Raw genomic sequence first — 57671 nt, 5'->3', positions numbered from 1 at the left:
TGAACGGCACCTATGGAGTGCGAATCGCTGTCGGTCGCAAGATAATCACGAATGTTCTGGTTCTGGATGCCGGGCCGATCCGGATCGTTGTCCTGCGATCCAACCTCGATCTGACTCGCGGGAGCTGTGATTGTGGTGCCGTTGACGATCCCGGAAGGAACAATGCTGGGATCGCCGCCGCTGTTCGCGTCGGGGCGGCTGATGTAGGCCCAGACGCTGTTCTTGCCGACCAGCACCACTTCACTGGACGGATCGGCGATCATGGTGGTGGGGTCGACGGTGACCCTCACCAGACGATCAGGTCGGTTGCCGCCCTGATCGGCGGCTGCGAGACCGCTCTGGCCCGCCGTCTCGGGCGGATCGTAAGTGTAGAGCAGGTAGACATAATGGTTGCTTGCGAAATTCGGGTTCACCGCGATCCCCAGCAGCCCGCGATCACCGAAATCATTTACCTCGGCCGAAAGGTCGATGAGCGGAGTCGATCGCAATGTGCCGTTGTCCACTACGCGCACCACGCCGTCCTTCTGCGCGACCAGCATGTAGCGTCCGTCGGGAGTCCAGTCCATCGCCGCTGGTTCGTTCAGCCCCGTCACGGCTGTCTCGCCCACCAGATTGCCGAGAGCGGGGTTGTCATTATCCAGAATCTTCACTGTCGTTGTCGCCTGAGGGCCGAGAGTGGCGCCGGTCGGGTTGCTCAAGGTGACGGTGAAGGTCTCGTCGTTCTCCGGGGTCGTATCATTGACGATCGGCACCGAGATGGTTTGGCTCACCTGGCCGGCAGCAAAGGTCACCGTGCCGGATGAGGTCGTGTAATCGGAACCTGCGAGTGCGCTGCCGTTGCTCGTCGTGAAGCCGACCGTGGCTGCTTGATTGACGTTCCCGCTGCGCAGCAGCGTGATCGCCGCCGTCGGGGTACTCTCCGCAACACTTACCGCGACGTCCGCCATTGCGATCGAGGCGGGGGAGTCGTCGTCGATGATGGTCACGAGCACAGTGCGTGGAGCTCCGAGGGATCCGGAGCCCGGATTTTGAATACCGACAGCGAACGTTTCGTTGCCCTCGGTCAGTTGATCGTTGACGATGGAGATGGTGAAGCTCTTTGTGCTCTCGCCCGGTGCGAAGACGATCTGGCCGGTGTTCGCCCGACCGTTGAAGGTGGGCTGGATGAAGTCCGATCCTGCCGTGGCGGTTCCACCGGTGCCGATTTCGTTCGTCGTGTACTCGACGGTGTTTTGAGACTGGAGGTCGCCGGAGCGTGTGACGGTGATGGTGGCCGTGCCGGCCGCTTCACTGACATAGATCGTGGACGTGTTGAGGAGCGCGATGACGTTGGACGGGGCGAACACGACGTCGCGGAAATAGTTTGCATTCTGATAGGTGGCGGTCGGGAAGGCGCCTTCGGTATAGTCGAAGACGCCGGCGCCGACCGGAGCGTTCAGGCCGCCATTGCTGATGCCAGACGCGAAGCCTTGGGTGGTGGAGACGTAGTAGCTGTTGATGTTGACCGAGACCACGTAGGTCGTTCCGGCCGCGATGGTGAGCGGCGTGGCGAGCGTCTGCTGCTGCCAGCCCGATGCGCCTTCGTTGGTGAATGTGACGGTCGCCAACTCCTGGCCGGTGGCCGACCAGATGTGGCCGATATGGGTGCCGGTCTCGTTCGAGGCCTTGTAGTACCGGATCGCCTGGATCACGCCGGAAGCGTCGCTGGTGAAGCGCATCCCCAGCTCATAATCCGCCCCTGTCCCGTCGGTGGCATTGGTGTTGACGGGCGTCTGGGTGGTGAACAGGGTGGTGGTGGCACTCGCAGCGCCGACCGTCGCCGTGGCCGCGCTGGTTGCGTTCTCGGCGGTGCCGAGCTGGTCGGTGTAGGTGGCATTGACCCGGATCCGCTTGCCGACCAGGCTGCTGTCGAGGGTGAGGCTCGCGGTCGTGGCGGACAGATTCGTCCAGGTGGTGCCGTCGGGGCTGCTCTGCCAGCGATAGGTGATGCTGGCCGGGACGCCGTCGGGATCGGCGACGCTGGTGGTCAGCGTCTGGTTCTGGGTCGCCGTGCCGTTGATGGTGACGATGCCGATGTCGTTGACGTTGGCCACTTTCGTGGCAGTCGCGGCGCTCACCGGGGTCTCGCTGCTGCCCAGGGAGTCCGTGTAGACGGCGCTGACACGTATGAAGCCGCCGACCTGGGCCTGCCCGAGGGTCAGCGTGCTCGCCGTCGCGCCCGTGATGTTGCTCCACGTGGTGCCGTCCGTGCTTCGCTGCCATTGATAGGTGATGCTGCCCGGCAGGCCATCGGCATCGCTCACCGTCGCGGTCAAGGTCTGGTTCTGCGTCGGCGTGCCGCTGACGCTCACCGTACCGGGGTGATTGGTGGGTTGGGTCCCGCTCGCAGCGAACACGACGTCGCGGAAATAGTTTGCATTCTGATAGGTGGCGGTCGGGAAGGCGCCTTCGGTATAGTCGAAGACGCCGGCGCCGACCGGAGCGTTCAGGCCGCCATTGCTGATGCCGGAGGCGAAGCCTTGGGTGGTGGAGACGTAGTAGCTGTTGATGTTGACCGAGACCACGTAGGTCGTTCCGGCCGCGATGGTGAGCGGCGTGGCGAGCGTCTGCTGCTGCCAGCCCGATGCGCCTTCGTTGGTGAATGTGACGGTCGCCAACTCCTGGCCGGTGGCCGACCAGATGTGGCCGATATGGGTGCCGGTCTCGTTCGAGGCCTTGTAGTACCGGATCGCCTGGATCACGCCGGAAGCGTCGCTGGTGAAGCGCATCCCCAGCTCATAATCCGCCCCTGTCCCGTCGGTGGCATTGGTGTTGACGGGCGTCTGGGTGGTGAACAGGGTGGTGGTGGCACTCGCAGCGCCGACCGTCGCCGTGGCCGCGCTGGTTGCGTTCTCGGCGGTGCCGAGCTGGTCGGTGTAGGTGGCATTGACCCGGATCCGCTTGCCGACCAGGCTGCTGTCGAGGGTGAGGCTCGCGGTCGTGGCGGACAGATTCGTCCAGGTGGTGCCGTCGGGGCTGCTCTGCCAGCGATAGGTGATGCTGGCCGGGACGCCGTCGGGATCGGCGACGCTGGTGGTCAGCGTCTGGTTCTGGGTCGCCGTGCCGTTGATGGTGACGATGCCGATGTCGTTGACGTTGGCCACTTTCGTGGCAGTCGCGGCGCTCACCGGGGTCTCGCTGCTGCCCAGGGAGTCCGTGTAGACGGCGCTGACACGTATGAAGCCGCCGACCTGGGCCTGCCCGAGGGTCAGCGTGCTCGCCGTCGCGCCCGTGATGTTGCTCCACGTGGTGCCGTCCGTGCTTCGCTGCCATTGATAGGTGATGCTGCCCGGCAGGCCATCGGCATCGCTCACCGTCGCGGTCAAAATCTGGTTCTGCGTCGGCGTGCCGCTGATGCTCACCGTGCCGGGGTGATTGGTGGGTTGGGTCCCGCTCGCAGCGAACACGACGTCGCGGAAATAGTTTGCATTCTGATAGGTGGCGGTGGGGAAGGCGCCTTCGGTATAGTCGAAGACGCCGGCGCCGACCGGAGCGTTCAGGCCGCCATTGCTGATGCCAGACGCGAAGCCTTGCGTGGTGGAGACGTAGTAGCTGTTGATGTTGACCGAGACCACGTAGGTCGTTCCGGCCGCGATGGTGAGCGGCGTGGCGAGCGTCTGCTGCTGCCAGCCCGATGCGCCTTCGTTGGTGAATGTGACCGTCGCCAACTCCTGGCCGGTGGCCGACCAGATGTGGCCAATATGGGTGCCGGTCTCGTTCGAGGCCTTGTAGTACCGGATCGCCTGGATCACCCCGGAAGCGTCGGCGGTGAAGCGCATCCCCAGCTCATAATCCGCCCCGATCCCGTCAGTGTCGTTGGTCAGAACGGGAGCCTGAGTGGTGAACAAGCTTGCCATGTTGTTCTCCAGCGCCATCGATTCTTGTACTCAGCAAATTTAACAAACCAAATCGTGCAAAGCGAGATTAAATAAATTAAATAATTATATTTGTTAATGGCATTCTTTAATGCGCTTGTGAAGCAAGCGGCGTTTGCACGGATGTCAATTTCTCTTGAAAAGGTGCGGTTCCCAGTCAACCTCCTGATATGAACAGCTGTTGGCGGCTGCTCCCGTTGATTGCAGGCCGCCCAAGGCGTGCTCGCTTCAGTGGAGGCAACGATATCGGCGCTGAGGGTTCCGCTCGACCTCAGACGAACAATCGCCGGCTGCGGCTATGCGCAGCGGTGCCGCGTCACGCCCATAAGCTGGGCCGGAGACGCCAAAAACGGTGGCGGATCGCGTATTCCCGCGATCGTCCTTTGCGATGTCAGCTCTTTGGTTCTATCCGTTTCGCGATCAGATCGGCGAACTCACCCAGGTTCCGGGCCGTCTCGGCTTCGCCAACGCGGAATCGCACGCGAAACTTCTGCTCGACGGCGATGACCAGCGAGATCTGCATGAGCGAGTCCCACTCCTCGACGTCGGCCGCCGACAGCTCGGGTCTGGCCACGACCTTCTCAAGGAAGATGCCGTCGAATAGCTCCTGCAACTTCACCAGTACTTCAGCCTGCTTCATAAGCCCTCCGGGTTATGCGGATCTTTGTCGAACGCGTCTGATACTTCTCCACATCGAGCTCGAACTTTATTCGGGTGGCGGAGCCTTCCGTACGCACGAAGCCAAACTCCTCGTAGATCCCAGCGACGATCCCGTTTTTGGCCGTCGGAAGATAAATGCCGCGCGCTTTCGCGCAGCCAGCGACCTTTGCAAGCCGAAAAATCTCGTTCATGATCTCGTCCTCGACTTGGCGCTTAAGCACGCGGCAGCTCATAAGCCAGGTATCGAGAACAAAGGCGTCACCCTCGATCTTTGCAATGACCACAGAAATGAGCCCGGAATCACCGAATCGATCTTCAAGCCGCATCGTGAAGCACAGGTAGTCCTGCCTTTTTAAGAGCCCCCGGATCTCAGCTTCGGATCGACGGACAGTCGTCAGGTTGAACTGGTTACTGCGTGCAATCAGCTGGGCGATGCGTGGTAGGTCGAGCGAGTCGAATTCCTTAATCGTTCCTCGCATCTCCAACGACGCGAGGTAGGCTGGCATGTCGGTGACGCTCGCCGCGAGCTCCGTACGTCGCCGTTCCTGCCTATACTGCGCCGTCCGCTCGAGATCCTCCTCGGTGACGTTCCGGGGCTCGAAATGGCGCCCGGCTTGGAGGCGGCCGATGAATTCGGCGGGATCCGGCCCGAGGAGCACGCCTTCGACCTGGGGCTGAAACTGGCGCACGATCTCGATCTCCGCTGGGTTGTCGTCGACGAAGACGAAACTCTCCATGCCAACGCGCAGTTCATCCGCGATCCGCTGCAGGTTGTCAGACTTCGGGTCCCAGTTGGCTTTGAAGGCCGCGAAATGCTCCAGCCGGAGAACCATCTCGGGATGCGTCTCGAATACCTCGATCGCGCGCGCATGGTCGTTCTTGCTGCACACCGCAAGCAGGACGCCGCGCTCGGAAAGTGCAAGGAGGTACTTCTGGAAGGCCTTGAAAGCTTCGCCGCGGGGGGACGAGTCGCCAAGTTCGATTCCTTCGACACCGTCCTCCGCGATCACGCCGCCCCATAGCGTGTGATCGAGATCGATTGCCAGTACCTTTCTTGGGGCTTTGCCTCCGGGAGGCGATCAGATGGCTTAGCTCTTGCGCGACGTCCACGAGAAAGTCAGGCGATCCGAGCTGCTTCGATTCATACCACGCTCGCGCATCCGCCGCGGCTGAGATCCCTCGGCGTGCCGAGAGGAACTCGACGTCGCAGATTTGCACCTCCGCTGGGGCCCGGAGCCCGAGTTCGAGGTTTACCGCTTTGCGGAAACTCCAATCGGCGCTAAGCGTGCGTGAACGAAACGAGCCGAGATCGAGCTCGCCTGGCAGCGGAAGATTCGCGAGAATCACCGCCGCATCCGAGCGGTCGATGAAAGTCTGCGCGAGGTTGAGGAGGTGCTTCGCCGCGTTGACTGCAGCTTCACGCTGATGCTCTACGGCATCGAGGAGCGAGCCGGAAAACCGACAGTGGCTTGCATTCGGCAGAATGAAGGCGATCTCCGGCTTGAAGGCGTACAGCGGGCTGGAGCTGTCGAGGATTTCCGAGACGAAATTATCGTACTCGCCGAGGAACTGTTCGCACTCGACCCCACGAACGGCCAGGAGATGTGCAACCAATTCGTGCAACGGATACAGGTTGTAGCCACCGATCAAGGCGAGGCGGAGTTTTGGCTGGACACTTTCGATCGAAGGTAACTTCGCCTTTTTTCGAAGCGCCGACAGAAAAAAAAGTTCTGAAAAACTCCCCGCTTGCCGCGAGCGGGTGCTGAGATGTCCCCAGAACGCTGCATCGCCGGATAGCGCCAAAGATTTGAGTTCGGCATCATTTACGTGCCGGTCCGACAGGTCGGGTAGAGCAGCGAGAATGGCGAGCCTCCACAAATGAAACAGCAATCATTTGATTGGCGCCGATACTAAATAATGTTAAACTTCTGGTCAATTTAAATATATTATGATTTCATTTATTAAGGCAGATAAATATATGACGGAATATATGGGGCTGGCCCCGCCGGGACAGGGCACGCTTGCCAACAAGATTGAGAATCTTGAACGGCTTCCCGAGGGAAATAACCTGGTCCTCCGAGAGGTCCGGCTGGAGGATTCCGCGCAAATCATCGCTTGGCGGAACGATCCCGTTCTCGGCAAGTTCCTGACCCGGGAAAAGCTGACCTTGACTCAGCAGGCAGAGTTTTTCCGAAGCTACCAGGCGAGGACGGACGATTACTATTTTATTGCCGAGTTCAAGCACTCGAGGAAACCGGCTGGCAGCATCGCCCTTGCGAACCTGGATTTTGCGGCAAAGCGCGGCGAGGTGGCGCGGTTGATCGTTGATCCGGGAGCGCGCCTCTTTCTGGCGGAGATCTTCGATCTGTTTCTCGGGTTCGCCTTCGGGCAGCTAGGGCTTTCGGTCGTCGTAGCCAACGTGCAAAGCAACAACCGATCTGCGAAGAACTTCCATATTCGCCTTGGTTTCCAAATCGAAAAGATTGCGCCGAAGGCTTGGTGGAATGGTGACGACGTGATTACGTTTCGAATGTCGCGCGAAGATTATCCACGGTTGAAGCAGGCCTGGTCGGCGCTGCTCCTCGACGCGCGGGAATAGCAGATGGATTTGCATTTTCATCATTTGGGAATGGCGTGCCGAAACATCGAGGCGGAGTTGCCGGAACTCGCAATAGCCGGCTACAGCCCTGAAGGACCTGTATTCGAGGATCCGATCCAGCAGGTGCGGATTCAGTTCGTGTCAGGCGGCGGTCCGCGCCTGGAGCTCATTGAGCCGGCCGGCGCACAATCGCCAGTGGAGGGTATCCTGAAGCGAGGCGGAAAATTTTATCATCTTGCTTACGAAGTGAGCCAGCTCGACGACGCGATCGCTTGCTTCACGGCGCGGCAGTATTTTCCCGTATCGTCACCCGCGCCCGCGGTCGCGTTCGACATGCGGCGTATAGTTTTTCTCTCGTCCGCGACGCGCACGCTCGTCGAACTCATCGAGGCGAGGGCCGAGCATGAATTGGCGAAATGTCGATCGGGGGCTGAGTGACGATTTGCGCGAATCCGTCGGACGAAACAGGTCTACTGCGCCGAACCCATTCAGCAGCACGGAGGCCGCCAGCTTGCAGTCTCACGATCGGATCGGGGCCGATCTCCGACAGGAGAATGCCCATGTGCCCCGATGCCGGAGGTGCCGTTGGCCAAACGGCCAATCCATTTTCTGACAATACGGTTCGATCCATATCACCCCAGAACTGCACGATAATGGCACCGGCGGGCGCGCAAGCAGCGAGGTGTGTTGCTTCCGGCGAACCGATACGAGGTTCAGCCGCCGGTCGCAACGCGACGACGATTGCGTCCCACTCGTCGCGATACAGATCTTGCACGTTGTCGAAGGTGTCCACGCTCGCTCCAGAACTTGCGAGACCGGCGCGCAGCGAGCCAACAAAGTCGTTGTCGCACAACACAGCGATGCGATTCTTGTAAACGGATAGTCCGCAATCGTGGAGTTGTTTCACGCACAGGGGACCAAGGAACGAGAAGACATCCACTGACGGGTGGCGTTCGTTTACTCCGACAATCGGAATTCCGCGCCGTAAGCATGCTTCCATGTCGAGATCCTTGGAGCGAAATTCCCAAGCCTCGAACATCAGGGCGATGACGGCGTTTCTTGGTAACTCATCAATGAGTGCAGCGGTAAGGGGCCGTAGATGACCGCTGTTGGTTACGATGTCGGTTTGATGGAGGACTTCCGGGGTGATCTGCTCCAAGACGTCGATGCGATCGGCCACACCGACCAAATCTGCGAGCTCCAGAGTCTGTTGCCGGGCTTCAGCTGGTGTGCCGTGTCGTGTGGGCCTCGTGAAGGCATAGACGTGTTTGGCTCCGGCCATCGCTGCAAGGGCGGCCGTCACGGCATACGCGCCGGTCGCAGCTTCGGTGAGCACTGTAAGTTCCGAAAGGTCTAAGAGAGTTTCCGTGAGGGCCCGGCTCATCAGGGCTCCCAGACGCGGCAGTGAGAATCCTGGTCGTAAGGCCGTATTAAAGCCAGACCGCAATTGCCTGAATGCTGCTCCTGCCTCGGTTCCGGTCATGAACTGCTTTTCGCTTTCGCCACTCGGGAAATGGCCGTGCGCTTGGGCGCGGCACGTTCGGGGCCGATCGGCCCTAATTCGGTGTGCGCTGAACAGGCTTATGAGCGAAGAAGAAATTGTCTGCTATTAAATTATATTTAAATTTATAATAGATCTAACATTGAAAATGTCAAATGCGAGAGCCGGATCATGCATTCCTCGGACGGGTAGATGGGCGCGATTGTGCTGATTGGCGATGAGCATATTAGTGGATTCCCCAGCTCACGTGCGCGGTTTCGAGCGATAGTCGCCCCAGCGAAGACCTCAGGCCAGGCTTGTAATTAAATTGTCCGAAATAACATATTTAACTTGCGGCGCGGCCATTCTGGCCTATTTTCGATTGGGCAATCATTGCAGGATGACCCGATGACCCACCTGGACGCCGACAGCGAAGACCGTCGTGAGTTCTTGAAGAATTGCGGAAGATTTGCCGCCGTGACCCCTCCAGCTATGACCTTGTTGCTCTCCACCTCTCTTACCTCGGCCGCCATCGCGGGTTCGGCTGGCCGAATTGTGCACGGCAACAATGGGGGCGGCAACGGCGGCGGGGACGGCAGTCCTAACGGCAAAGAGGATGACGACCGCTGAAGGGTGGCGCCAGCGGCCCGCGACAGCCATGCCGGCGTTCGCGCGGGCGCCGGTACAACGATTGCTCGTGCTCAGCCGGTCTGGCGGCGCTTCTGGCCGGATGAGCGGTTGATCAACAGGTCGGTCAGCTTTTTGCCGGCGCGAAGCTGCTCTTTCAGCCATCGGGGTTGCTTACCGCGACCAGACCAGGTTTGGGATGGTTTCTTAGGATTCCGGTACTTCGGCAGCACTGGAGGGTAGGGGCGCCGTGCACGCTCCTCGGTGGGAGTGCCGGCGGTTCCCTCTATCCTGCGAAGCCGCTGTTCGAGCTTGGCTTTTTCCGCGGTCATTCTGCGACTGAGAACCGTGGTCACCTCGTCGTAAAGTTGCCAAAGGTCCCCCGTAGGGACGGATGTCCAGTCGTCCTTACCCATGGAAGCCGTCCCCAGCTACTTCCGTCAAACAGGAAGGTCGAGGGGATATCAGGTCGAAGCCCGGTCCGGCAAGCACGATCGGTTGGTCCGGCACGTCCGGCACGCGCCGACGCCTGTCGCCGCTACCGCCTCGTTCTGGTTGTCCGACCGAGCAGGCGCCTCCCAAAGGCCCTTCGCCGGTTGGCTCGTCGGGGGCCAAACATCCGCTGTTCGGCCTGCAATACGCGACTACGCAAATTCTGCAATTCGGTGAATTGAACGATCAGATCCTGATGAGTTTGACGCAGAACAGCCGAAGAATGCATGTGACCACCTACACTCGTTACAAAGATCACCTCGTAACCGCTCAGTGAAATTGCCGGGCTGACGAAGACGCCGGTTCAACTCTGCTGACCAGTTGTTCATCGGTGCTACAGTTAGATTGAAGGCCTTTCCCTGGATTTCGCTCGAAACGAGCATTGGCAGGGTGCTTTCGTTGAAATCAGGCAGTTTGAAAAATTTTCATTCCTCATTTGAGCTCCCCGCCGATACACAAAATCAAAGGATCGCAGCCGTTCTTTGCGTCGGATGAACGCTCCTCGACGATAATATTACTCTGCAGCCTCCCCGGGTTGGATCGCCTCGTTTTAGGCGAAACTTCGTTGAATGTTAGATTTGAATCGCGGATATCCCTATATATCCTTCGTAATATAGCAGCGGTGGACCGATTAGATGGATGTCGATTATGATAGTCAGCGACTCACCCCGCGCCCAAAATACACCTGCCGGGCGAAGTTTACTTGCGTTACTATCAAAAATTGCCCAGAAGGTCGGCTTCCGCCGAAGATTTCGCGTTTTTGCGTTTCGAGCAGAGCCCGGGTTCGTACGGTGGTGCACGCAATTTCAGAGTGAGTTACGTTCACACCGCGGTCAAGCGTTGCGAGATGTGCCTCAACAAGTGCGACACTTTGACATTGCAAATTGGCTTTATGGTTAGCGAACGTTACCGGAGACGTTGCTGGAATAAACTGCCGCATTGTGGGTTTACGAATTGGGCAGAGGAAGCATGCGTCGCATCAGAATTGTCATCGCGGATCGGCACCCGATCGTTTTGGAGGGAATCAGCAGCGTCTTGGCGACGCAGCACGATTTTGCGATCGTGGCCTCATGCGGAGATGCTGCAAGCTGCATCGAGGCAATTCGACTTCTTGTGCCGGACATTGCGCTGGTGGATTTGGGCGCGCCTGAAATGAGCCGGTCTGACTTCCTGGCTCTGGCAAACACCGCGGGCCAGGGTACTCGGGTAGTTTTCTTCGTCGATACGGCTGGCGATGACGCGTTGCAGAAGCTGGTTGCCGACGGGGTCTGTCTCGTCCTCACGAAGCATGCGAAGCCGGAGACGTTAGTCGCCACCCTGCGGAAGGTTGTTCAGATCCGAGGATTGGCGTCACGGTCGCACAGCACTGGGCAGGTTGCTGAAGACTCTCGCGCAGGTGAGGAGAAGTCCCTGACCCAGCTGACGGACCGGGAGCGGCAGATCATGCGGCTCGTATCGGAGGGGCTATCGAATAAGGAAATTGGGCGTTGCCTGAACATTGCCGACGGTACGATCAAAGTCCACCTTCATCACATCTTTCAAAAACTGGACATCAGTAATCGGACAGTTCTCGCGGCATTGGCAATTTCACGGAATGAGGTGCATTCAGCGCCTCGTGAGTCGAGTGCTACCGGTCTTACACAGCGAGATCCCGCCAGCGCGAAATGACGAGGACGTCAAGCGCAACAACGCCTTTTCGACTCACGGGAATCGGGTCTGCCTCTCAAGGAGGTTCTCGGATGTCCAGGCCCGCGGCCCCCGCAGTCCGAGCCACGCTTTTCAGCATGCCGCAGCAAATGAGCCGACGTGCTGGCTGGGCAAGTCAATGCGCTATGCATGCGCTGAAACGATGCTAATTTTCGGCTTTGGTCGCGCTCGAAACCCGAGTGATAGCGCGGTCGCAATCGGCCTTGAGCCTCTCTTCCTCTTCATCTGCGCAATCGACGCCGCCATATGCGGTCGGGCTTCCGGAGCTGCCGCCGGTCGCGAAAGGCCCTTTACCATTGCCTCCGGCACCAGCGGATCCGCCGCCAACGGGTGTCCCTGCAGCAGCATGAGGTGAGCTGGGCCGGCCACCGCCGGGTGCTCCACCCCCTCCGGATGATCCGCCGCTACTGGAGGTCCCCGACCTTACCGCGGAGGACCGGTCGTTGTCGAAGACAGACTGGCTCTTGTCGCCTTGCGTCGCTCCGTTCAGACCGCCCGAACGTGCAATGGCTTTCGAGGTCAGGGAGGTGGACAGAAGCAATGTCATGACCGGGGGCGTCACGGCCGCGAATCTTCCGCATGTCTTCAAAAATGCCCGCCGGTCGTCGTCTTCGTTGCCGTCCCGGGTCACGCTGCGCTCTCCTCGATTTAAATGAAATATAAAAGCATGGTATTATATATTATATTTTAAACAAGGAGTTTTCTTTTGAATGGCGGGAATTGCTGGGCGCGAATCTTCTGGGCCGATCAACGGCAGCATCCAGACTTGCCTTTGAACCTCCCCGGGGCTGGACATGCGGATGTTAGCGGGCGGGATTTGGCGGGATCACGGTCCACGGCCATGATCCTGCGTTGAACCTGTTCATCCCGCAGGCTTTTTTAGCGTTGTTGGCACGGTCGGGCCAGCGGGCGACGTGGTTGCCGAACCATACCGAGAGGCGATGGTCCGAAGTGTGGTCGAGGGCGGGCTGCGGGCGCGGCATTCGGACCGCTGCCTTTCGCAGTCAGCATCGATTGGACCGGAAGCTATGCGGCCGTCCTCATCGGTTGTTGTGCTCTTTGCCTTATTTGCGTGCGGGGCTTGCGCTTTCGCGGTCCAGTGACCGTCCTCCGCGCGGCGAAATTAATAGCCAAGCGAAAGAGTTGGCGAGCGGGATCTCCGCTTCAGGGCGACCCGCGCAATAGTTGATCTCCTAGCGTCCGTCAGGGCGATTGTCCGCACTGGGTCAAAATGCGAAGAACTCAACCTGAGCAAATGTGGTTCGCCAATAGCATCAAGAGCGGCCCTTCACTTAGATGATCGCTGCGAACAGATCCCACCGGCCCGGAAGTCCCTTAAGTTCATGCGATCCGCGCTCGGCGAACCTCAAACCCGCGCCTGCGACGAGATCGGTGACGACCCGCGACACCAAGACTTCGTCAGTCTGCGACTGGGTCATAACGCGCGAAGCTGCATGCACGGCGACGCCGCCTATATCGCGGCCCCTGATCTCGATTTCGCCGGTGTGAAGACCGGCTCGGAGCGCCAAGCCAATCTGTTTTGCAGCTGTTCCAAGCGCGAGAGCGCAACGAACGGCGCGGGCTGGTCCGTCGAAGGTGGCGAGAATGCCATCGCCGGTGGACTTGATCAAAGTGCCGCGATGCTTCTCGACGATTTGCGACGCCAGTTCATCGTGACTGTCGAGCAATTTGCGCCATGCCCGATCGCCGGTTTCGGCGGCGCGGCGCGTTGAATCGACAATATCCGTGAACAGGACCGTGGCGAGAACGCGATCGATATCCTCCGGCGAGCCGTCGCGATGCCCCGTCATGAACTCTTCGATATCGCCAAGCAGCTCGTCGCGATCGCTGAAGCCGAAATATGGACTGTGGTCATCTCCCGCATATTCGATGAATCGCGCGCCGGGAATCCCCGCGGCTAAATCGCGGCCATGCTCGACCGGTACCTGCACGTCGCCGTGACGATGCAGCACGAGCGTCGGAGCGCGTACGTTCTCAAGCAGCTGACTCACATCGATCGACGCATTCAGCAGGGCAAACTGCTTTATGGCTCCGGGACTGGCTGCAAGCCTTTCATACTTGGCGAATTGCGCTACGGCGGCAGGATCGGTCGCGAGGCTGGGAGCAACTCTGTTGATCATCGCGCCCGTGCCCCACGACTTCATGAGCTGTATGGCCTGTTGCTCGCCGTCTCCGGGCAAGTCGCGTCGCCGTCGATAGCCGCCAAAGAGGATGAGTTTGGATACGCGCTCGGGATAGGTGGCAGCAAACATGACGCTCATCGCGCATCCCTCGGAAACGCCAAGCAGCGCGGCCTGGGTTGACCCGATGCTATCCATGACGGCGCGAACATCATCCATCCGCTGTTCGAGTGAAGGGGCTCCGGCTACCCTGTCGGAGAGCCCCTGGCCTCTCTTGTCGAAGGAAACCACGCGGGCGAAGGTCGAAAGACGGCGCATGAACGCGGTATAGCCGCGCAGTTCATGCAAGAATTCGACATGCGAAATGATGCCCGGGACCATGATGATATCGATGGGTCCGCTACCCAGCGTTTGATAGGCGATATTGACGTCGCCGCTGAGCGCATAGCGCGTCTCCGGCATGGCAAAATCGATCATCAGTCACTTCCTTGACGGCTAAGGTCCCCACCGCCGAAGCAAACAGGCGACATCGTTCGTCACCTGGTCGGCGCGCAGCGGGCATCTTATCGTACGGGCAGCTCAACAGGGCTAGAGCAATGGCCTCGAAATGTCGCAAAAGCAGCTGTAGAGGCCGAGCGAGACCGTGGTCCGGTTCGCCCGCCCCATGCGAACTTCTGCACCAGATCACTAGCGCGGGACATCACAGGGGGCTCCGTCAAAGCGGACGCGCGCGGCATGGATGTCGGAATAACGACGATCGGCCCAATCGACGAGGCTCGCCATCGGCTCCAGCAGGGATTGGCCTAGCGGGGAAAGGCAATACTCAACGCTCGGTGGTTTGGTCGGAAAGACATTGCGGGTGACAAGTCCGTCGCGCTCCAGGTCGCGCAGCGTCTGGGTGAGCATGCGCTTCGAGATGTCGCGGATGGCTCGATGAAGCTCGCTGAAGCGCTGCGGTCGCGTCGCGAGGGTCATGATCATGAGTATGCTCCACTTATCGCCGATGCAGTCGAGTACGTCGCGCACCGGGCAGTGTACGGATTCTGCTGACCGGGCGTCGTCCGATTGATATCGGCTGAATCGCTCGATCGCGCTCAATGCGTCGCTCATGCCGGTCTCCTTTTTCTCTCCTGGTTACAAAAAACTGCCTCCTTACGGTGCAGACCTCAGGTCTCTATGTGAGACTTACCCTAGAACGTAGACCATTTAACACCGGGAGAATACGTATGTTTCTAGTCACGGGAATCACGGGAAAAGTCGGCGGCGCAACGGCCAGGCATCTGCTGGCCCAAGGTAAGAAAGTACGCGCGCTGGTTCGCGATCGCGCGAAGGCGGCAAGCTGGTCAGACCAGGGCGTGGAACTGGTCGACGGCGACTGGAACAATGCGGCCGCCATCGAACGGGCGCTCAAGGGCGTCGACGGCGCGTTTGTCATGTTGCCGGCGGTCTGGGCCCCCTCGCCGGACTTTAGGGAAGCCAAGGGGGTCATCGCGAACTATGTCGAGGCGTTGACCAAGGCCGCGCCCCCGCGGGTCGTCGGGCTCTCGTCGATGGGTGCGAACAGAACCAGCGGGTTGGGGATGATCACAGCCCTGTCGTTGCTGGAGCAGAGCCTTCGCAAACTGACATCGCCGACTGCCTTCGTGCGCGCCGGCGGGTTTTTCGAAAATTTCCTTTACGGCCTGCACGCCGCCCAGGGCGGCACGCTCCCCGTCTACTACAATCCGACCAACCGCAAATCGACCATGGCCGCGACGAACGACATCGGTGCCGAGGCGGCGACGCTGCTGACCGGGCCGGCGTGGTCGGGGCATCGCGTCATCGAACTTGGTTCGATGGTCAGCGCGGATGAAGTCGCAGTGCAACTGGGCGATGTCATGCAGCGCGAAGTCAGGGCGTTCGCAGTGCCGCGAGCCGAGTGGTCGGCAGCGTTCGAGCAGTTCGGCATCCCGAAGGGCCAAACTGGACCGGCTGAAGCGATGTTCGAGGCCGTTAACGCGGGCTGGATGGACCTCGGCGTAGCGGGCACGGAGCACGTCGCCGGCACAACGCTGCCCCGCGATGTCTTCGCGGCGGCCCAGAAGACCGCCACGGCGTAGGTCCGGATCAGCGATGAGATGCGACTTTCGAACCTGCTCCGGAAAGTCGCATCTCCTTCGGAATGAATGCGTCGCGGCCGCCCCTCCCTTGGCGGCCACACAAGTCCTCCGGCGCCCTCATCAGAAAAGGATAGACAAATGTCAAAGAGTTCCTGGAGCCAAGTCTCGGCCTTGGCGCTTGCTGTTTTCTTCGTCGTGGGATCGCTCAGCAACATCTTCGCTCCGGGGTCCATCTACGAGGAATATCTTCGGTGGGGATACCCACACTGGTTCCATTTCGTGACCGGATCGCTAGAACTCACGACCGCCGTTCTGCTGGTGCGGGCACGAACGCGGCTGTGGGGCTCGGCGCTCGGCTGCACAGTGATGTTGGCGGCGCTCGCGACCGTCACACTGCACGGCGAATATGGGCACGCGGTGGCGCCGCTTGTCGTCGCGACACTATCGATAGTCGTCGGCTGGATCGCCTCGCGGAAAGCGGCTCCCCGGCCCGGCATGACCGACGCTACTGGAGAGCCGAGGGATTGTCTGCGTGCGAACGTTCGCGGCTGAAACTGGATGTCCACCTACCAATGTTTGGCCCTAGCTGACCCCGCGTTTGATCGGCTGCTGCGTGTTCTGCAGCTACGGGTCGATCCCGTGTCCGCCGATCCAGTCCGGCGATGAGGACCGACAGTCCTGCTGCGGCTGAGATCCGGCAGGTTTGGCTGGCGAACATGTGAACCGGGCTGGCTTCCATAGTTTCACTTTCCGTGGGATGGTCGTGCCATGCATTTGCGGCGACTGCTCAAACTCGCTCTCGCGCTCTTTGTGAGCCTCGGCCTGATGCTGGCGCCTCTGATCACGCCGGCCGCCGCTGCGCACGCGCGATCGGCCGTGATGGCCAACATGTCCATGTCGGCCGACATGCCCTGTTGTCCGGAGGAGCAGAAGAGCAAGGACTGTCAAGACTGTCCGCTGGTTGCAATGTGCGTGTTGAAGACGGCCCAGGCGGGACCCTCTGCGGCCGCCGCCCTTCCGCTGCGGCACGCAATCCGGACCACCCACTCAGTGGCGGACGACGTGGTCGGCGACGGTTTGATCCGTCCACCTCCCGACCAACCCCCTCGAATCCTGGCCTGAACGGCGCTTGACGCCGATTGCGTCCGTGCGCTTTGCGCCCGGATGGCGCACGCCGCCTCGGCGGCGAATTCAGGACATCGAGGACACACAACATGAAGACGTCTACCTTCGCGCGGGCCGTCCAGGCCGCGTTGATCGCTGCGACCATCGGCGGCACAAGCACGGCCGCATTGGCCGACATCAAGGACTACACGTTCGAGCTCGTCGACCAGTCGGTCCAGGCCGGGCCCGACAAGATCATCACCGTCAGGCTCGTGAACACCAAAACCGGCAAACCGGTGCCGGAGGCGGTGATCTTCGCCAGCCGTTTGGACATGGCTCCGGACGGGATGCAGGAGATGGCGACCAAGGTCACGGCCATGCCCGGGACCGAGCCCGGCACCTACCGCTTCAAGGCAAGCTTTGGCATGGCGGGACGGTGGCAGCTTTCGCTGGGCGCCAAGGTCCAGGGCGAGACGGGTAGCGTCGAGAACAAGCTCGTCATCACGGCGCACAAATGACCCGCCCCATCGCCACAAGCCTGGTCGCCGCGTTGATCGCGGCGGCCGGGATCGCATTCGTCATCGCCGGCCCGCAGCGGCCGGCGGCTCGAGCCGTGATCGGCCTCGCTGCGGCCGAGGAGAGCGGCGCCCCGATCTACTACCAGGATCCGGACGGCAAGCCGTCTTACTCGCTTGTGCCAAGAAAGACGCCGGATGGCCGGGATTACCGCGCCGTGCCCGCTGGCGCCGACGTCGGCTTCGACGACGACCAGCCGGCGACAACGGCCGGCGATTCCGGAGCGCGACGGATCAAATACTACCGCAATCCCATGGGCCTGCCGGACACCTCCCCGGCGCCGAAGAAGGATTCCATGGGGATGGACTACATCCCGGTCTACGAGGGCGAGGACAGCGACGACGGCTCCGTCAAGCTCTCCCCGGGGAAGATCCAGCGTACCGGCGTCAAGTCGGAGCCCGCAGCGAGGCGGGTGATCCGGACCGTCGTCAGGGCGCCGGGCACGATCGCCCTCGACGAGCGGCGGATTTCCGTGATCGCAATGCGGGCGGAAAGCTTCATCCTTAAGGTCGCCGACGTCACCACCGGATCGCATGTTGCCAAGGGCCAGCCCCTGATGGAGGTCTACAGCCCCGCGGTGTCCTCCGCGGCGGCCGAGTACCTGACCACCATCACGTCGAAGACGACCAGCGGCGACGTTCAGTATGGCCGTGGATCGCGGCAGCGCCTGATGAATCTGGATGTGCCCGATGCTGCGATCTCCGCCATCGAGAAGAGCCGGACCGTGCCGACCTCGATCGAGTGGACTTCGCCGCGCGACGGCATCGTACTGGAGCGCAATGCCATCGAAGGCATGCGCGTGCAGCCCGGCGGCGTCCTGTTCCGGATCGCCGACCACTCCGTAGTTTGGGCGCTGATCGACGTCGCCGAACGCGATCTGGGCATGATCGCCAAGGGCCAGCCCGTCGCGGTGAAGGCGCGGAGCTTTCCGGGCCGGGAGTTCACTGGGCAGGTCCAGGTGATCTATCCCGAGATCAACAAGGAGACCCGGACCGCGCGCGTCCGCGTTGAACTGCAGAATCCGGACCTGATCCTGCTGCACGACATGTACGTCGACGCCGACATCGACACCGGTAGCGGCGAGGCCGTCCTCGCGGTGCCGGAGAGCGCCGTGATGGACACCGGGAGCCGGCAGGCCGTTTTCATCGACAAGGGGCAGGGTCGGCTGGAGCCGCGCGAGGTCAAGCTCGGCCACCGGGGAGGCGGCTTCGTGGAGATCCGGCAGGGCCTCGCGGAGGGCGATGCCGTGGTGGTCTCGGCGAATTTCCTGATCGATGCCGAAAGCAACCTGAAGGCCGCCCTGAAGGGCTTTGCCGAAGGGGCGCAGCAATGATCGCACGCCTCATCGCCTGGTCCGCCCGCAACCTGCTGCTGGTCCTGTTCGGGACCGGCTTCGCCGCCGCGGCGGGACTGTACGCGCTTCTGCATCTGCCGCTCGATGCCATCCCGGATCTCTCGGATACCCAGGTGATCGTCTACACCGAGTACCCCGGCCAGGCGCCGCAGGTGATCGAGGACCAGGTCACCTATCCGCTGACGACGGCGATGCTGACGGTCCCGAAATCGAAGGTGGTCCGCGGCTTCTCGTTCTTCGGCGTCTCTTTCGTGTACGTGATCTTCGAGGACGGCACGGACATCTATTGGGCGCGCTCGCGCGTGCTGGAATTCCTCAATGGCGCCAGCGCGCGCCTGCCGGCCGGTGTCACACCCACGATCGGTCCCGACGCGACCGGCGTCGGCTGGGTCTACCAGTACGCGGTGATGTCGAAGGAACTGAACCTCGCCGACACGCGGACCCTCCAGGACTGGAATCTGAAGTTCGCGCTGGCCAAGGCCGAGGGCGTCGCGGAAGTCGCGAGCGTCGGCGGGTTCGTCAAGCAGTACAACGTGATCCTCGATCCGCAGCGCATGCGCGACCGGGGGATCACCATGCAGAAGATGCGTGACGCCATCCGCGCCAGCAACGCCGACGTCGGCGGGCGAACGGTCGAACTCTCCGAATTCGAGTACGTCATCCGCGGCAAGGGCTACATCAAGTCGATCAATGACTTGGGCGACATCGTGCTGAAGACGTCCGGCGGCACGCCCGTGCTGCTGCGCGACGTCGCAAGGGTCGAACTCGGCCCCGACGAGCGGCGCGGCATCGCGGAGCTGAACGGCGAGGGCGAAGTCGCCAGCGGCATCGTGCTGCAGCGCTTCGGCCTCAATGCTCTGGAGGTGATCCAGAACGTCAAGAAGCGCTTCCGGGAGATCGCCTCGAGTCTGCCGAAGTCCGTCGAGATCGTCCCGGTCTACGATCGCTCCAACCTGATCTACGCGGCAATCGACACCCTCAAGCACACGCTGTTCGAAGAAAGCGTCGTTGTCGCGCTGGTCTGCATCGTGTTCCTGCTGCACGTGCGCAGCGCGCTTGTCGCGATCCTGATGCTGCCGGTCGGCATCTTGATGGCGTTCGGTGCCATGAAGCTGCTCGGCCTCGGCTCCAACATCATGAGCCTCGGCGGCATCGCAATCGCGATCGGCGCCATGGTCGATGCGGCCATCGTCATGATCGAGAACGCGCACAAGCACCTCGAACGCGCCGAGCCGGGAAAGTCCAGGATCGACGTCCTGATCGCCGCCGCGGCCGAGGTCGGACCGGCGCTGTTCTTCAGCCTGCTGATCATCACGGTGTCGTTCATGCCGATCTTCACGCTCGAATCGCAGGAGGGGCGGCTGTTCAGCCCGCTTGCGTTCACCAAGACGTTCTCGATGGCGGCCGCCGCGCTCCTCTCGGTGACGTTGGTGCCGGCGCTGATGGTGATCTTCGTGCGCGGGCGGATCGTTCCGGAGCACCGGAATCCGATCAACCGGTTCCTGATCTGGATCTACCGCCCGGTGATCAAGGGCGTCATGCGGGCGAAGACGCTGGTGGTCGTGCTCGCGCTCGCCGTGCTGGCCGTGAGCATCTGGCCGGCGCGCCAGCTCGGCACCGAGTTCATGCCGAACCTCAACGAAGGCACGCTGCTCTACATGCCGACCACGCTGCCGGGCATCTCCGTCACCAAGGCCGGCGAACTGATGCAGACCCAGGACCGAATCATTCGATCCTTTCCGGAAGTCGCCTCGGTCTACGGCAAGGCAGGGCGCGCTGCGACCGCCACCGATCCGGCACCGCCCGAGATGTTCGAAACCCTCGTCAACCTCAAGCCGAAGGAAGAGTGGCGCCCCGGCATGACCATCGACAGGCTCATCGCCGAGATGGACAAGGCGCTGCAGTTTCCCGGGGTGTCGAACGCCTGGACCATGCCGATCAAGGCGCGCATCGACATGCTGTCGACGGGAATCAGGACGCCTATCGGGGTCAAGGTGATCGGGACGGATCTCGTCGAGATCGACAAGCTCGCCAAGCAGATCGAGCAGGTCCTCAAAACCGTTCCGGGCACCTCATCGGCCTACGCCGAGCGCGGGATCGGCGGCTACTACCTCGAGGTCACGCCGGACAGGACCGCGCTGGCGCGTTACGGCATCATGGTCCAAGACGTGCAGGACACGATCGCTATGGCGCTGGGCGGGCAGACGGTGACCACCACCGTGGAAGGCCGGCAGCGCTTCACCGTCAACATGCGCTATCCGCGCGATCTGCGCGACAATCCGCAGGCTATCGCCAACGACGTGCTGGTGCCGATGCCCGCCGGCGGCGCTGTGCCGCTCGGCGAGGTGGCGAAGGTCGCGCCGGCGCGCGGGCCGACCTCGATCCGGACCGAGAACGGGCAGCTCGCGACCTACGTCTACGTCGACATCCGCGACCGCGACCTCGGGGGCTACGTCGCGGATGCGAAAACCGCCGTGCAGGCCAGCATCCGGTTTCCGGCCGGCTACTACGTGATGTGGAGCGGCCAGTACGAATACCTGGAGCGGGCCACCGCGCGGCTGAAGATCGTTGTTCCCCTGACGATGATGATCATCTTCCTGCTACTCTACCTGAACTTCCGCTCGATCACCGAGACGATGATCGTCATGCTCTCGCTGCCTTTCGCGCTGGTCGGCGGATTTTGGCTGATGTGGTGGCTGGGCTTCAACCTCTCCGTTGCCGTCGCCGTCGGCTTCATCGCGCTCGCCGGCGTCGCGGCCGAGACCGGCGTTGTCATGCTAATCTACCTCAACCAGGCGCTGGCGGAGACTGCGGCGAGGCGTGCCGCCGAGGGGCGGGCCCTGACCCGCGGCGATCTCTACGACGCCGTCATGGAGGGCGCGGTGGAGCGCGTCCGACCCAAGATGATGACAGTGGTCGCGATCATGGCGGGCCTGCTGCCGATCATGTGGAGCACCGGGACCGGCTCCGAAATCATGCAGCGGATCGCGGTGCCGATGATCGGCGGGATGATCTCCTCCACGCTGCTGACGCTGATCGTGATCCCGGCGATCTTCGGATTGGTGAAGGGCTTCGGACTTCCGCCCGGTGATCAGGGCAGGGCCCAGTCGGCAGATCAGACAAAGGGGCCCGTCAAGGAGCGAGTGCTGCAGCCTGTTAAATAAGATCGACAAGGCGCCATGCGCGAAGTCCTCGAGCTGGGCATGGCACGACTTAGACGATCGAACGGCACGATCGAGCGTGGCCGACGCACCGTCAGTGCGGGCCCAACTTGCGTATGGACGGAGTTGATCCGAACTTCGCGGTACGCTGGACCCCAGCGACCAGATGAACGATCGATCGAGCGGTATGCCGAGTACTGCAGCTTCAGGTAGGTAACGTGCGCGGTCGCGAATGGGATGCCGGCTCGCGGGGAAGGGCGACTTCACCCCTTGCAACTCCAGGAGTTTCGCGTGGAGCTCTTTCCAGGGAGCTTTCCAGAAGGGAGTTTTGATGGCGTACGAAGTTCTAAAGGCGAGCGGCGGAACGAGGATGCGGGAGCGGCTTCGCTCAAGTAACGCAAACGGACGCGTTCGTCAGCCGGTGCCGTTCAATCGTAGCTAAGCCGCTCGGATTCCTCGCGAGTGTAGTCTCTTGCGTGAATACGATCGGCGTATCTGGTGGAGATCGGCCCAAAGGCTGGCGGCAACGGGCCGTCGGTGAAGAGGTGGTGACAATCGTCGAGATGGCCGCCTCGCACCGTCGCGTTGCGACCGAACTTGGTCGTGTCAGCGACGAGCACCGCCGTGCGCGAATTGGCGACGATTGATTGACGTGCTTGAACCTCGTCCATATGAAAATCCAGCAGCGCGCCGTCTTGATCGATGCCGCCCGACACCGAAGATCCCGTAGTCGGCTCGAAAACCCGCGAAGAAGCGCGCGGCGGCCTCGCCAACAATATCCCGATCAAGTGGGCGGAGGGTGCCGCCGGCGATCGTAATCTCGACTTCAGGGTTTTGTGCGAATGCAGCAGCCACGTTCAGATTGTTGGTGATGACGCGCAGATCCTGACGACGGGATAGTGCCTGCGCAACGTATTCTGGCGTCGTGCCAAGTCCGATCATCAGCGATGCTCCATCGGGAATGAACCTGGCGGTCGCATGCGCAATGCGCTGCTTGGCGACGGCGTTCAAACCTTGCCGGCTTCCATATGCCAAATTCTGGTTCTGGACGGGAAGGCTGACACCGCCGTGGATTCGCCGGAGCAATCCTTGGTCGCAGAGCGCATTCACGACACGGCGAATGGTCTGCTGCGTCACCTCAAAACGCGTCGCAAGTTGCTCGATCGAGGCGAAGCCTTGCTCGCGCACGATCTCTAGTATGGGGGCTCGACGTGAGGTGGAGGTCTTGAGCATAATTGATCCGTTCCAACCAAAGTATCATTTGAACGCTTAGGACGCAATTTTCTGTTTCATATGGGGTCACACTATGTTCATATGAACATAATAATTGCTGCGCCGATGAAGTTGCGCGGTCTGGAGGAACGGCATGGATCGGTCTGCTTGGGGTGAGGAGCCTTTGGCTGCTCCGCGAGGGCAGGACAAAGCCGGTATGAATGGCCACGCCGGTGCCCGGCACCGAACCCGGCATTTGAGAGCGAACAGACCATGTCAGCGATTACGCTGAGCCACGTCTCCAAATTTTGGGGATCGATGCGCGCTGTCGATGACGTCAGCCTGACAGCCGACGAAGGCTCGCTGCTGGTGCTGCTCGGGCCCTCCGGATGCGGCAAGTCGACGACGCTTCGATTGATCGCGGGCCTCGAGGAGGCCGCCGTCGGCACGATCACTATTGGCGGCATCGATGTTACGCATCTCACTCCGGCGCAACGGAAGATCTCAATGGTCTTCCAGTCCTACGCCCTGTTTCCGCATCTAAGCGTGGCCGAGAACATCGTCTTCGGACTGCGCGTGCGCCGCGTGTCTCGCGCCGAGCGGGACGAGCGGCTCCGGCGCGTCGCCGACATCGTCGGACTCAGTGGTCTGCTGGAGCGCAAGCCGTCGCAATTGTCCGGCGGGCAACGCCAGCGGGTAGCGCTCGGCCGGGCTATTATCGCGGAGGCGCGCGTCTGCCTCATGGACGAGCCGCTTTCAAATCTGGACGCCAAGTTGCGGCACGAGATGCGGACGGAAATCCGCGCGCTGCAGCAGCGCCTCGGCATCACCATGGTCTACGTGACCCACGATCAGACTGAGGCGATGACGATGGCGGACCGCGTCGTGCTGATGCGCGACGGCCGCGTCGAGCAGAACGGCTCGCCGGAAGAACTCTACAATCGTCCGGCAACGGCTTTCACGGCACGGTTCATTGGCACGCCGCCGATGAATCTCGTGCGCCAGGGCGACAAGCTCATTGGCCTCAGGCCGGAGCACATCCGCATCGTCTCCGGCGGCGATCATGTTGTGCGCGTCAAGGCCGTCGAGCATCTCGGCGCGGACAGCATCGTGCTGTGCGAGATGGGTGGGCAGCCCATCTCGGTGCGGCTTGACGGCTTCAGCAAGGTTCGACCGGGCGAGGATATCCGGATTGCCTGGGATGCGGATTACGAACACCGGTTCGATTCGACCACGGAAGTTCGGTTGGAGAGCATTGTCAAAGAGGGCCGTCTGGCAGCATCCGACCGATGAGGGCGGCGGTGTCAGGGCGGATAACGAAGGAGACTAGGATGTTTGCGCGCCGAACAATGTTGATGGCAGCTGCTTTCGCTGCGCTGTCCATGGGCGCCGCCCGTCCGGCGGCAGCGGTGGACCTCACGATGTACTATCCGGTCGCGGTCGGCGGTCCCGTCACCAAGATCATCGATGACATGGTCTCGCGCTTCGAGAAGGACAATCCGGACGTCAAGGTGACGGCGGTCTATGCCGGCAATTACACGGACACGATGACCAAGGCGATGACAGCGATGAAGGGCGGCCAACCGCCGCAATTGTCGGTGCTGCTGTCCACCGACGTGTTTACGCTCATGGACGAGAACGCGATCGTGCCGATCGACGGCCTCGTCAGCGACAAGGCGTGGTTCAAGGATTTTTATCCGGCGTTCATGGCGAACGGGCAGATCGACGGCAAGACCTGGAGCATCCCGTTCCAGCGTTCGACGATCGTGCTGTACTGGAACAAGGAGGCCTTCAAGGAAGCCGGCCTCGATCCGGAGAAGGCACCGGCGTCCTGGGACGAACTGGTCGAGATGTCGAAGAAGCTCGTCAAGAAGGACGGTGCCGGAAACACCACGCGCTGGGGTGTCGAAATTCCCTCGACCGGTTACGCCTACTGGATGCTGCAGGCGCTGGCCATCGAGAACGGCCAGAAGATGATGAACGAGCCCGGCAATGAGGTGTATCTGACCGCACCGAAGACGGTCGCCGCGCTGGACTACTGGGTCGATCTGTCGCGCAAGCACAACGTGGCGCCGGCGGGCAGCATCGACTGGGCCACACTGCGCACCGACTTCCTCGAAGGCAAGACGGCGATGATGTGGCACACCACCGGCAACCTGACGGCGGTCAAGGATGCCGCGAAGTTCCAGTTCGGTGTGGCCATGCTTCCGGCCAAGGAGCAGCGCGGATCGCCGACCGGCGGGGGCAATTTCTATATCTTCAAAAGCGCGTCCCCGGAGCAGCAGAAGGCAGCCGTCAAGTTCATCCAGTGGATGACGGCGCCAGACCGCGCAGCGGAATGGAGCATGAAGACGGGCTACGTGGCTGTGTCCCCGGCCGCCTACAAGACCAGCGTGATGACGGAATATGCCAAGGGCTTCCCGCAAGCGACCGTCGCGCGCGATCAGCTGGAATACGCGGTGCCGGAACTCTCAGTCCACGAGAACGGCCGCATCTACAAGTTCGTCGGCGATGCCGTGCAAGCCGCGATCACCGGCACGCAGAAGCCGCAGGAGGCGCTCGCCGCAGCCCAGCAGCAGGCCGATCGCGTCTTGCGCGCCTACAAGTAAGGAAACGGCGGGGTGGCGGCTCGCCGCCGCCATCCCGCTGATACAGGGATGTCCGATACCGTCGCCTCATCAAAGGCTTCTCCGCGCCGCGCCGGCTCACAGGCGTGGTGGAATGCTGTGAACGCCTGGCTGCTGCTGTTGCCGGCGGCAGTGCTGTTGATCGCGTTTACCCATTACCCGATCCTCGCGACGGTCCGGCATTCGCTGTTCATCACACGCCGCAATGGCACCGAGGTCTTTGTCGGCCTCGACAGTTATCAGGCTATGGCGGCCGACCCGATCTTCTGGAAGGCGCTGGTCAATAATTTCTGGTTCGCGCTCGGCACAGTTCCGACGTCGATCGCGCTGGCGCTGGTCATGGCGATCTGGGTCAATCGCAACATGCGCGGCCGCGGCTTTCTGCGTTTGGCCTATTTTACTCCGACCGTACTGCCGATGATCGCGGTCGCGAACATCTGGCTGTTCTTCTACACCCCGGATTACGGGCTGCTCGATCAGTTGCGCGGAAACTTTGGCCTCGCCGGCTGGAATTGGCTCGGCGATCCCTCGACGGTCATGGGCTGCCTGATCGTCATGGTGATCTGGAAGGAAGCCGGCTTCTTCATGATCTTCTATCTCGCGGCCCTCCAGCAGCTCTCGCCGGATCTCGAAGAGGCTGCGTCCATCGAGGGGGCGAGCCGATGGTACACATTCCGCCGGATCACGTTCCCGCTGCTGATGCCGACCACTCTGTTCGTCGCGATCAACGCGGTCATCAACTCGTTCAAGCTGGTCGATCACCTCGTCATCATGACCAAGGGCGGTCCTAACAACGCCAGCACGCTGTTGCTCTACTACATCTACGAAGTCGCCTTCACGTTCCAGGATTCATCCTACGCGGCGACGTTGACGGTGGTGCTTCTGGTGCTGCTGAGCGCCGTCGCGCTGATCAAGTTCGGCTATCTCGATCGCAGGATCCACTATCAATGAGAGGCCGGACGCATCCCATCGAGGCTGTCGCCGCGTGGCTTCTGGCGCTGATCTGGCTCGCGCCACTGGCCTATGCCTTCTGGAGCGCACTGCATCCGGCCGCCTATGCAACGTCGTTCAGCTTGTCCGCACCCTGGACGCTGGAGAACTTTGCCCGCGCCTGGAAGCAGGCGCCGTTCGCCCGCTACTACCTCAATACGATAGTGCTGGTGACGCTGGTTCTGGTCGGGCAACTCATCCTGTCGACGCTGGCGGCCTATGCGTTTGCACGCTTCAAGTTCAAGGGCAGCGGCATCGCCTTCGCGCTTGTCCTGCTGCAATTGATGATCATGCCCGACGTGCTGATCGTCGAGAATTATCGCGCAATTGCCAAGCTCGGCCTGCTGGACACAATCCCCGCGATTGCGTTGCCTTATCTCGCCAGCGCCTTCGGCATCTTCCTGCTTCGGCAGACCTTTAAAAGCGTCCCTCAGGAACTCGTCGATGCGGCCCGGGTCGAAGGGTCTGGACCATTAGGGATTCTCTGGCGGGTCTATGTCCCGCTGGCGCGTCCGACCTACGTGGCATTCGGCCTCGTGTCAGTCAGCTACCACTGGAACAATTTCCTGTGGCCGCTGATCGTGACGAACTCTGTCGAAGCGCGCCCGCTCACCGTGGGCCTTGCGGTGTTCGGCGCGCCGGAGACCGGCGTGGACTGGTCGGTCATCACGGCGGCAACGGTGATGACCATGGCACCGCTGCTGATCGCGTTCCTGCTCTTCCAGCGGCAGTTCGTCCAATCCTTCATGCGCGCGGGAATTCGTTGATGCGGCTTCTCACCTGGAACATTCAGTGCGGCAAGGGTTGCGACGGCGTTACTGATCTGGCGAGGATCGTCGAGGTCGCAAGCGAAACAATGGATGCCGACGTCTTCTGCTTCCAGGAGGTGAGTTCGAACTTCTCCAGGCACGACGGGGGAGGGGATCAGAGCGCAGAGCTCGCCGCGCTACTGCCGGGCTACATGGCGATATTTCGGCCTGCGATCGAAACCGTTGATCAGGCAGGCCAACTGCATCGCTTCGGCAACATGACCCTATCGCGCCTGCCGGTCGTGCAGATCAACAACCACATCCTGCCGTGGTCTGGCGCAGGCACGGTGCGCAGCATGCGGCGCCATGCCCTGGAAGTAACGGTCCAGGCTGCGTTTGGTGCGATCCGTATCGTCAATACCCATCTCGAATATTATTCGGTCGCCCAGCGGGAGGCGCAGATCAAGCGTTTGCTGGACCTGCAGGAGGATGCATCGATCAGTCCCAAGGCACCGACCGGACGGCCCGTCGAGCCCTATGAAAGCCAGACGGTCGCCGCGTCGAGCCTGATGTGCGGCGATTTCAATTGTGACGTTGCGGATCCCCAGCACGCCATGATCGATCGATCGAATCGGCCGGGCCTCAACTATCGCGATGCCTGGACAGCTAGTCGTCCAGACCGGCAGCGGTCGCCGACCTGCGGGCTATACGATCACGCGCAATGGATAGCAGGACCTGATTGCCGAGATTTTATTTTCGTGACGGAGGATTTGGCGAGCCGTGTCCTTGGCGTCGATGTTAATGGCAAGACAGATGCTTCCGATCATCAGCCGCTTTTCGTCGAATTGGCGGATTAAGATGGGCGGATTCGAGGGGCTGTTGCGCGCCTCGCGCAGCTGAAGGTCATCTGAATTCGGGCCTCGGCGCGCGACTATTGTCGAGCGGCGATGGCCGTGATCTCGAGTCTGACGCCCGGACCGAGATCGGCCACGCCGATTGCGGCGCGCGCCGGCAGATGAGCTTCTGCAAAATGCGCCTTCCAGGTCGCATTGAACTCTGCCTTCTCCTTGAGGTTGGTCATGTAGATGGTCACCTGCAAGACGTTGGTCAGATCGGATCCGAGGGTCTTGAGTAGCTGCGCCAGCTGCCCGAGCACGTCGTTCGCCTGGCCCGACATATCGAGGCTCGTGTCCTCGGGGACGATCCCACCGATGTAAAGCACGCCATTATGCTCGACCGCTTCGTGGAGCAGACCTTCGTAGGGCAAGACGCGCTTGATCATGATGAGACCGATGTTGCTGTGGGATGGGCGGCATATCGCACATTTCAATGTCACTGTCGTTGCAAGAGATTTCGCAGTGCTTCCTAAGACGAATTGCACTGCTCGAATAAGGCTTGGTAAGGCGTTGAAAATAAAAGTAGAAAACTGGCCAACAAATCGCCGCCGGTCGTTCCCTCGAACGTCCGCCAAGCCGTCCTTGCACGAGCGCCCGGCATTTCCGCCGACCCTGATCCCGACGACATCGGGAAACGGATCGTTATACTGCCAACCGAATTGACACGGGACGGGCCGGGACCGTGCCACGCCCGGAACAAGGATCAGACGATGGACGATACGATTGGCTTCCCCGACCCCGGCCTCGACCTGTCCGACGGCTTCAAGCCGCACACTTCGCATTGGGGCGTGTTCTCGGCGCGGCAAAGCGAAGCCGGGCTCGAGGTCAGGGCCTATGCGGGTGATCCCGATCCGAACGGCATCATCGACAATTTTCCCGGCGCGCTGCGCCACCAGGCCCGCATCACCCAACCCGCGATCCGCCGCGGCTGGCTCGAACGCGGTCCCGGTCCCGACGATCGGCGCGGCCGCGACGAATTCGTCTCCGTCAGCTGGGAGAAGGCGCTCGATCTGCTCGGCGACGAGCTGGCACGCATCCGTGACACGCGCGGCCCCGGCGCGGTGTTCGGCGGCTCCTATGGCTGGTCGAGCGCGGGCCGCTTCCACCACGCCCAGAGCCAGGTGCATCGCTTCCTCAACATCGCCTTGGGCGGCTATGTGCGTTCGGTGAATTCCTATTCCTCCGGCGCGTCCTCGGTGCTGCTGCCGCAGATCCTCTGCGGCTACGAGGACATCACCAAGCGCAACGTCACCTGGGAGCAGATCGCTGCCGACACCGAGATCGTGCTGGCGTTCGGCGGCATGGCGCTGAAGAACTCGATGGTCGCCGGCGGTTCGATCAGCAAGCATGTCGAGCGCGGCGCGATGGAGGCTGCGCACCGGCGCGGCTGCGAGTTCATCCTGGTCAGTCCGTTGCGTGAAGACCTGCCTGTCGAGGCCGGCGCCGAATGGATGACATGCGTGCCCGGCACCGACACCGCGCTGATGCTCGGCATTGTTCATACCCTGGTCGCGGAAAACCTCCACGACCAGGGTTTCCTCGATCGCTACACCGAGGGCTGGCCCGTCTTCCTGCGCTATCTCACTGGCGATAGCGACGGCCAAGCCAAGGACGCCGAATGGGCCGCAGCGATCTGCGGCGTGGATGCGGACAGGATTCGGCAGCTCGCGCGCCGGCTCGCCGGCAAGCGCGCGCTCATCACCGTCTCCCATTCGCTCCAGCGCGCCGAGCATGGCGAGCAGCCGGTGTGGATGGGCATGGTGCTGGCGGCGGCGCTCGGCCAGATCGGCCTTCCCGGCGGCGGCTACGCCTATTCGTTGGGTGCGATCGGTTATTACGGCCGCCGCGTCAACGACGTGCCGGGGCCGACGCTGGGGCAGGGCCGCAACGCTGTCCGCGATTTCATTCCGGTGGCGCGCATCGCCGACATGCTGCTCAACCCTGGAAGCACCTATCGCTACAATGGCGAGACGCGCACCTATCCGGACATCCGCCTCGTCTACTGGGCTGGCGGCAATCCCTTCCATCACCACCAGGATATCAACCGCCTGCGCAAGGCGTTTGCGAAAGTCGACACGCTGGTCGTGCACGAGCTCGCCTGGACTGCCACGGCCCGGCATGCCGATATCGTGCTGCCCTCGACGATGACGCTCGAGCGCGAAGACATCGGATATTCCAGCAACGATCCCCTGATGGTCGCGATGCACCGGATCGCCGAGCCGTTCGGCCTTGCGCGTGACGACTACGAGATCTTTGCCGATCTCGCCGACCGGCTCGGCGCGCGCGAACCCTTCACCGAGGGGCGTACATCGCGTCAGTGGCTCGAATATCTTTATGAGCCGACCCGTGCTTCGCTCGAAGCGCGTGGTTTGCAGGCCCCGAGCTTCGAAGAATTCTGGCAGCGCGGCAGCCTGGTCGTGCCGCAGCAGCCCGACGACGGCGGCCGGCTGCGCCGCTTCCGCGACGATCCCGTCAATCACGCTCTGCCGACGCCGAGCGGCCGCATCGAGATATTCTCGCAAAAGATCGCGGGCCATGGCGATGCGGATTGTCCCGGTCATCCGGTCTGGCTCGACAAGACCGATATGCCGACGCCCGGCGCACCGTGCTTCCTGGTCGCCAACCAGCCGGTGACGCGCCTGCACAGCCAGCTCGATTTCGGCGGACATTCGCTTGCCGCAAAACATCGCGGCCGCGAGGTCGCGCGCATGAATCCGCGCGACGCCGACGCGCGCGCTATCAAGGACGGCGACATCATCCGTCTGTTCAACGAACGCGGCGCCTGTCTCGCCGCGGTCCACGTCACCGACGAAATCGCGCCGGGAATCGTGCAGCTCCCGACCGGCGCCTGGTACGACCCGATGGACCCCGAAGACGACGCGCCGCTCTGCGTGCACGGCAACCCGAACGTTCTTACCCGCGACATCGGCACCTCGTCCTTCGCGCAGGGCTGCACCGGCCAGCTCACGACGGTCGAGGTCGAGAAGTTCACCGGCAATCTGCCCCCGATCCGGGCGTTCGATCCGGTGTAGGTCCATGAAGAAAAAGAGGCCGCCCTGTGTGGGTGCAGGGGCGGCCCCGAGTGACTCGCGGGCCCGGGAGGAGGAGGGCGCGAGCCTGTGCGTTACGCGGCTGCGCTGATCCAGTCGCTCTCCAGAGAACGACGGCGCGGCGGCAGCGCTTGCATCTCGTGCCGTTGTCCCTTGCTGGCGAGGCGCCAGCGTGCCGGAGACTGATCGCTGATGCGCTTGAAGACGGTCGAAAAATGCGCCTGCGTGCTGAAGCCGACGGCAAGCGCGATCTCGGCCAGCGGCCGCTCTGTGGTCGCGAGCAGCGTCTTGGCATGCTCGACCCGGTGATTGAGCAGATACTCGCGGGGACGGTAACCGGTCGCAGCGCGGAATTGCGCCGCGAAGTGCATTCTTGACAGGCCGGCGACATCGGCGAGCTCGGACAGGCTGATGCGGCGGTGGAAATGATCGGCGACATATTGCTCGACGCGCCGCAGCCGCCATTTCGGCAAGGCATTGATCCTGGCGCGCGGCGATTCCAATCGGGTGAGATGCATCGCAAGGGTCTGGCCGATGCAGCGCGTAAACTGGTGGTCCGCGGCGTCGCCGTGTTCGATTAGTGTCTTGGCAAGCTCCGCAGCGAGCGGGTCGCGCAACAGGACGAGGTCATTCAGTCCGTCGGTCCCGGAAAATTGCGCCGGAAAATGATCCGTGGAGATGTGAAAGTGCAGGAAGGCGCAGGGCGACTGGAATTGCACGCCGAGACGCTTCGACGGCGCGGTGAGATACAGCGTGCCCGCAGGCATGGTGCCATCGAAAATGATCTGGCGATCCCGGGTCAATTTGGCGCGTGTCGTCTTCAGGGCGATGCCGACGAAATAACAATCCTGAGGTGTCGTCGCGTCGTGTGACGACGTGCTCCGCGCGTCTTCCCATCGCGAGATCGCGACGTCCTCGACGGCAGCCTCGGGGCCGCGATCGATCTGACGCCAATGGCTCTCCCGAGTGATCGCCTGGGTTGCTCGAGGGATCTCGCGATCCTCCGGGCTGGCCGCAAAATCGATCCAGGAATGCGCCGCCTGCAAATTGGTCAACATCGCTCGTCCTCTCCCGGGTTTGCCGCTGCTTGCGACCAGCAAGCGCGCCAAACCCACGTTTTCCATGTTGAGAGGATAGGCGTGAGCTGGCCAGGAAGCCCGTTAGGGGTGATTAGGATCTGTTAGTTTTTGTGGGGGCGCATCAGGTGTGCGGCAGCTCGTCGCAGGAAGCGCTGTTTTGTACAATTTGTCAGATATTCGCGCAGCCCCGCCCCAACTCTGGAGAGCGGAGGCCACCGTTCAGGTACTGCACGAAACCATTGCACGGGTCGGGCAGGAGGGTGGCGCCTTCGACATGCCCGAACTGCTCCGTCTGCGGGGAGAGCTCGAGGCCGTTGGCGGCAATCTCGAAGCTGCCGATGCGGATCTTGTCGCGTCGGTTGAGCTCGCCGAACAGCAGGGCGCATTGTCCCGGAGATTGCGAGCCGGATGTCGCTGGCGCGGCATCGGGTTCGGCAGGGTGTGCAGAATTCCCTCGAACAGCTCGCCAAAACCTATGCCCGGTTCTCGGAAGGGTTCGAAACCGCCGATCTCAGGGCGGCACAGCGCATGCTGAACGAGCCTGCTGCCTGAAGCACGCGCGATCGGCTTGCCCTTCAAGGCGGCGAGCGGCGCGTTCGCGCTCGGACCCGACGAGTGCGGGTTCTGGCCCGTGATCCGGAGGCCGTCGTTGACGACGCGCGGCGTCCAGTTGGCCCTCTTCGAAGGTGGCGCCGAGGCGCAGCATCTCGTCTTCGACCAGGAACGGCACCACCTTGGTGAGGCCGACCGCCTCTTCTTCGCCGTTGGTGAAGCCGGTCACCTCGTTGCCCTCGACCAGCGGCTTGCCGTCCGGCGTCTTGACGTGGTGCAGCGCCGCTGGCGAATGACAGACGATCGCCACATGCTTGCTGGCGGCAAAGAACGACTCGATGTCGCGCGGGCCGCTACTCGAAAACGGCGTCGAAGATCTCGACGTCCATCAGCACGGGCTTGGCGACCACGGTTCCGTCGGGCCGCAGCGTCTGCGCACGTCGAAGCGTCGGCACCACGATGCCGCCGAAGCTGTCATGAGCCCAGGAATAATGCGCGACTTTCATCCCGAACAGATCGTGATCGTTTCGCCGTTGCAACGCGTTCTCGTCGAAATAGAAGATCTGCTCGGGCGCGAGCGTGATCAGGCTCGGCGGGAACTGCGCCCGCAGCCGCCGCCACGACTCCGTGTTCTCCTGCCACCGTGGCAGTTCCTCCACCACCACATCGGGATGGGCGAGCAGGAATGGATTGGTCAGATAATTCCAGATCGCGACGCCGCAGAAGAAGACGAGGTGCAGTTCGTCCGCAAGCGCAGGCGAGCCGACCTCGGTGAACGCAAGGCTCGGGTTACGCCAGGTCCGCAGCACCTCACCCTCCAGGCTCTCGATCGTGATCGCATCGGGTTGAAAGGATCCGGAGTGTTCGCCGCCGGTGATGCCGGTAAAGCGGACCGATTGCGTCCGGGTCGAACCTTCCGCCGTCACGTCTTTGAATTCCCTGGCATGTCCTGCGTTGGAGAACAGCGTTCCGCTGACGGAAAGGTGGAGCGTAAACCGGTTCAAGCTGTTCCAGCGGGCCAAACCGCCGCTGGCATCAATCACATCGTCAAGAAGCGCCATGTCCCGCCATATCCACCATGAAGTGCCACCACCATGGCGGGGCGGACGCGGCTTGGCATGTTAGAAGTTGTTAGGAGTTGCGAGCGGATATTCTTGCGGTATCCCGTTGAAGATACTCTCAATTCAGGCCGCCCAGGAGCTCCCTCGCGGCGACCAGATCGCGGCTCTGGAGGCCCTCCTGGTACCGCGCGACGAGAGGGGTGAGCAGGGCGCGTGCGTCGACGGCCTTGCCGGCCGCCTCCCAGAGGCGGCCGAGGCTGATCGCTCCGCGGAGCTCCCAGCCGACCGCGCCTTGCCGCCGCGCGAGATCGAGCGATTTGTCCAGATAGCTCTCGGCCTCCGCAGCGTTACCCGACCGCGCAAGGATGTCGCCCTTGATCCTGAGCATCTCCGGCATGTCGAAGGATTCGCCGTGATCGGGGATCTGGGCGATGGCCTCGTTGATCGTCTGCAACGCTTCGCCGGCCCGGTTCTGGGAGGCGAGGCCCTCGGCGAGCGCCGTCGCAAACACCGTCGTCATGATCCGGTGTCGCGTCGCGTACAGCGTGGCCTGGCTGCGTCGAAGGTGCTCGATGCCGCCCGCGACGTCGCCGCGGCGAAGCAGCAGCTCACCCTTCTGGCCGATGCCGACGGCGTGATAGGGGCCGAGGAAGTGCCGCGCGGAATGCTCGATCAGCCGCTCGATCAGGATTTCGGCATTGGCCCAATCGCCGACCCAGAGGAACACGTAGATCGTCCAGATCAGGGAAATACCGAGAGTGAGCGGCTGTTCGAGCAACTCGGCCTCGCGAACGGTGTATCTGGCCGCCTCGATCGCACGATCGGGCCGGCCTGTGAGCCAAAGCCCGCGCGCCAGCGCCACCAGTGCGACAATGCGGTCGTCATAGCCGAGATGCCCGATATTCAGCCGCTGCGAGCCGGGATTGTGCACCATCGCGCTCTCGCAGAACTGCACCGCCTTGTCCTGGTTGCCGATCAAATGATGTGCGACGCCCAGCATCCATTCGACGTTCAGCGTGCTGGCGGAATCGTTCAGCTTCCGCGCGACGCTTTCGCTCTGTTCGCCGGTCCCGAGCGCGCCGTGAAAATCTCCGACCCTGGTCAGGTAGATGTGCAATCCGCGCAGCAGCCAGAGCTGCCAATGCAAATCCTCGAGCTCCCGGGCAAGCTGGAGACTGCGCGTGAATGCCGACCGGACCGTTTCGGTGTTGCCCTGCGTGAACATCGCGGAGACGCCGAGCGCGGCCTGCAACGTCATTTCATGGCGGCTGTCGATCGAATTCGTATCGAGAGGGACAAGTGCCTGCTGCGTCCAGCGATAGCACTCCGTCAGCAATGTCAGTTCGAGGAAGAACTGGGCCGCCGACGCTGCCAGATCCACGCCGATCGTTCGGTCTCCGCCCTCGGAAAAACTCCAGGTCAGTGCCGCCCGGACATTGGGCAGGTGGTCGGCATAGGGAAGGAAGCCGCCCGCCGTCTGCATGCCCGTGGAGTGCGTGGTTTGAGCGCAATGTCGCGCAGGAAGTCGCGGTAATATTCGGCGTGGCCGCGTGCGGCGCCGCCAGCTTCCCCGTTCTCGACAAGCTTGTCCGCGACGAAGGCGCGCGTCGTGTCCAGCAGGCGATAGCGCAGCCGCCGCTCCGCAGGCGAGGTCGCGATCAACGATTTGGAGAGCAGATTCGAGACCGCCTCGACGGCTTCCGGCTCGCCGATGCCCTGACAGGAGGCGACCGCAAGCGCGGCTTCCAGGGTGAACGGCCCGACGAACACCGACAATCCACGCAGCGTTGCGCTTTCGGCTGCCGGCAGCAAATCGTAGCTCCAGGCGAGCGCTGCGCTCAGGGTCTGGTGCCGCGGGACAGCGGTGCGCCGCCCGCGCCACAGCAGCGAGAAGCGGCTGTCCAGCAGCGAGGCTGTTCCGGCAATGCCATAGGCGTTCACACGCCCGGCCGCGAGCTCGATCGCGAGCGCAATGCCGTCCAGCCGCCGGCAGATATCGGCAACGAGCGGCGCATCTTCCTCGCTGAGCTCGAAATCGCCCATGCTCTCGGCAATGCGCTCCACGAAGAGCTGGCTTGCAGGATAGGCAAGGATATCGGCGATACCGAGTCCGTCGCGCTGTGGCGGGCAATCCAGCGGAAACAGCCGATGGACCCGCTCACCTTCAGTGCGGAAGGATTCGCGGCTGGTGGCGAGAATATGCAGCTCGGGCGCTTCCCGCACGATGCGCTCGGCCAGGGGGGCGAGGTCGTCGAGGATGTGCTCGCAGCTGTCGAAGACCAGCAGCATCCGCCGGCTGCGCAGGAACGTCAGCAGCCCGGGCCTCGGGTCGTCGGAATTGACGGTCAGGCCCAGTGCGGCCGCAATCGTTCCGGGAACGAGCCGGGCCTCCGTCAGTGCGCCGAAATCGACGAAACACACCTGGCTGTCGAACGCCGGGAGCTCGCCATGCGCGACGGCCAGTGCGACCGAGGTCTTGCCGATCCCGCCTGGGCCGACGATGGTGACGAAACGATGCTGCGCCAGCTCGGCGGAAATTCTCTCGACCGCATCGTTCCGCCCGATCATTTTCGCGAGCGGCGAGGGCAGTGAGCGAGGTGAAGCCGCGGGCAGGCTGATCCGGCTCTCCAACGGGGCAGCCCGGAGCAGCGGGGCCGCGAAACAATAACCGCGTCCGGGGACGTTGACGACGTAGCGGGCGCCTTCGCCGGCATCGCCCAACGCCTTGCGCAGCGTCGTGATGTGGAAGCGCAGGCTGCCTTCATCGACGTTCACGTCGGCCCAGATGCGCTTGATCAACTCCCGCTTGTCCACCACCTCGCCGGCGCGCTCGGCGAGAAAAACCAGGATGTCGAGCGCACGGCCGCCGAGGTGAACCGGGGCGCCGTCCTTCTCGAGCAGCCGCGACTTTGCGAACAGCCGGAATGGACCGAAAGCAATGGCCGAATCCTGATCGTTAGTGTCCGGCACGGGCCAATGATTCCAGTGAAAGGGGCTGATATCCGCACTTTGAGATCTACCAGAACGGAACCCTGAGTAAACTGATCGAAAGTGGCGAAATCGCGTGGCGGCTGCAATTGGCCGGTTGCGCGACAATCCGTAGCAAATTTTGCTCAAACGCAGCATTTGCGAAGTGATCGGGACAATTCGGCAGCGTGCTTGGCCGCCGAACTGACAGTTCGGAGTCCGACCGTCGTACCGCCGATCATAACAAAAACTTGCAACGTCTAACGAGCAAAGCGCGCGAACTGCATCCAGTATGGCCTCCGAGTTAAGCGCTATTTGCAACGGGGAGGCTATGATGTCCGGTATCGGTGCTCGGCCGAACGACCATGTCGTTCAATCTCAATTTGTCGCCAGCCTTGAGGATCAGTCGCGTGACTGGGAACTGGTGCTGCGGGAATCCCACCATCGGATGAAGAACACGCTGACACTGCTGGGTGCGTCAGTTCGCCGCGATTTCACGCGGGCAGGCACCCGGGACGTGTCGCTTGCCGCGGACCGGCTCGAGCGGCGCATCGTCGCCTTCGGCAGGCTCTATCAACTCTTGTCCGACAATGGCGAGCATACGGCGATCGCGGTCGGGGCCTTCTTCGAAAACCTGTGCGCAGCGATTTCCGAGGCCGTGCTGGAGCCGGCGGGCATCCGCTGCGAGGCTGCCATTGCAAGCGGCACGCTGCCCGCATCGCAATGTCATAGGCTCGCGCTGATGCTGACGGAGCTGGTGACGAATGCGGCAAAGCATGCCTTCACCAACAAGAAGGATGCACTGATCCGCATCGACATGGTCGTTCGCGACGGCGCCTGGTTCTGCACGGTGGCCGATAATGGAATCGGCGCGACCGGGCCGCTTCAGGGCACCGGCAGCCGGATTCTCGAAGGACTCGCACGCAGCATCCGCGCCCGCCTGCACGGCGAGGCGGGAGAGGGCGGCACACGCGTGACCATCGTGATGCCGATCGCCGCTTGAAGCTCGTTTTAAATTCAACTCAGGGAGTTCGAACATGGCTACTAGGGAAATCGAACGCGACGCCGCGGCCAAGGGTTCTGAATCGCGCGGCGTTGATATGAGGCTCGAGGTGGTCGTGATCCCCGTGTCGGATGTCGACCGCGCCAAGGCGTTTTACACGCGTCTCGGCTGGCGACTGGACGCCGATTTTGCCTCCAGCGATGACTGGCGCGTGATCCAGTTCACGCCGCCGGGATCGGCCTGCTCGGTGATCTTCGGCAGGAACGTGACGGCGGCGGCGCCCGGTTCGGTGCGGGGCCTGTACCTGATCGTCTCCGATCTGGAGGCGGCCCGACAGGATCTGCTCGACCGCGGCATCGAGATCAGTGCTCCATTCCACAGTGCCGGCGATATTCACGCCGGCCACGACGAGCCATATTTGTTCGGCAGCGTTCGGGTCAACGGTGCTGACCCGAAGCGCGGCAGCTACAGCTCATTTGCCGCGTTCAGCGATCCCGACGGCAATGGCTGGCTGTTTCAGGAGATCACCACGCGCCTGCCCGGACGCGTCGCGGGCGACGGCACGACATTCGCTTCGCAGGCTGCGCTGGCCGCGGCACTGCGCCGCGCGGCGGCGGCCCATGGCGAGCACGAAAAGCGGACCGGCGGGCACGACGCGAACTGGGCCGATTGGTACGCCGACTATGTCGTCCGCGAACAGGCCGGCGAGCCGCTACCGTCCTGAGTTGCAGCGAACGTAGCTCCTGGTTTGGCCGACACTGTGCGCGATGACCTGGTCGTCGCGCGCCGTGTCGCATTGGTCTTGCGCGTATCGTCGTCTTCGCCCGCCTTGCATCGCGCGGACTCGCAACGGCTAACGCTCTCTAACAATCCATAACGAGCAAATGGCCGGTGCCTGGGTCACTGTGTGCACAACGAACCGACGCGTCGATTTGAATTCGGTCAGCGTCACCGACCACAGCAAGGGAGATCCAATATGACCAACCAAGCACGCACCGACATTCTCAATCCCGACCGCCGTCAACTGCTGACGCAGGCCGCGATGACCGCTGTTGCCGCAAGCGTATCGAGCTTGCTGCCGCTGCATCCGGCGAAGGCTGCTGCAAGCGGCGCCATCCGCCCGTTCCAGGTCAACGTGCCCGAGGAGGATCTGCTGGACCTCCGTCGTCGCCTCGCCGCAACGCGCTGGCCCGACCGCGAGATCGTCGCCGACCAGTCGCAGGGCGTGCAGCTGACGACGGTGCAGCAGCTCGTGCGCTACTGGCAGGACGGTTACGACTGGCGCAAGATGGAAGCGCGGCTGAACGCCTTGCCGCAATTCGTCACCGAGATCGACGGCGTCGACATCCACTTCATTCACGTGCGCTCCCGCCATGAAAACGCGCTGCCGATGATCGTCACGCATGGCTGGCCGGGCTCGATCATCGAGCAGATGAAGATCGTCGGCCCGCTCACCGATCCCACCGCACATGGCGCGAAGGCGGCGGACGCCTTCGATTTGGTGATCCCTTCGCTGCCCGGGCACGGTTTCTCCGGCAAGCCGACGGAACTGGGCTGGGACCCGCAGCGCGTCGCGCGCGCCTGGATCGTGCTGATGAAGCGCCTTGGCTACACCCGCTACGTGGCCCAGGGCGGCGATTGGGGCAACGCGATCACAGAGCAGATGGCGGTGATCGCGCCGCCGGAGTTGCTTGGTATTCACACGAACATGCCCGCGACGGTTCCTGACGAGATCGCCAAAGCGCTTCAGCCCGGCGGATCGCGGCCGTCCAACCTCTCGGCCGACGAACGCTATGCTTACGATCAGCTCGACGATTTCTACAAGCACGGTCTCGGCTATGCGATCGAGATGGCGAACCGGCCCCAGACGCTCTATGGCCTGGTGGATTCGCCGGCAGGTCTCGCATCCTGGATGCTCGATCACGATGCGCGCAGCACTGCGATGATCGCGCGAGTGTTCGACGGCAAGACGGAAGGGCTGTCGCGAGACGACGTGATCGACAACATCACGCTCTACTGGCTCACCAACACCGCGGTCTCGTCGGCGCGACTGTACTGGGAGAACAAGCTGGTGTTCTTCGAGCCGAAGCACGTGAAGATCCCGGTCGCCGTCAGCGTCTTCCCGGACGAGATCTACGCCGCGCCGCGCAGCTGGACGGAAAAGGCCTATCCGAAGCTGATGCACTACAACCGCCTCGACAAGGGCGGCCACTTCGCGGCCTGGGAGCAGCCCGTGCTGTTCTCTGCAGAAATGCGCACCGCGTTCCGCCCGCTACGTCAGTCGATCTGAAACGAGCAGGGACGCGCATTCCGCGCGTCCCTGCTTGCCCCAACATCAGGAATCACGATCATGAAACGTCCCGAACGAAATTTCACGACCGACGAGATCCGCCTGGAGCGCCGCTTGCCGTCCTACTGGCGCGTCACCTTCGACATGCCGCCTGTGAATATTTTCGGCCCGAAGCAGCTCCCGCGGCTGGGCGACATCATCACTGAGATCGAGACCGATCCCGACGTGAAGGTCGTGGTGTTCGACAGCGCCGTCGAAGGCTTCTTCATCACGCATTACGACTTCCTCGCGCCGCTGGAGGATTCCTTGAATATCCCGCCCGGGCCGACCGGCCTCGAGGCATTGCCTGATATGCTGGTGCGTCTCAGCCGCGCGCCGGTGGTCTCGATTGCCTCGATCAGGGGCCGCGCGACCGGCGTCGGCAGCGAGCTGGCGCTCGCGAGCGACATGCGCTTTGCCAGCCGCCAGAAGGCGATCTTGTCGCAATGGGAAGTTGGCGCGGGCCTCGTGCCTGGCGGCGGGCCGATGGCGCGGCTGCCGCGCCTGATGGGCCGTGGCCGCGCGCTCGAAGTCCTGCTGGGCGCCGACGACATCCACGGCGATCTCGCCGAACGTTACGGCTATGTGAACCGGTCGTTGCCGGATGCCGAGCTCGACGGCTTCGTCGAAGCGCTGGCCATGCGCATCGCGTCCTTTGACAAGGAGGCCATTGCCGAGACCAAGCGCCTCGTCGACGTCGCGAGCCTGCCGCCGGATGTCGAGATCAAGCCGGAATGGGACGCGTTCCTGGCTTCGCTCAGCCGCCCCGCGAGCCAGACCCGCATCAAGGCACTGATGTCGCGCGGTTTCCACCGCGCCGGTGACGTCGAGAACAGGCTGGGCTTCCACGTCGGACAGATCGGCAGCTAAAGCGTTTTCGAGCGAAGTGGATACCGGTTCGCGTCAAGAAAACGCGCCAAAACAATAATCCAGAGCCCCGTTCCGATTCCATCGGAACGGGGCTGTGACGGAACCGCTGCGGCGCTCGACCGGTTGGAGAAGCGACAGGCGGTAATGCCAATGTCGCCTTCCTCCGGTGCGGAGCGCCGGAGCCAAACCAAGCAAGGAGAGATGACATGATCCGCAAGGCAAAAGCAGTTTGGAAGGGCACCGGCCGCGATGGCACTGGTCAGCTATCGAGCGAATCCGGCGTGCTCGCCGAGACGCCCTATTCGTTCAAGACCCGCTTCGAGAGCGAGAAGGGCACCAATCCCGAGGAATTGATCGCGGCGGCCCATGCCGGCTGTTTCACCATGGCTCTGGCCTTCGGCCTGCAACTCGCCGGCTTCACGCCGGACGAACTCTCGACAGAAGCCGCGGTCACGCTCGAGCCCGAAGGCAAAGGCTTCAAGATTGGCAAGTCGGCCCTGTCGCTGCGCGCGAAAGTGCCGAACCTCAACGAGGCGGACTTTGCCCGCATCGCCGGAGAGGCCGAGAAGAACTGTCCGGTATCGAAGGTGCTCAACGCCGAGATCACGCTCGACGCCAAACTGACGTAGGGCGCGCTCAATTTATGTCCATCTGGTTCTGGTTGGGAAGCTGAGCTCGTCGAAGCCTTGGCCTCCACGAGAGGAACCGGATGGACAAATGCCCGGCTTTCGGCTGGGCCGCCAAAAGCATAGGATGCGACGGATGCAGAACGGACAGACGGATCAATTGGGAGTGGGGATATGACAACGGAACGCGCAGTTTTGGCCGGAGGTTGCTTCTGGGGCATGCAGGATCTGATCCGCAGGCAGCCCGGCGTGATCTCGACTCGCGTCGGCTACACCGGCGGCGCGGTGAAGAACGCCACCTACCGCAATCACGAAGGACATGCCGAAGCGATCGAGATCGTCTTCGATCCCGCCAAGACCAGCTTCCGGACCATGCTGGAGTTCTTCTTCCAGATCCACGATCCGACCACGCTCAACCGTCAGGGCAACGATTTGGGCACGAGCTACCGCTCGGCGATCTTTTATACGAGCGACGAACAGAAGCGGACCGCTGAAGACGCGATTGCTGACGTCGAGGCGTCCGGCTTGTGGCCCGGCAAGGTGGTGACGGAGCTCGCGCCGGCCGGAGATTTCTGGGAAGCCGAGCCGGAGCATCAGGATTATCTCGAACGTTACCCTGACGGCTACACCTGCCATTTCATCCGGCCCGACTGGAAGCTGCCGCGGCGCGCGACGGCTGCGGGAAGCTGAGCCCGTCGTAGCGCAGTCAGCGCGTACGGTCAGGTTCGCAATTGCGCGATCAGGTCGCGCGCGATGCGCATATCGGCGAAGTCTGAGCCCTCGGCAAAGGCCCCGCGGACATTGTCGAGAACGGCCAGAGCGTTCGCGCTCTGGCCGGCCCCGACCATGGTTCGCCCGAGGCTGATCGCGCATCGCAGCTCCCAGAAGCGCGCGCCTTGCTGGACGGCAATGCCCATGGCCTCGCGAAAATGGGCCTCGGCGTCCCCTGCGTACCGCGCGCTCCTGAGCATCAATTCACCCTTGATACGGGTCAGCTCCGGCAGATACCAGAGTTCCTGCCGGTTGTTGCAGCGGGTCAGGACATCCTCGATCACGTCGAGGCCGCGATCGACCTGGTCGGCCTCCAAAAAGCATGCGGCGAGCTCGCCGAGCAGGGGAAGAAACCGTGGCAGGAAGCGCGCATCGCCGGCGCGATTGAGCTCTTCACTCAACAGCGGCAGTCCCGTCGCGACGTCGCCTCGCTTGACGATAACCGCGGCGTTGAAGGCACGTGCCCACAGCCCCCACAGCCGGATCGCGTGGCGATCGGTATGTTCGAGCAGCTCAGTGCCGTGACGCTCCGCGGCGTCGAAATCGCCGGCCCAGTACGTGATCGGGCAGGCGGCCTGTCCCAACACGCTACAGAAGGTCAGCGCGTGGCCGTTGGCGCGGCCTTCCTCGATGTTTCTGGCGGTGAGAGCCTGGGCCTGATCGGCCAGGCCCTGAAGCCACAGAATGCGGGCCCGAAAATATTGCGTGGATATCCTGAGGTCGAGCGGGAAGATTTTCGGCTTCTCCGCCAGCACATGCAGCGATGCATTGACCCGGTCGATGCGCAGCCGTGCCTCGTTCTGGTCCCCGAGATAGTGCAGCGCGACGGCCGTCAGCCGATCACCCAGCATGACATCGGTCCTGTCGGGCGAGTTCGCCGCGGCGTTCGCAAAGCGATCGGCGAGCGTACGGGCCTTGCCGAACTGTCCGTTGTTGAACTGGTCGATGCACAAGCCCCAGAGCGCGCGTAGCCGGAAATCCTTGTCGTCGAGCCTGTCGGCCAGCTCGAGGGTCGTCTCGAGGATCGGCCGCGCCTCGCGCGCGCGGCCCTCGCCATACATCAGCGACCAGCCGAGCGCCGACAGGAGCTGCATGCGGATGCGGTTGTCCTCGGCGGTGTCTCCGAGCGCTGCGAGCGCCGTTCTGCTGCGCTCACGGCATTCGGCGAACAGGGAGAGACGCACCCACAGCGTGACCGCGGCCGCCGTCAGCGCGATACCGAGTGTCGCCTCGCCGTCGGGCCCGAAGGCCCAGTCCAACGCCGCGCGCACATTATCCAGCTCCGCGCCATAGATGCTCAGCCATTCGGGCAGCGGCGTCGAATTGTCGGCCTCCGCGCGCCCGAAGAAATCGCGAAAATGTTCGGCGTGGCGGCGCGCGAACTGCCTGGTTTCGCCGAGCTCGTTGAGTTTTCCGTGCGCATAGGTGCGCGTGGTGTCGAGCAGGCGATAACGCAGCGTCCGCGAGCCGGACGGCGAGATCAGCGACTTGGTCACCAGGCTGTCGATCGCTTCGAGAGTCTCCGATGCGGTGACGCCGTCACCGGACGCGACGGCGGCAGCCGCCTCCGGCGCGAAAGGTCCGGCGAAGACCGACAGGCGTCGTAGCGTAGCGCTCTCCGCAGCGGGCAGAAGATCGTAGCTCCAGTCGAGAGCCGCGGCGAGGGTCTGGTGCCGCGGCACGGCGGTGCGCCGCCCGCGCCATTGCAGCGAAAAGCGGCTGTCGAGCAGGGATGCCGTGCCGGCGATGCCGTAAGCATTGACGCGGCCCGCCGCGAGCTCGATCGCCAGCGCGATGCCGTCGAGACGCCGGCAGATGTTTGCGACGAGGGGCGCCTCTTCCGCGCTGAGCTGGAACGGACCCGAACTCTGCGCGATACGCTCCACGAAGAGTTGAGCGGCGGGGTAGGCAAGCACCTCGGCGACAGCAAGCCCTTCGCGCTCGGGCGGACAATCCAGCGGGAATAGCCGGAAAATCCGCTCGCCTTCGCTCCGGAACGATTCGCGGCTGGTTGCGAGAACACGAAGCTGCGGCGCCTCGCGAACGATGCGCTCGACCAGCGGCGCCAGATTATCCAGCACATGTTCGCAACTGTCGAAGATCAGCAGGGCCGGGCCGGTCTTCAGAAATGTCAGCAGGGCCGGCGTCGGATCCTCCGCACTGATGGTCAGTCCGAGCGCCGAAGCAATGGTGGTAGCGATGTGGCTGGCATCCCTCAGCGGGCCGAAATCGACAAAGAAGACACGTCCGCCGAAATCCTGGGAGCGGCGATGCCCGACGGTGACGGCGACCGCGGTCTTGCCGATGCCGCCCGGTCCGACCACGGTCATGAAGCGATAGAGCGAAAGTCCGTTCGAGATTTTCTCGATGACGTCTTCCCGGCCGACCATCTTGGTAAGCTGAGCAGGCAGAGAGCGGGGAGCAGCGATTTCGGCCGGGCGAGGGGCGGCCGGCGGGGCCGGTTGAGCGAACGAGGCGACAAAGCAATAGCCACGGCCGGGCACGTTGACGACATAACGGGCCGACTTGCCGGTGTCGCCGAGCGCCTTGCGCAGCGCCGCGATATGGAAGCGCAGGCTGCCCTCGTCGACATTGACGTCAGCCCAAATGCGCTTGACCAGCTCTCTCTTGTCGACGACTTCACCGGGGCGTCCGGCAAGAAAGATCAGAATGTCGAGCGCGCGGCCGCCGACATGAAGCGGCGAGCCCTCCTTCTCCAAGAGCCGGGACTTCGGAAACAGTCGAAATGGCCCAAAGGAAATGGCCGAGTCTTCGTTACGATCTGGCACGCGCCATCGCCCCCTCGAAGGGAGTCAAAAGGTATTTCTTTCTGATCTATCAGAACGAGGCGTACAGTAAACCGGCGGAAAGCAGTGGGCAGGGCTGAAAGCCCTGCGCGGACGGTTTAGGTGGGCTGTAGTGCCAAAATAATGCTTGCAAAGCAAAGAGTTAGGCCCACGTGACTATGCCATGATGCCGGGGCTGATCCGGATGTCGCATTGACTGTGGGCGCGGATTGCTGCGATGGCAGGGCCGGGAGCCGGTCCCGCCACACATTGACTGCCGACTTCCGGAATTTGAACATGCCTTCCTTCACGCGGCGACAATTCGTGCATGCGTTACCGGGCGCAGCAGCGCTAGCTGCGCTTCCCCGCAGCGGACAAGCCGCCGACTACCCGTCTCGTCCCATTCGTCTCGTGCATCCGTACGGGGCCGGCGGAGCGGGGGACCAGATCGGGCGTCCCTGGGTCGACAAGATGTCATCGCTGCTCGGGCCGACCTTCGTCGACTATATCGGCGGTGCCGGCGGCGCGATCGGGACTGCCGCGGTTGCGCGCGAGGAGCCCGACGGCTACTCGCTGCTGCTCGGCAACGGCAGCACGCAGGTCATCATTCCCCTGACCTCGGCAAATCCCGGCTATTCCGTTGACGATTTCCGCGCCATCTACCGTCTGATCAGCACTGCGCTGGTCTTCGCCGTCCATCCGTCGTTGCCTGCCGCAAATCTGCGCGAGTTGATCGCCTACGCAAAGGCCAATCTGGGAAAGCTGTCCTACGGGACGCCCGGCATCGCCACCGGAAACCATCTGGTCGGCGAATCCTTCAAGCAGCAGGCGGGCGCATTGGATATCGTCCACGTGCCCTATCGGGGGATGTCGCAGGCGGCCAACGACCTCGTCAGCGGCCAGATCTCGCTCATCATTGGCGTGATGTCCGTCCAATTGAAGGAGCTGAGCGAGGCCGGGAAGGTCAGGCTGCTGGCGGTCACCACCGAAAGGCGGCTGAGCGGTGCACCGGAGATTCCGACTGCCGTCGAATCCGGCATGCCGGATCTCCGCTATGAGGGATGGTTCGGCATCTTTGCACCCAAGCACACCGACGATGCCATCATCGACCGGATCGCGCAGGCCACGCGGCTGGGCATGTCCGATCCGGCGCTTCTGGCGAGCTATCGCGCCCAGGGCATGGAGCCGGACAACGATTCAAGCCCCGATAAATTCCAGCGCATCGTCGAGGCCACATCCGCAAGCCTGGCGCCCGTGATCAAATCGATCGGGCTGAGCAATTTGTGAGGCCGCTCAGCCGTCTGCGCGCGTAACAATGCGCGCCGACAGCGTGACGAGGCCCATCAGCGCAGCCAGGAGCCAGAACGCCATCGGCAATCCGCCAAGACGTGCGACGAACCCGACACCGGCGGGACCGACGAGGACGCCGGCGTAGCCGGCGGTCGTGATCGCCGCGACGGCGAGCCCCGTGGGCATCACCTTCTGCCTCGCCGCCCGGCGGAACAGCACCGGCACGAGGTTTGATGCGCCGAGGCCGATCAGCAGGAAGCCGCCGACGCCGACCACTGCTACGGGAGCCGTGAGCAGGACCGCGAAGCCCGCGATCGCAATGAGGCTGCCCCAGACCAATGTCGTGCGGTCTCCGATGCGCGCGACGACGGCGTCGCCGCCGAGCCGCCCCATCGTCATTGCGATCGAGAACACGATGTAGCCGATCCCGCCTTGCGCTTCGGAGACGAGGCCCGCGCCGATGACGAGTAGCGCGCCCCAATCGAGCATCGCGCCTTCGACGAGGAAGGTGATGGCGCAAAGCAGCGCGAGCAGGAGCACGGAGCCATGCGGCAGCACGAACAGAGGGCCCCCCTGCACCTGCACGGAGCGAAGCAGGCGCGGCCAGGTCGCCAGCATTGCGATCAGCATCAGGATGGAGCAGATCAGCGTGCAAGCGAGCGCACCGAGTCCCAGCGAGAGCAGCGCGGTCATCAGCGCGGCTCCGGCAAAGCCGCCGATGCTGAACAGCGCGTGGAAGCCGGACATCAGCGGACGTCCCGCGGCGCGTTCCACCTCCACCGCGTGGATGTTCATGGCGACGTCGATGGAGCCGAGCGCGGCGCCGAATGCGAACAGTGCCAGCGCCAACGTCGCGGGCGCGCTCGCGATTGCCAGCAGGGGCAGGACGAAAGCGAGACCGAGCCCGCCCGCAATGATGATCGGCTTGCTGCCATGGCGTGCGCTCATGATGCCGGTCAGGAGCATCGCGACGACCGAGCCGATGCCGAGGCTGAGCAGGAGCAGTCCGAGGATGCCGTCATCGACGGCGAGCCGCGCCTTCGCGAACGGTACCAGCGGTGCCCAGCACGCGATGCCGAAGCCCGCGACGAGGAAGGCAAGCCTGGTCGCAAGGCGTGTCGCCGGCGTGTCGGCAGAAGGCATGGGAACTCCGGGGGAAGCGGGGCGGGGGTGAATCGACAAGCCCTGCGATTGCCGCGCCTTTATGTCCGCAGCGTGCCCGAATTGTCGCAGGCAGCCATCGCCAGCTGCAAGTGGACGCGCAAGGCTTTGTGCCCTGTTTCGCCGCCCCGTCAACCCCTCTGCGCAGAAATATTCCACTTTACCGAAATTCGGTTTTGGCGTATGTGTCGCCCATCCCGGCTCGACCAAGAGGGGCGATCTTGTGTCGTCACGTTTCGCGAGCCGGGCTTGCGGTGGACGCGACAGCGTCGGGCGCGAAAGTGCGGGCAGGGCGGATTGCTCTCCGTGAGCCCGAGGCTTCGTGTCGACGAGCGGCGCTGTCAGGTTCGTCTCGCCAGCATTCTTCCGGCAATGTCGACAACGCCGGGAGATAATGCGGCGAGCAGCGAACCGTGCGTACGGCAAAACCGTGTGGTCCTGGCCGTCGTTGCTACGGTCAAGCCTTTGCGGATGCGGCACTTGCGTCAACCGGCGCGGCGTCGCGACTTTCGCTGGGGTGAGGGAGGCCAAAACGAACTCGGCTCCCGGGAGAGCACGGCATAAGCCGTAAAGCCACTGCGCAGGGAAGGCCGAGTGATTGGCTACACCTGTATGCTGCTGTGCGGTTCTTTTGCGCTACATTTTCGCGCGGCGGACCGCAGGTGCCAGCCGGCACCCGGCCTTCCCTGCGCCCTCCTGGACAAGAGGGTGAAGCGACCAAGCAAAGCTCGGGCGAATTGCGCCGCGAGGCTGCGAAGGTGTGACTGGAAGGCAAAGATGAATGCGAAGAAGAACCGCTCCTGTGCCCCGGACGCAGCGCAGCGTCCCTTCGACGGTGCGCTGCAGAGCCGGGGCCCATGTCTCCGAGCAATCCGTGTCGCCCTGGGTCGCGGCTCTGCGCAGCAGCGCAAGAGCTGCGGCGCGTCCGGGACATGAGAGTGGGCGGCGGCACGTCGTTCTAGCCGCCGAGTATCCTCCGGCAAGCGTCGACAAACACCTGCGCGCCCGTGACGATGTCAGCGTCGGCGGTGTTCTCGGTCCAGTGATGGCTGATGCCGCCGATCGACGGTACGAACAACATGCCTGCGGGCATGACGGTCGCAAGCATCTGCGCGTCGTGGCCGGCGCCGCTTGGCATGCGGACGGACCGTCCGTCGGCCAGCGCCTTGCTCGCCGCTTCGATCGCGTCCTGAATGCCGGGGTTCATCATGGCGGGCGCGCCGGTGCGCAGCTTTTCCGCGGTGACGGTGCAGGGGCCGTTCGCGCTGGCCTCATCCGCCATGCTCCGCAGCAGCTGCTCCAGCCGCGCGATGACGGTAGGATCATCGTCGCGGATCTGGAACAGCATCTCGGCTCCGCCCGGAATGATGCTGGGCGCGCCGGGATCGAGTGTGATGCGGCCGGTGGTCCAGACCGTGCGTGGACCGCACGCGGCAGGAAAACGCCCGTCGATGGCCACGCAGAATTTTGCGAGCGCGAGGCCCGCATCCTTCCGCGCTGCCATGCGCGTGGTGCCGGCGTGATTCTGCTCGCCGACAAAATTGATCTGGTATTGCCAGATGCCGACGATGGAGGTCACGACGCCGACCGCAAGGCGTCCGCTTTCGAGCGTGTCGCCCTGTTCGATATGCGCTTCCAGATATCCGACGTGCCGACCCGGCTCTGCGGTAGCGCGCGATCGTCCAGCGAACCCCATGTCGGCGAGCGCGTCCCGCATGGTGCGGCCACTGGTGCGGTCGCGAGCCGCGTCAATATCGGCCTCGGTCACTTGCCCGACATAGGAGCGCGAACCGAGGAAGTGCCCGAAGTGTCCTTCCTCGTCGCACCAGGCGGCAACTTCGACCGCGCCGCTGAACGAGGGATCGGCATTGAGCACGCGGGCCGCTTCGAGCGCGTAGACGACACCGAGCGGGCCGTCGAGCCAGCCGGCGTAGTTCTGGCTTTCCAGGTGCGATCCCGCCAGCAGCTTGGGTCCGCGCTTTGCGCTGCTGCCGAAGACATTGCCGATGCCGTCAATGGCGGCGGTGAGGCCCGCGTCGGGCAGCTTCTGCACCAGCCAGTCCAGCGAAAGCCTGTGCGGCTCGGAGAAGGTCGGCTTGTGCACCCCGGTCTTGTAGGCTCCGATGGCGCGGAGCGCATTGAGGTCGGCGAGAACGCGTTCGCCGTTTGCGCGCGAGAAAGTGTCAGGCATGTTCGGCAACCTTCAGCGCCTCGGTACGGATCTCCTCGACCAGCCGTTCCTTCAGCTGGACGAATTCGGGCGTGGTCTTGATCTTGTAGGAGCGCGGATGCGGCAGGTCCACATTGATCTCGGCCTTGATGCGGCCGGGGCGTGCGCTCATGACGATGACGCGGCTGCCGAGGAAGATCGCTTCCTCGATGTCGTGGGTCACGAACAGCACGGTCTTCTGGTCGCGCTCCCAAATCCCGAGCAGCATTTCCTGCATCAAGGCGCGGGTCTGGTTGTCGAGCGCGCCGAAGGGCTCGTCGAGCAGCAGGATCTTCGGATCGTTGGCGAGCGCACGGGCGATCGCGGTGCGCTGCTGCATGCCGCCGGAGAGCTGTTTCGGCCAATGGTTCTCGAAACCGGACAGCCCGACCTGGCGGATGAAGGTATCGGCGATCTTGTGGCGCTCCGCCTCGGACACGCCACGCTCGCGCAGGCCGAACGCGATGTTCTCGCGTACCGTCAGCCAGGGAAACAGCGTGTAGGACTGGAACACCATGCCGCGGTCGGCACCCGGGCCGGTCACCTCGCGTCCGTCGAGCACCACACGTCCGCCGGTCGGGCGATCGAGGCCGGCGACGATGCGAAGCAGCGTGGACTTGCCGCAGCCGGAGGGGCCGAGGATAGTGACGAAGTCGTTGTTGCCGATCACAAGATCGGTCGGCTCCAGCGCCCTGGTCGGTGCGTTGCCGTGGCGCGCGGGAAAGGTTCGCGAGACCTGTTCGATCTTGAGGGTCGTCATGCGAGCCTCCAGGGAAACAGCCACGCGTTGAACGCCTTGAACAGGAAGTCCGAGACGAGGCCGATCAGTCCGATCACGATGATGCCGAAGATGATCTGGCCGGTGTTGAGCAGCGCCTGGCTGTCGGTGATCATGTGGCCGATGCCGGAGGAGGAGCCGATCAGTTCGGCGACGATGACATAGGTCCAGGCCCAGCCCAGCACCAGCCGCAGGATCTCGGCGATCTCCGGTGCGGAGGAGGGCAACAGCACGCGGCGGATGATGCCGCGGTCGCTGGCCCCTAACGTATAGGCCGCCTCGACCAGATCGCGCCGCGTCGTGCCGACGGTCACCGCGATCATCAGGATGATCTGGAACACCGAGCCGATGAAGATGACGAGCAGCTTTTGCAGTTCGCCGATGCCGGCCCACAGGATCAGAAGCGGGATGAACGCGGACGCCGGCAGATAGCGTGCAAAGGAAACGAAAGGCTCGAGGAAAGCCTCGACCGGCTTGTACGCGCCCATCACCACGCCGAACGGCACCGCGATGATTGCGGCCAGCGCGAAGCCGCCGACGACGCGCCAGATCGTCATGCCGATATCGAACAGGAAGCCCTGTTTGGCGATCAGATCGACGCCTTCCTGCACCATGGTGAGCGGGTTGGCGAGGAACACTTTCGACACGTGGCCGCCGAAGGTCGCCCAGGACCAGAGGGCAACGAACACCACGAAGAACGCAAGGCCGTAAGCCACGCGCTGCTTTGACGTCACGGGATCGAGGGGACGCATCAATGGTCTATCCGAGCGGTGAACAAGTTTACCGGCCCCGCCGAGAGACGGGGCCGGCGGCTCCTGGGAGGTTTACTTGATGTAGCTCGCGTCGAAGAGGTCCTCCACCTTCGGCGCGGCCTTGATGATGCCGATCTCAAGCAAGAGGTCGGCGGCCTCCTTGTTGAAGGTCAGGAAATCGCCGGCGAAGAATTTCTGGTTCGCGGCCTTGTCCTGCCAGCGCAGATACTTTGCCGAGTTGCCGAACGCCTCGCCGCTCTGCTTCACGTCGGCGCCCATGATCTCGTAGGCCTTGGCCTGATCCTTGGCGATCATGTGGAGGGCCTCGAAATAGCTGTCGGCTAGCGCCTTGGCCGCTTTGGGGTTCTCGGTGAGGAATTTCGGCGTGCAGCCGAACGTGTCCATGACGATCGGGTAGTCGAGCGTGGTCGCGATGATCTTGCCCTTGTCGGGCGCGGCACGAACCGTCGACAGATACGGCTCGTAGGTCATCGCGGCGTCGTTCTGGCCGGAGACGAAGGCTTGAGCGGCAGCGGCCGGCTCGAGGTTCACGACGGTGACGTCCTTCACCGACAAGCCGTTCTTCTTGAGCATCCAGGCCAGCGCGAAATAGGGCGAGGTGCCGGGCGCGGAAGCAGCAACCGTCTTGCCCTTCAGGTCCTTGATCGCGGCGAGATCGTTGCGCACGGCCATGCCGTCGGCACCAAAGCTCTTGTCGAGCTGGAAGATCTGCTTGGTCGCGACGCCGTTGGCGTTCCAGGAGATCCAGGTCTCGACGGTGGTCGCCGCGCACTGGACGTCACCGGAGGCGATCGCGAGATGGCGGTCCTTCTGCGGAATCTTCTTGATGGTGACGTCGAGGCCGTTCTTCTTGAAGATGCCGGCTTCCTTCGCCAGCGTCAGCGGTGCGAAGCCGGTCCATCCGGAGATGCCGACGCCGACCTTGATGTCGTCGGCGAGCACGGGAGTGGAGGCCGTAAGCGCAATGATTGTCGCGAAAAGTTTCGAACTACGCATGATTGTCGTCCTCTTGTCGATCGATGGATTGACGTCCTGTTGATCACTGCCGGCCCCTGTGGACCGTTGCCCGAAGCGCTGCACGATTTGTGCCGACATCGCTCTCTCAGCCTCCCTTGAATCGGGCGACAAGGCGGTGAGAGTCACCGGGATAGAGCAGCCTCACAGCGGTGATCGTGCGCGCGCTGCGCCAGGTATAGCGGTCGATCACGAGGCAGGGCGCGCCGAGGGCGATGTCGAGCGCTTCCGCCGTGCGATCGTCCGCAACGATGGCGCTGATCGTATGCTCGGCCTCTGTCCATGGAACATGGTGAAGCAGCCACGAGCCGGGCGGCTCGCGCGAGAAATCCGCGGTCGCCGCATCCGGCACCGACGCAAGATCAATCAGCCTGTCCTCGACCGCAAAAGGCACGTTGTCGGCGCTGTGCCGGCAGGTGATCGCAACCACCTTGCCGGCCTTCTTGACGCCAAGACGCTCGCGGTCGGCAGCGGTCGCAGCGCGCAGCTTGCGGCCGATCAGCTCGTAGCCGTAGCCGCGGCCGAGCGCAGTGATCTCGGCGCGGATGTCGGCGATCTTGAGCACGGCAGATTGGTGTTGCGGCCGGCGGACGAAGGAGCCGGCACGTCGCCGCCGCTCGATCAGGTCGGCTTGCGCGAGTTCCGACAGCGCCTTGTTTACGGTCATGCGCGAGCAGCCGTAACGCGCGACCAGTTCGTGCTCGAACGGAATGCGATGCCCCGGCGGCCACTCGCCGGTCAGGATACGCTTCTCGATATCGGCGCGGATCCGTTTGTAGAGCGACGGCTGCTCCGCTGTATCAGTAGCGAGGCTCATGCCACGAGCCTCCGCACAGACGCGTTGAAGTGGTCGCGTGCGACCTGCCGCAGTCTGTGCCGGCCGCCCTCGACGACCTTGTCGCCACCGGCCCAGACGCAATCGATTGCACCGCTGCCCGCGGCAAAGATCCAGCCGTCGATGGCGACGTCGCGCGTGCGCCCCGCCAGCGAGGGATGCGTGGTGTCGAGCGTGACGATGTCGGCGCGTGCACCTGGCGTGAGGCCGACTGACGTCTGCGCCAGTGCCCGCGCACCACCGGCGAGCGCATGATCGAACAGGGCGCGTCCCGTCGAGCGGCCTGCGCCAGCGGATAGCACGTTCCGCTCGCGGTGCTTGAGCCGCTGACCGTATTCGAGCTGGCGCAGCTCGTCGGCGGCGCCGACGAGCACATTGGAATCGGTGCCTACACCGAAGGCGCCGCCGGCATCGAGAAATTCGCGCGCCGGAAAGATGCCGTCGCCGAGGCTCGCCTCGGTGATGGGGCAGAGGCCGGCGACCGCGCCGGTCCTGGCGAATGCGGTGACTTCTTCATCCGTCATGTGGGTCGCGTGGATGAGGCACCAGCGTCGGTCGACGGGCGCGTGCTCCAGCAGCCATTGCACCGGACGCCGTCCGGACCAGGCCAGGCAATCCTCGACCTCCTTCACCTGCTCGGCGGCATGAATGTGCACCGGGCCGCCGTCCGCGAGCGGGATGATGGCGCCGAGTTCGTCAGGCGTCACCGCGCGCAAACTGTGCGGAGCGATGCCGATATTCGCGCCGGGCAATGTTGCGATCGCCTTGCGCGAGGCGCTCGTCAAATCAGCGAACTGATCGACCGTACAGATGAAGCGGCGCTGGCCGGCATGCGGCGCGGCGCCGCCGAAGCCACCATGCGCATAAAAACTCGGTAGCAGCGTCAGCGCAATGCCCGAGGCTTCGGCGGCCTGCGCAATGCGTGCGGCCATTTCGCCGGGGTCGGCGTAACGCGAGCCGTCGCGATCGTGATGCAGATAATGGAATTCGCCGACGCGGGTAAAACCCTGCTCCAGCATCTCGACATAAAGCAGCGTCGCGACGGCGGCGACGTCATCCGGCGTCATCGCCAGCGCGAAGCGATACATCGTCTCGCGCCAGGTCCAGAAGGTGTCGGTACTGTCGCCGCGCATTTCTGCAAGTCCCGCCATGCCGCGCTGGAAGGCGTGGCTGTGCAGGCTCGCAAGTCCAGGAAGTGCAATGCTGTGGCGTTCGTCGCCGGCGGCCGGCGCGACGTCCGGCGTCACCTCGGCGATCGCGCCGGCGGTGATCACCACCTGCACGTCATTGGCCCAGCCCGAGGGCAGGAGCGCGGAGGCGAAATGCAGGCGTGTCATGTTTCCATGCCGGCTGGACAGAACCGCCCCACGATTATATGTCTAGACATATAAGTCAAGCATCCCACGCGAAGGGACAGTTGCATGGCAGAGCGCTTCGACCGGATCTGGCATAACGCCCGGCTCGCCACGATACGGGCCGATCGTCCCAATCTCGGTGAGATCGAGCACGGCGTGATCGCCGCGCGCGACGGCCGTATCGTCTACGCAGGTGCGCGGACCGATTTTCCGGCGGATGCCGAGGCCGCCGACCGGATCGATTGCGAAGGGCGCTGGATCACGCCCGGCCTCGTCGATTGCCACACCCATCTGGTCTATGGCGGCAACCGCGCCCATGAATTCGAGCTGCGCCTGAAGGGCGCGAGCTATGAGGAGATTGCGCGCGCCGGCGGCGGCATCGTCTCGACGGTGGCCGCGACACGCAAGGCGAGCGAGTCGGAGCTCGCAGCACACGCGCTGCCGCGCCTCGATGCGCTGATCGGCGAGGGCGCCACCACCGTCGAGATCAAGTCCGGCTACGGCTTGGACATCGAGACCGAGATGCGGCAGCTTGCCGCCGCGCGCAGCCTCGACCGCCAGCGGCCGGTTACGATCCGCACGTCGTTTCTCGGCGCGCATGCGCTGCCGCCAGAGGCCGATGGCGACAAGGATCGCTATATCGATCTCGTCTGCAAGGAGATGTTGCCGGCGATAGCAAAGGCAGGCCTCGCCGATGCCGTCGATGCCTTCATGGAAGGTATCGCATTTTCCGGTGAGCAGACGGAGCGGGTGTTCGAGACGGCGAGGCGGCTTGGACTGCCGGTCAAGCTGCATGCCGACCAGCTCTCGAACCTCGGCGGCGCTGCGCTTGCCGCGAAATTCTCGGCGTTGTCGGCGGATCACCTCGAGCACACCGACGAAGCCGGTGCAGCGGCGCTGGCGAAGGCTGGAACGGTGGCCGTGCTGCTGCCCGGCGCCTTCTACTTCATCCGCGAGACGCAAAAACCGCCGGTCGAGGCATTCCGCATGCACGGCGTTCCCATGGCGCTGGCGACCGACTGCAATCCGGGCAGCTCGCCGCTGACTTCGCTCCTGCTCGCCATGAACATGGGTGCGACGCTGTTCCGGATGAACGTGGCCGAATGCTTGGCCGGTGTCACCCGTGAAGGCGCGCGCGCGCTCGGCGTGCTGAACGAAACCGGCACGCTCGAAGCCGGCAAATGGTGCGACCTCGCCATCTGGGACATCGAGCGTCCCGCCGAGTTGGTCTATCGCATCGGCTTCAATCCGCTGCACCGCCGCGTGTGGAGGGGACAGTGACGGAGCAGGGAGCAGCGATCGTCGTCAAGCCGGGAACGGTCAGCCTCGACGATCTCGCACGCGTACTTGCGGGGGAATCCGTGGTGCTCGATCCGTCGTTCTGGCTGCGTGTCGAGGCCGCTGCGGAGATCGTCGCGAAGGCCGCGCGGGCCGATGCGCCCGTCTACGGGATCAACACCGGCTTCGGGAAGCTGGCGTCGAAGCGGATTCCGCCGGATCAGACCGCGCTGCTTCAGCGCAACCTCATCGTCTCGCATTGCTGCGGCGTCGGCCTCGCGACGCCCGAGCCGATCGTCCGCCTGATGATGGCGCTGAAGATCATCTCGCTCGGGCGCGGCGCCTCCGGCGTGCGCCGCGAGGTGATCGAGCAGTTGCAGGCCATGCTGGCGCGGCGCGTTTATCCGCTGGTGCCGCAGCAGGGTTCGGTCGGCGCTTCCGGTGACCTCGCGCCGCTCGCGCACATGACCGCTGTGATGATCGGCGAAGGGCAGGCGATCGTCGACGGCAAGCCCGTATCGGGCAGCGACGCGCTCGGCGCAGCCGGCCTGACGTCACTGACGCTCGGTCCCAAGGAAGGGCTCGCACTGATCAACGGCACGCAGTTCTCGACCGCCTACGCCGTCTCCGGCGTGCTTCGCGCATTTCGCCTGACCCGCGCCGCGCTCGTCACCGGCGCGCTGTCGGTCGATGCGGCGATGGCCTCGACGGCGCCGTTCCGCCCCGAGATCCAGGCGCTGCGCGGCCATTCCGGCCAGATCGCGGCGGCGGCAACCTTGATGGCGCTGCTCGACGGCAGCGACATCCGCCTGTCGCATCTCGAAGGCGACGAGCGCGTGCAGGATCCCTATTGCCTGCGCTGCCAGCCACAGGTCGCGGGCGCGGCGCTCGACCTGATCATGCAGGCCGCGCGCACGTTGATCGTCGAGGCCAATGCCGTCACCGACAATCCGCTCGTGCTGGTCGAGACCGGCGAGATCGTCTCCGGCGGTAATTTTCACGCCGAGCCGGTCGCCTTTGCGGCGGACACCATCGCGCTGGCGCTGTCGGAGATCGGCGCGATCAGCGAGCGGCGCATCGCGACGCTGGTCGATCCCGCGCTCAATTTCGGCCTGCCGCCGTTCCTGACTCCAGATCCCGGTATCAATTCCGGCTTCATGATCGCCGAGGTGACGGCGGCCGCGCTTTATGCCGAGAACAAGCAGCGCGCGGCCGCCTGCTCGATCGATTCGACGCCGACCAGTGCCAACCAGGAAGACCACGTCTCGATGGCCGCGCATGCTGCACGACGCCTGTCGGACATGGCCGACAATCTTGCCGCCATCCTCGGCATCGAGCTCTTGGTCGCGGCCCAAGGTATCGCGCTGCGCGCGCCGCATGCGACGAGCGCGCCGCTCGTTGCCGTGATCGCCGCACTGCGCGAGCAGGTGCCGGCGCTCGGTGCCGACCGCTACATGGCCGGCGATCTCGCCAAGGCCGCAGCGCTGGTCGAAGCC

The 57671-nt window shown here is 63.2% G+C and carries 46 protein-coding genes and 4 pseudogenes (2 of these 50 running past the window's edge); 26 read left to right on the top strand and 24 right to left on the bottom strand.

Annotation, left to right across the window (positions count from 1 at the left end):
* The 4 genes and pseudogenes from ACVWW3_RS18950 to ACVWW3_RS18935 all read right to left on the bottom strand — a co-directional run.
* Positions 1 to 3914 carry the 5' portion of a DUF4082 domain-containing protein gene (locus ACVWW3_RS18950; protein WP_456672054.1) on the bottom strand. The gene continues 745 nt to the left of window position 1, outside the view, so 3914 of the gene's 4659 nt are visible here — the first part of the coding sequence; it begins with the start codon at positions 3912 to 3914; the stop codon falls past the left edge of the window.
* A gap of 391 nt (positions 3915 to 4305) precedes the next feature.
* A complete protein-coding gene (locus ACVWW3_RS18945; protein ID WP_247443969.1) occupies positions 4306 to 4554 on the bottom strand; it encodes an acyl carrier protein in 249 nt (82 codons plus the stop codon).
* Positions 4541 to 5584, bottom strand: coding sequence for an HAD-IIIC family phosphatase (locus ACVWW3_RS18940; protein WP_456672053.1), 1044 nt, complete (start codon positions 5582 to 5584; stop codon positions 4541 to 4543). Before ACVWW3_RS18940 ends, ACVWW3_RS18945 begins: the two co-directional genes overlap by 14 nt.
* A 136-nt stretch (positions 5585 to 5720) precedes the next feature.
* A pseudogene (locus ACVWW3_RS18935) lies at positions 5721 to 6110 on the bottom strand (HAD-IIIC family phosphatase); the annotation flags it as partial.
* Here ACVWW3_RS18935 and ACVWW3_RS18930 point away from each other — a divergent pair.
* From ACVWW3_RS18930 to ACVWW3_RS18920, 3 genes are all read left to right on the top strand, one after another.
* Positions 6000 to 6266 (top strand): hypothetical protein, encoded by a 267-nt coding sequence (locus tag ACVWW3_RS18930; RefSeq protein ID WP_456672462.1) that lies wholly within the window; start codon positions 6000 to 6002, stop codon positions 6264 to 6266. The pseudogene ACVWW3_RS18935 and the gene ACVWW3_RS18930 overlap by 111 nt on opposite strands.
* Positions 6267 to 6552: 286 nt before the next feature.
* Entirely contained in the window at positions 6553 to 7173 is a 621-nt protein-coding gene (locus ACVWW3_RS18925; RefSeq protein WP_456649037.1) for a GNAT family N-acetyltransferase, read from the top strand.
* 3 nt (positions 7174 to 7176) lie between these two features.
* Complete coding sequence (locus ACVWW3_RS18920; RefSeq protein WP_456649038.1) at positions 7177 to 7611, top strand: VOC family protein; 435 nt, start codon at positions 7177 to 7179, stop codon at positions 7609 to 7611.
* Here ACVWW3_RS18920 and ACVWW3_RS18915 read toward each other — a convergent pair.
* The gene (locus ACVWW3_RS18915; protein WP_456649039.1) at positions 7556 to 8557 is read right to left on the bottom strand and encodes a hypothetical protein; all 1002 of its coding nucleotides are present in this window, start codon (positions 8555 to 8557) and stop codon (positions 7556 to 7558) included. The two genes, ACVWW3_RS18920 and ACVWW3_RS18915, sit on opposite strands and share 56 nt — an antisense overlap.
* A 504-nt stretch (positions 8558 to 9061) precedes the next feature.
* Here ACVWW3_RS18915 and ACVWW3_RS18910 point away from each other — a divergent pair.
* Complete coding sequence (locus ACVWW3_RS18910; protein ID WP_456649040.1) at positions 9062 to 9283, top strand: hypothetical protein; 222 nt, start codon at positions 9062 to 9064, stop codon at positions 9281 to 9283.
* 71 nt (positions 9284 to 9354) lie between these two features.
* Here the strand turns inward: ACVWW3_RS18910 and ACVWW3_RS18905 are convergent, their stop codons facing one another.
* Positions 9355 to 9696 carry an H-NS histone family protein gene (locus ACVWW3_RS18905; protein WP_247353572.1) on the bottom strand — a complete coding sequence of 114 codons (342 nt, stop codon included), beginning with the start codon at positions 9694 to 9696 and terminating at the stop codon, positions 9355 to 9357.
* A 1045-nt stretch (positions 9697 to 10741) separates the two neighbouring features.
* Here ACVWW3_RS18905 and ACVWW3_RS18900 point away from each other — a divergent pair.
* Positions 10742 to 11440: a LuxR C-terminal-related transcriptional regulator gene (locus ACVWW3_RS18900; protein WP_456649041.1), complete on the top strand. Its 699-nt coding sequence runs from the start codon at positions 10742 to 10744 to the stop codon at positions 11438 to 11440.
* A 307-nt stretch (positions 11441 to 11747) separates the two neighbouring features.
* Here ACVWW3_RS18900 and ACVWW3_RS18895 read toward each other — a convergent pair.
* The 3 genes and pseudogenes from ACVWW3_RS18895 to ACVWW3_RS18885 form a co-directional block, all read right to left on the bottom strand.
* Positions 11748 to 12110, bottom strand: a pseudogene (locus ACVWW3_RS18895) (hypothetical protein); the annotation flags it as partial.
* 661 nt (positions 12111 to 12771) lie between these two features.
* Entirely contained in the window at positions 12772 to 14097 is a 1326-nt protein-coding gene (locus tag ACVWW3_RS18890) for an adenylate/guanylate cyclase domain-containing protein (protein WP_456649042.1), read from the bottom strand.
* 210 nt (positions 14098 to 14307) lie between these two features.
* Entirely contained in the window at positions 14308 to 14730 is a 423-nt protein-coding gene (locus tag ACVWW3_RS18885) for a winged helix-turn-helix transcriptional regulator (protein ID WP_354045350.1), read from the bottom strand.
* Between the two features lie 116 nt (positions 14731 to 14846).
* On the opposite strand from ACVWW3_RS18885, the gene ACVWW3_RS18880 reads away from it, so the two are divergent.
* From ACVWW3_RS18880 to ACVWW3_RS18855, 6 genes are all read left to right on the top strand, one after another.
* A complete protein-coding gene (locus ACVWW3_RS18880) occupies positions 14847 to 15719 on the top strand; it encodes an NmrA family NAD(P)-binding protein (protein WP_247443959.1) in 873 nt (290 codons plus the stop codon).
* Between the two features lie 138 nt (positions 15720 to 15857).
* Positions 15858 to 16271, top strand: a complete 414-nt coding sequence (locus ACVWW3_RS18875) for a DoxX family protein (RefSeq protein WP_247443958.1) — start codon at positions 15858 to 15860, stop codon at positions 16269 to 16271.
* Between the two features lie 216 nt (positions 16272 to 16487).
* A complete protein-coding gene (locus tag ACVWW3_RS18870; protein ID WP_456649043.1) occupies positions 16488 to 16841 on the top strand; it encodes a hypothetical protein in 354 nt (117 codons plus the stop codon).
* A 92-nt stretch (positions 16842 to 16933) separates the two neighbouring features.
* Positions 16934 to 17341 carry a FixH family protein gene (locus ACVWW3_RS18865; RefSeq protein WP_247353557.1) on the top strand — a complete coding sequence of 136 codons (408 nt, stop codon included), beginning with the start codon at positions 16934 to 16936 and terminating at the stop codon, positions 17339 to 17341.
* A complete protein-coding gene (locus ACVWW3_RS18860) occupies positions 17338 to 18732 on the top strand; it encodes an efflux RND transporter periplasmic adaptor subunit (RefSeq protein WP_456649044.1) in 1395 nt (464 codons plus the stop codon). Before ACVWW3_RS18865 ends, ACVWW3_RS18860 begins: the two co-directional genes overlap by 4 nt.
* On the top strand, positions 18729 to 21917 hold the full coding sequence (locus tag ACVWW3_RS18855; protein WP_456649045.1) for an efflux RND transporter permease subunit: 3189 nt from the start codon (positions 18729 to 18731) through the stop codon (positions 21915 to 21917). Before ACVWW3_RS18860 ends, ACVWW3_RS18855 begins: the two co-directional genes overlap by 4 nt.
* A gap of 425 nt (positions 21918 to 22342) precedes the next feature.
* Here ACVWW3_RS18855 and ACVWW3_RS18850 read toward each other — a convergent pair whose 3' ends face one another.
* Positions 22343 to 22585 (bottom strand): hypothetical protein, encoded by a 243-nt coding sequence (locus tag ACVWW3_RS18850; protein WP_456672052.1) that lies wholly within the window; start codon positions 22583 to 22585, stop codon positions 22343 to 22345.
* Positions 22521 to 23147: a DeoR/GlpR family DNA-binding transcription regulator gene (locus tag ACVWW3_RS18845; RefSeq protein ID WP_456672051.1), complete on the bottom strand. Its 627-nt coding sequence runs from the start codon at positions 23145 to 23147 to the stop codon at positions 22521 to 22523. Before ACVWW3_RS18845 ends, ACVWW3_RS18850 begins: the two co-directional genes overlap by 65 nt.
* Before the next feature lie 252 nt (positions 23148 to 23399).
* Between ACVWW3_RS18845 and ACVWW3_RS18840 the strand changes: the two genes are divergently transcribed.
* Genes ACVWW3_RS18840 through ACVWW3_RS18820 form a run of 5 tightly spaced genes read left to right on the top strand, consistent with a single transcriptional unit; the run spans position 23400 to position 28349 of the window.
* Positions 23400 to 24419 (top strand): ABC transporter ATP-binding protein, encoded by a 1020-nt coding sequence (locus ACVWW3_RS18840; protein ID WP_456649047.1) that lies wholly within the window; start codon positions 23400 to 23402, stop codon positions 24417 to 24419.
* Positions 24420 to 24475: 56 nt separating this feature from the next.
* Positions 24476 to 25735: an ABC transporter substrate-binding protein gene (locus tag ACVWW3_RS18835; protein WP_456649803.1), complete on the top strand. Its 1260-nt coding sequence runs from the start codon at positions 24476 to 24478 to the stop codon at positions 25733 to 25735.
* A 48-nt stretch (positions 25736 to 25783) separates the two neighbouring features.
* The gene (locus tag ACVWW3_RS18830; protein ID WP_456649048.1) at positions 25784 to 26704 is read left to right on the top strand and encodes a carbohydrate ABC transporter permease; all 921 of its coding nucleotides are present in this window, start codon (positions 25784 to 25786) and stop codon (positions 26702 to 26704) included.
* The gene (locus ACVWW3_RS18825) at positions 26701 to 27510 is read left to right on the top strand and encodes a carbohydrate ABC transporter permease (RefSeq protein WP_247353546.1); all 810 of its coding nucleotides are present in this window, start codon (positions 26701 to 26703) and stop codon (positions 27508 to 27510) included. The genes ACVWW3_RS18830 and ACVWW3_RS18825 overlap by 4 nt, the downstream gene beginning before the upstream one ends.
* The gene (locus tag ACVWW3_RS18820) at positions 27510 to 28349 is read left to right on the top strand and encodes an endonuclease/exonuclease/phosphatase family protein (protein WP_456649049.1); all 840 of its coding nucleotides are present in this window, start codon (positions 27510 to 27512) and stop codon (positions 28347 to 28349) included. Before ACVWW3_RS18825 ends, ACVWW3_RS18820 begins: the two co-directional genes overlap by 1 nt.
* A gap of 74 nt (positions 28350 to 28423) precedes the next feature.
* Here ACVWW3_RS18820 and ACVWW3_RS18815 read toward each other — a convergent pair whose 3' ends face one another.
* Positions 28424 to 28774, bottom strand: a complete 351-nt coding sequence (locus tag ACVWW3_RS18815) for a RidA family protein (RefSeq protein WP_456649050.1) — start codon at positions 28772 to 28774, stop codon at positions 28424 to 28426.
* Between the two features lie 324 nt (positions 28775 to 29098).
* Between ACVWW3_RS18815 and ACVWW3_RS18810 the strand changes: the two genes are divergently transcribed.
* Positions 29099 to 31420 (top strand): molybdopterin guanine dinucleotide-containing S/N-oxide reductase, encoded by a 2322-nt coding sequence (locus tag ACVWW3_RS18810; RefSeq protein WP_456649051.1) that lies wholly within the window; start codon positions 29099 to 29101, stop codon positions 31418 to 31420.
* A gap of 92 nt (positions 31421 to 31512) precedes the next feature.
* On the opposite strand, the gene ACVWW3_RS18805 is transcribed toward ACVWW3_RS18810, so the two are convergent.
* From ACVWW3_RS18805 to ACVWW3_RS18790, 4 genes and pseudogenes are all read right to left on the bottom strand, one after another.
* Positions 31513 to 32496, bottom strand: coding sequence for a helix-turn-helix domain-containing protein (locus tag ACVWW3_RS18805; protein WP_456649052.1), 984 nt, complete (start codon positions 32494 to 32496; stop codon positions 31513 to 31515).
* 588 nt (positions 32497 to 33084) lie between these two features.
* Positions 33085 to 33409, bottom strand: a pseudogene (locus tag ACVWW3_RS18800) (type 1 glutamine amidotransferase domain-containing protein); the annotation flags it as partial.
* A gap of 13 nt (positions 33410 to 33422) precedes the next feature.
* Positions 33423 to 34130, bottom strand: a complete 708-nt coding sequence (locus tag ACVWW3_RS18795) for a hypothetical protein (RefSeq protein WP_456649053.1) — start codon at positions 34128 to 34130, stop codon at positions 33423 to 33425.
* A 118-nt stretch (positions 34131 to 34248) separates the two neighbouring features.
* Positions 34249 to 37100 (bottom strand): annotated as a pseudogene (locus ACVWW3_RS18790) (ATP-binding protein).
* 331 nt (positions 37101 to 37431) lie between these two features.
* On the opposite strand from ACVWW3_RS18790, the gene ACVWW3_RS18785 reads away from it, so the two are divergent.
* The 6 genes from ACVWW3_RS18785 to msrA all read left to right on the top strand — a co-directional run bounded on the left by ACVWW3_RS18785 (position 37432) and on the right by msrA (position 42615).
* Positions 37432 to 38100: a sensor histidine kinase gene (locus ACVWW3_RS18785; RefSeq protein WP_456649055.1), complete on the top strand. Its 669-nt coding sequence runs from the start codon at positions 37432 to 37434 to the stop codon at positions 38098 to 38100.
* A 34-nt stretch (positions 38101 to 38134) separates the two neighbouring features.
* Complete coding sequence (locus ACVWW3_RS18780; protein ID WP_456649056.1) at positions 38135 to 38824, top strand: VOC family protein; 690 nt, start codon at positions 38135 to 38137, stop codon at positions 38822 to 38824.
* Between the two features lie 252 nt (positions 38825 to 39076).
* Complete coding sequence (locus ACVWW3_RS18775; protein ID WP_456649057.1) at positions 39077 to 40390, top strand: epoxide hydrolase family protein; 1314 nt, start codon at positions 39077 to 39079, stop codon at positions 40388 to 40390.
* A gap of 60 nt (positions 40391 to 40450) precedes the next feature.
* Positions 40451 to 41299: an enoyl-CoA hydratase/isomerase family protein gene (locus ACVWW3_RS18770; protein ID WP_456649058.1), complete on the top strand. Its 849-nt coding sequence runs from the start codon at positions 40451 to 40453 to the stop codon at positions 41297 to 41299.
* Between the two features lie 206 nt (positions 41300 to 41505).
* The gene (locus tag ACVWW3_RS18765) at positions 41506 to 41928 is read left to right on the top strand and encodes an OsmC family protein (RefSeq protein ID WP_456649059.1); all 423 of its coding nucleotides are present in this window, start codon (positions 41506 to 41508) and stop codon (positions 41926 to 41928) included.
* Positions 41929 to 42099: 171 nt separating this feature from the next.
* Entirely contained in the window at positions 42100 to 42615 is a 516-nt protein-coding gene (gene msrA / locus ACVWW3_RS18760) for a peptide-methionine (S)-S-oxide reductase MsrA (protein WP_456649060.1), read from the top strand.
* A 29-nt stretch (positions 42616 to 42644) separates the two neighbouring features.
* On the opposite strand, the gene ACVWW3_RS18755 is transcribed toward msrA, so the two are convergent.
* Positions 42645 to 45485: an ATP-binding protein gene (locus ACVWW3_RS18755; RefSeq protein WP_456672050.1), complete on the bottom strand. Its 2841-nt coding sequence runs from the start codon at positions 45483 to 45485 to the stop codon at positions 42645 to 42647.
* A 294-nt stretch (positions 45486 to 45779) separates the two neighbouring features.
* On the opposite strand from ACVWW3_RS18755, the gene ACVWW3_RS18750 reads away from it, so the two are divergent.
* Positions 45780 to 46769: a Bug family tripartite tricarboxylate transporter substrate binding protein gene (locus tag ACVWW3_RS18750; RefSeq protein ID WP_456649061.1), complete on the top strand. Its 990-nt coding sequence runs from the start codon at positions 45780 to 45782 to the stop codon at positions 46767 to 46769.
* A gap of 6 nt (positions 46770 to 46775) precedes the next feature.
* Here ACVWW3_RS18750 and ACVWW3_RS18745 read toward each other — a convergent pair whose 3' ends face one another.
* The 7 genes from ACVWW3_RS18745 to ACVWW3_RS18715 form a co-directional block, all read right to left on the bottom strand.
* On the bottom strand, positions 46776 to 47915 hold the full coding sequence (locus ACVWW3_RS18745; protein WP_456649062.1) for an MFS transporter: 1140 nt from the start codon (positions 47913 to 47915) through the stop codon (positions 46776 to 46778).
* 976 nt (positions 47916 to 48891) lie between these two features.
* The gene (locus tag ACVWW3_RS18740; RefSeq protein WP_456649063.1) at positions 48892 to 50124 is read right to left on the bottom strand and encodes a hydantoinase/carbamoylase family amidase; all 1233 of its coding nucleotides are present in this window, start codon (positions 50122 to 50124) and stop codon (positions 48892 to 48894) included.
* Positions 50117 to 50902 (bottom strand): ABC transporter ATP-binding protein, encoded by a 786-nt coding sequence (locus ACVWW3_RS18735; RefSeq protein WP_456649064.1) that lies wholly within the window; start codon positions 50900 to 50902, stop codon positions 50117 to 50119. Before ACVWW3_RS18735 ends, ACVWW3_RS18740 begins: the two co-directional genes overlap by 8 nt.
* The gene (locus tag ACVWW3_RS18730) at positions 50899 to 51672 is read right to left on the bottom strand and encodes an ABC transporter permease (protein ID WP_247349666.1); all 774 of its coding nucleotides are present in this window, start codon (positions 51670 to 51672) and stop codon (positions 50899 to 50901) included. Before ACVWW3_RS18730 ends, ACVWW3_RS18735 begins: the two co-directional genes overlap by 4 nt.
* 72 nt (positions 51673 to 51744) lie before the next feature.
* Positions 51745 to 52689, bottom strand: coding sequence for an ABC transporter substrate-binding protein (locus ACVWW3_RS18725; RefSeq protein WP_456649065.1), 945 nt, complete (start codon positions 52687 to 52689; stop codon positions 51745 to 51747).
* A 106-nt stretch (positions 52690 to 52795) separates the two neighbouring features.
* Complete coding sequence (gene hutC / locus ACVWW3_RS18720) at positions 52796 to 53524, bottom strand: histidine utilization repressor (RefSeq protein WP_247349619.1); 729 nt, start codon at positions 53522 to 53524, stop codon at positions 52796 to 52798.
* A complete protein-coding gene (locus ACVWW3_RS18715) occupies positions 53521 to 54879 on the bottom strand; it encodes a formimidoylglutamate deiminase (RefSeq protein ID WP_456649066.1) in 1359 nt (452 codons plus the stop codon). The genes hutC and ACVWW3_RS18715 overlap by 4 nt, the downstream gene beginning before the upstream one ends.
* Before the next feature lie 84 nt (positions 54880 to 54963).
* Between ACVWW3_RS18715 and hutI the strand changes: the two genes are divergently transcribed.
* Both hutI and hutH read left to right on the top strand, forming a co-directional pair.
* Complete coding sequence (gene hutI / locus ACVWW3_RS18710) at positions 54964 to 56178, top strand: imidazolonepropionase (protein ID WP_456649067.1); 1215 nt, start codon at positions 54964 to 54966, stop codon at positions 56176 to 56178.
* Positions 56175 to 57671: the 5' portion of a histidine ammonia-lyase gene (gene hutH / locus ACVWW3_RS18705; RefSeq protein ID WP_456649068.1), read on the top strand. The gene runs 63 nt beyond the window's last position; only the first 1497 of its 1560 coding nucleotides appear in the window; the start codon lies at positions 56175 to 56177; its stop codon lies off the right edge, out of view. Before hutI ends, hutH begins: the two co-directional genes overlap by 4 nt.

Source organism: Bradyrhizobium sp. LM2.9 (genome assembly GCF_054056555.1).
Note: the sequence above shows the minus strand (reverse complement) of the source record. Positions and strands in the feature narration are given on the sequence as shown.

Bases quoted from the DNA above. Each gene is read 5' to 3' on its own strand.
- ACVWW3_RS18945 (WP_247443969.1), bottom strand. From the start codon at position 4,554: ATGAAGCAGGCTGAAGTACTGGTGAAGTTGCAGGAGCTATTCGACGGC.
- ACVWW3_RS18930 (WP_456672462.1), top strand. From the start codon at position 6,000: ATGCTCTACGGCATCGAGGAGCGAGCCGGAAAACCGACAGTGGCTTGC.
- ACVWW3_RS18925 (WP_456649037.1), top strand. From the start codon at position 6,553: ATGACGGAATATATGGGGCTGGCCCCGCCGGGACAGGGCACGCTTGCC.
- ACVWW3_RS18920 (WP_456649038.1), top strand. From the start codon at position 7,177: ATGGATTTGCATTTTCATCATTTGGGAATGGCGTGCCGAAACATCGAG.
- ACVWW3_RS18915 (WP_456649039.1), bottom strand. From the start codon at position 8,557: ATGAGCCGGGCCCTCACGGAAACTCTCTTAGACCTTTCGGAACTTACA.
- ACVWW3_RS18910 (WP_456649040.1), top strand. From the start codon at position 9,062: ATGACCCACCTGGACGCCGACAGCGAAGACCGTCGTGAGTTCTTGAAG.
- ACVWW3_RS18905 (WP_247353572.1), bottom strand. From the start codon at position 9,696: ATGGGTAAGGACGACTGGACATCCGTCCCTACGGGGGACCTTTGGCAA.
- ACVWW3_RS18900 (WP_456649041.1), top strand. From the start codon at position 10,742: ATGCGTCGCATCAGAATTGTCATCGCGGATCGGCACCCGATCGTTTTG.
- ACVWW3_RS18890 (WP_456649042.1), bottom strand. From the start codon at position 14,097: ATGATCGATTTTGCCATGCCGGAGACGCGCTATGCGCTCAGCGGCGAC.
- ACVWW3_RS18885 (WP_354045350.1), bottom strand. From the start codon at position 14,730: ATGAGCGACGCATTGAGCGCGATCGAGCGATTCAGCCGATATCAATCG.
- ACVWW3_RS18880 (WP_247443959.1), top strand. From the start codon at position 14,847: ATGTTTCTAGTCACGGGAATCACGGGAAAAGTCGGCGGCGCAACGGCC.
- ACVWW3_RS18875 (WP_247443958.1), top strand. From the start codon at position 15,858: ATGTCAAAGAGTTCCTGGAGCCAAGTCTCGGCCTTGGCGCTTGCTGTT.
- ACVWW3_RS18870 (WP_456649043.1), top strand. From the start codon at position 16,488: ATGCATTTGCGGCGACTGCTCAAACTCGCTCTCGCGCTCTTTGTGAGC.
- ACVWW3_RS18865 (WP_247353557.1), top strand. From the start codon at position 16,934: ATGAAGACGTCTACCTTCGCGCGGGCCGTCCAGGCCGCGTTGATCGCT.
- ACVWW3_RS18860 (WP_456649044.1), top strand. From the start codon at position 17,338: ATGACCCGCCCCATCGCCACAAGCCTGGTCGCCGCGTTGATCGCGGCG.
- ACVWW3_RS18855 (WP_456649045.1), top strand. From the start codon at position 18,729: ATGATCGCACGCCTCATCGCCTGGTCCGCCCGCAACCTGCTGCTGGTC.
- ACVWW3_RS18850 (WP_456672052.1), bottom strand. From the start codon at position 22,585: ATGGACGAGGTTCAAGCACGTCAATCAATCGTCGCCAATTCGCGCACG.
- ACVWW3_RS18845 (WP_456672051.1), bottom strand. From the start codon at position 23,147: ATGCTCAAGACCTCCACCTCACGTCGAGCCCCCATACTAGAGATCGTG.
- ACVWW3_RS18840 (WP_456649047.1), top strand. From the start codon at position 23,400: ATGTCAGCGATTACGCTGAGCCACGTCTCCAAATTTTGGGGATCGATG.
- ACVWW3_RS18835 (WP_456649803.1), top strand. From the start codon at position 24,476: ATGTTGATGGCAGCTGCTTTCGCTGCGCTGTCCATGGGCGCCGCCCGT.
- ACVWW3_RS18830 (WP_456649048.1), top strand. From the start codon at position 25,784: ATGTCCGATACCGTCGCCTCATCAAAGGCTTCTCCGCGCCGCGCCGGC.
- ACVWW3_RS18825 (WP_247353546.1), top strand. From the start codon at position 26,701: ATGAGAGGCCGGACGCATCCCATCGAGGCTGTCGCCGCGTGGCTTCTG.
- ACVWW3_RS18820 (WP_456649049.1), top strand. From the start codon at position 27,510: ATGCGGCTTCTCACCTGGAACATTCAGTGCGGCAAGGGTTGCGACGGC.
- ACVWW3_RS18815 (WP_456649050.1), bottom strand. From the start codon at position 28,774: ATGATCAAGCGCGTCTTGCCCTACGAAGGTCTGCTCCACGAAGCGGTC.
- ACVWW3_RS18810 (WP_456649051.1), top strand. From the start codon at position 29,099: ATGGACGATACGATTGGCTTCCCCGACCCCGGCCTCGACCTGTCCGAC.
- ACVWW3_RS18805 (WP_456649052.1), bottom strand. From the start codon at position 32,496: ATGTTGACCAATTTGCAGGCGGCGCATTCCTGGATCGATTTTGCGGCC.
- ACVWW3_RS18795 (WP_456649053.1), bottom strand. From the start codon at position 34,130: ATGGCGCTTCTTGACGATGTGATTGATGCCAGCGGCGGTTTGGCCCGC.
- ACVWW3_RS18785 (WP_456649055.1), top strand. From the start codon at position 37,432: ATGTCCGGTATCGGTGCTCGGCCGAACGACCATGTCGTTCAATCTCAA.
- ACVWW3_RS18780 (WP_456649056.1), top strand. From the start codon at position 38,135: ATGGCTACTAGGGAAATCGAACGCGACGCCGCGGCCAAGGGTTCTGAA.
- ACVWW3_RS18775 (WP_456649057.1), top strand. From the start codon at position 39,077: ATGACCAACCAAGCACGCACCGACATTCTCAATCCCGACCGCCGTCAA.
- ACVWW3_RS18770 (WP_456649058.1), top strand. From the start codon at position 40,451: ATGAAACGTCCCGAACGAAATTTCACGACCGACGAGATCCGCCTGGAG.
- ACVWW3_RS18765 (WP_456649059.1), top strand. From the start codon at position 41,506: ATGATCCGCAAGGCAAAAGCAGTTTGGAAGGGCACCGGCCGCGATGGC.
- msrA (WP_456649060.1), top strand. From the start codon at position 42,100: ATGACAACGGAACGCGCAGTTTTGGCCGGAGGTTGCTTCTGGGGCATG.
- ACVWW3_RS18750 (WP_456649061.1), top strand. From the start codon at position 45,780: ATGCCTTCCTTCACGCGGCGACAATTCGTGCATGCGTTACCGGGCGCA.
- ACVWW3_RS18745 (WP_456649062.1), bottom strand. From the start codon at position 47,915: ATGCCTTCTGCCGACACGCCGGCGACACGCCTTGCGACCAGGCTTGCC.
- ACVWW3_RS18740 (WP_456649063.1), bottom strand. From the start codon at position 50,124: ATGCCTGACACTTTCTCGCGCGCAAACGGCGAACGCGTTCTCGCCGAC.
- ACVWW3_RS18735 (WP_456649064.1), bottom strand. From the start codon at position 50,902: ATGACGACCCTCAAGATCGAACAGGTCTCGCGAACCTTTCCCGCGCGC.
- ACVWW3_RS18730 (WP_247349666.1), bottom strand. From the start codon at position 51,672: ATGCGTCCCCTCGATCCCGTGACGTCAAAGCAGCGCGTGGCTTACGGC.
- ACVWW3_RS18725 (WP_456649065.1), bottom strand. From the start codon at position 52,689: ATGCGTAGTTCGAAACTTTTCGCGACAATCATTGCGCTTACGGCCTCC.
- hutC (WP_247349619.1), bottom strand. From the start codon at position 53,524: ATGAGCCTCGCTACTGATACAGCGGAGCAGCCGTCGCTCTACAAACGG.
- ACVWW3_RS18715 (WP_456649066.1), bottom strand. From the start codon at position 54,879: ATGACACGCCTGCATTTCGCCTCCGCGCTCCTGCCCTCGGGCTGGGCC.
- hutI (WP_456649067.1), top strand. From the start codon at position 54,964: ATGGCAGAGCGCTTCGACCGGATCTGGCATAACGCCCGGCTCGCCACG.